56 protein-coding genes, 1 tRNA gene and 1 pseudogene (1 of these 58 cut by a window edge) are annotated in these 54,958 nt (G+C 63.0%); 43 read left to right on the top strand and 15 right to left on the bottom strand.

The annotated features are described in order from the left end of the window. On the bottom strand, nucleotides 1–599 hold the 5' portion of the coding sequence (locus CSZ94_RS15865; protein WP_258001017.1) for an aspartyl/asparaginyl beta-hydroxylase domain-containing protein. 139 nt of this gene lie to the left of the window's left edge; the window shows 599 of its 738 coding nt (coding positions 1–599); the start codon lies at nucleotides 597–599; the stop codon falls past the left edge of the window. Continuing rightward, the gene (locus tag CSZ94_RS15860) at nucleotides 584–1,102 is read right to left on the bottom strand and encodes a GNAT family N-acetyltransferase (protein WP_180977497.1); all 519 of its coding nucleotides are present in this window, start codon (nucleotides 1,100–1,102) and stop codon (nucleotides 584–586) included. Before CSZ94_RS15860 ends, CSZ94_RS15865 begins: the two co-directional genes overlap by 16 nt. A 157-nt stretch (nucleotides 1,103–1,259) precedes the next feature. Between CSZ94_RS15860 and CSZ94_RS15855 the strand changes: the two genes are divergently transcribed. From CSZ94_RS15855 to CSZ94_RS15830, 6 genes are all read left to right on the top strand, one after another. Beyond that, entirely contained in the window at nucleotides 1,260–2,273 is a 1,014-nt protein-coding gene (locus tag CSZ94_RS15855) for a hypothetical protein (RefSeq protein WP_102122385.1), read from the top strand. Between the two features lie 170 nt (nucleotides 2,274–2,443). Continuing rightward, nucleotides 2,444–3,067: a sorbitol dehydrogenase family protein gene (locus CSZ94_RS15850; protein ID WP_258001016.1), complete on the top strand. Its 624-nt coding sequence runs from the start codon at nucleotides 2,444–2,446 to the stop codon at nucleotides 3,065–3,067. Then, nucleotides 3,064–4,722: a GMC family oxidoreductase gene (locus CSZ94_RS15845; protein WP_102122383.1), complete on the top strand. Its 1,659-nt coding sequence runs from the start codon at nucleotides 3,064–3,066 to the stop codon at nucleotides 4,720–4,722. The genes CSZ94_RS15850 and CSZ94_RS15845 overlap by 4 nt, the downstream gene beginning before the upstream one ends. After that, a complete protein-coding gene (locus tag CSZ94_RS15840) occupies nucleotides 4,719–6,176 on the top strand; it encodes a c-type cytochrome (protein ID WP_258001015.1) in 1,458 nt (485 codons plus the stop codon). The genes CSZ94_RS15845 and CSZ94_RS15840 overlap by 4 nt, the downstream gene beginning before the upstream one ends. Nucleotides 6,177–6,286: 110 nt before the next feature. Beyond that, a complete protein-coding gene (locus tag CSZ94_RS15835) occupies nucleotides 6,287–6,688 on the top strand; it encodes a GtrA family protein (RefSeq protein WP_102122382.1) in 402 nt (133 codons plus the stop codon). 72 nt (nucleotides 6,689–6,760) lie between these two features. Further along, nucleotides 6,761–8,059, top strand: coding sequence for an NCS2 family permease (locus CSZ94_RS15830; protein WP_102122381.1), 1,299 nt, complete (start codon nucleotides 6,761–6,763; stop codon nucleotides 8,057–8,059). Nucleotides 8,060–8,141: 82 nt separating this feature from the next. Here the strand turns inward: CSZ94_RS15830 and CSZ94_RS15825 are convergent, their stop codons facing one another. After that, nucleotides 8,142–8,849 carry a GntR family transcriptional regulator gene (locus tag CSZ94_RS15825; protein WP_258001014.1) on the bottom strand — a complete coding sequence of 236 codons (708 nt, stop codon included), beginning with the start codon at nucleotides 8,847–8,849 and terminating at the stop codon, nucleotides 8,142–8,144. Nucleotides 8,850–9,108: 259 nt separating this feature from the next. Here CSZ94_RS15825 and CSZ94_RS15820 point away from each other — a divergent pair. Next, nucleotides 9,109–9,184 (top strand) — tRNA-Asn (locus tag CSZ94_RS15820). 154 nt (nucleotides 9,185–9,338) lie between these two features. Here CSZ94_RS15820 and CSZ94_RS15815 read toward each other — a convergent pair. Further along, on the bottom strand, nucleotides 9,339–9,722 hold the full coding sequence (locus CSZ94_RS15815; RefSeq protein ID WP_258001013.1) for a hypothetical protein: 384 nt from the start codon (nucleotides 9,720–9,722) through the stop codon (nucleotides 9,339–9,341). Nucleotides 9,723–10,059: 337 nt separating this feature from the next. On the opposite strand from CSZ94_RS15815, the gene CSZ94_RS15810 reads away from it, so the two are divergent. Further along, complete coding sequence (locus CSZ94_RS15810; protein WP_102122379.1) at nucleotides 10,060–10,854, top strand: alpha/beta fold hydrolase; 795 nt, start codon at nucleotides 10,060–10,062, stop codon at nucleotides 10,852–10,854. 69 nt (nucleotides 10,855–10,923) lie between these two features. Here CSZ94_RS15810 and CSZ94_RS28035 read toward each other — a convergent pair whose 3' ends face one another. After that, nucleotides 10,924–11,616 (bottom strand): hypothetical protein, encoded by a 693-nt coding sequence (locus CSZ94_RS28035; RefSeq protein WP_180977496.1) that lies wholly within the window; start codon nucleotides 11,614–11,616, stop codon nucleotides 10,924–10,926. Nucleotides 11,617–11,754: 138 nt separating this feature from the next. On the opposite strand from CSZ94_RS28035, the gene CSZ94_RS15800 reads away from it, so the two are divergent. The 4 genes from CSZ94_RS15800 (at nucleotide 11,755) to CSZ94_RS15785 (ending at nucleotide 18,377) form a co-directional block, all read left to right on the top strand. Beyond that, nucleotides 11,755–12,594 (top strand): M15 family metallopeptidase, encoded by an 840-nt coding sequence (locus CSZ94_RS15800; RefSeq protein WP_102122378.1) that lies wholly within the window; start codon nucleotides 11,755–11,757, stop codon nucleotides 12,592–12,594. Between the two features lie 195 nt (nucleotides 12,595–12,789). Next, a complete protein-coding gene (gene tssM, locus CSZ94_RS15795) occupies nucleotides 12,790–16,602 on the top strand; it encodes a type VI secretion system membrane subunit TssM (protein ID WP_102122377.1) in 3,813 nt (1,270 codons plus the stop codon). Then, on the top strand, nucleotides 16,599–17,579 hold the full coding sequence (gene tagF / locus CSZ94_RS15790) for a type VI secretion system-associated protein TagF (protein WP_102122376.1): 981 nt from the start codon (nucleotides 16,599–16,601) through the stop codon (nucleotides 17,577–17,579). The genes tssM and tagF overlap by 4 nt, the downstream gene beginning before the upstream one ends. Before the next feature lie 9 nt (nucleotides 17,580–17,588). Next, nucleotides 17,589–18,377, top strand: a complete 789-nt coding sequence (locus CSZ94_RS15785) for an OmpA family protein (RefSeq protein WP_102122375.1) — start codon at nucleotides 17,589–17,591, stop codon at nucleotides 18,375–18,377. On the opposite strand, the gene icmH is transcribed toward CSZ94_RS15785, so the two are convergent. The 3 genes from icmH to tssJ are packed head-to-tail and all read right to left on the bottom strand — an operon-like array spanning nucleotide 18,378 to nucleotide 21,177. Next, the gene (icmH, locus tag CSZ94_RS15780) at nucleotides 18,378–19,163 is read right to left on the bottom strand and encodes a type IVB secretion system protein IcmH/DotU (RefSeq protein WP_102122374.1); all 786 of its coding nucleotides are present in this window, start codon (nucleotides 19,161–19,163) and stop codon (nucleotides 18,378–18,380) included. Then, nucleotides 19,160–20,530, bottom strand: a complete 1,371-nt coding sequence (gene tssK / locus CSZ94_RS15775) for a type VI secretion system baseplate subunit TssK (protein ID WP_102122373.1) — start codon at nucleotides 20,528–20,530, stop codon at nucleotides 19,160–19,162. The genes icmH and tssK overlap by 4 nt, the downstream gene beginning before the upstream one ends. A gap of 50 nt (nucleotides 20,531–20,580) precedes the next feature. Next, nucleotides 20,581–21,177 carry a type VI secretion system lipoprotein TssJ gene (tssJ, locus tag CSZ94_RS15770; protein ID WP_102122372.1) on the bottom strand — a complete coding sequence of 199 codons (597 nt, stop codon included), beginning with the start codon at nucleotides 21,175–21,177 and terminating at the stop codon, nucleotides 20,581–20,583. A 275-nt stretch (nucleotides 21,178–21,452) separates the two neighbouring features. Here tssJ and CSZ94_RS15765 point away from each other — a divergent pair, with 275 nt between their 5' ends. The 12 genes and pseudogenes from CSZ94_RS15765 to CSZ94_RS15710 all read left to right on the top strand — a co-directional run bounded on the left by CSZ94_RS15765 (nucleotide 21,453) and on the right by CSZ94_RS15710 (nucleotide 34,298). Further along, nucleotides 21,453–22,049: a tetratricopeptide repeat protein gene (locus CSZ94_RS15765; RefSeq protein ID WP_258001011.1), complete on the top strand. Its 597-nt coding sequence runs from the start codon at nucleotides 21,453–21,455 to the stop codon at nucleotides 22,047–22,049. Nucleotides 22,050–22,086: 37 nt separating this feature from the next. Continuing rightward, the gene (tssB, locus tag CSZ94_RS15760) at nucleotides 22,087–22,596 is read left to right on the top strand and encodes a type VI secretion system contractile sheath small subunit (protein ID WP_102122370.1); all 510 of its coding nucleotides are present in this window, start codon (nucleotides 22,087–22,089) and stop codon (nucleotides 22,594–22,596) included. Between the two features lies 1 nt (nucleotide 22,597). Further along, nucleotides 22,598–24,088 (top strand): type VI secretion system contractile sheath large subunit, encoded by a 1,491-nt coding sequence (gene tssC, locus CSZ94_RS15755; protein WP_102122369.1) that lies wholly within the window; start codon nucleotides 22,598–22,600, stop codon nucleotides 24,086–24,088. A 31-nt stretch (nucleotides 24,089–24,119) separates the two neighbouring features. Continuing rightward, nucleotides 24,120–24,611: an Hcp family type VI secretion system effector gene (locus tag CSZ94_RS15750; protein WP_102122368.1), complete on the top strand. Its 492-nt coding sequence runs from the start codon at nucleotides 24,120–24,122 to the stop codon at nucleotides 24,609–24,611. Nucleotides 24,612–24,677: 66 nt separating this feature from the next. Further along, on the top strand, nucleotides 24,678–25,154 hold the full coding sequence (tssE, locus tag CSZ94_RS15745; RefSeq protein WP_102122367.1) for a type VI secretion system baseplate subunit TssE: 477 nt from the start codon (nucleotides 24,678–24,680) through the stop codon (nucleotides 25,152–25,154). Then, the gene (gene tssH, locus CSZ94_RS15740) at nucleotides 25,151–27,805 is read left to right on the top strand and encodes a type VI secretion system ATPase TssH (RefSeq protein ID WP_102122366.1); all 2,655 of its coding nucleotides are present in this window, start codon (nucleotides 25,151–25,153) and stop codon (nucleotides 27,803–27,805) included. The genes tssE and tssH overlap by 4 nt, the downstream gene beginning before the upstream one ends. 21 nt (nucleotides 27,806–27,826) lie before the next feature. Next, nucleotides 27,827–28,858 carry a type VI secretion system protein TssA gene (tssA, locus tag CSZ94_RS15735; protein WP_102122365.1) on the top strand — a complete coding sequence of 344 codons (1,032 nt, stop codon included), beginning with the start codon at nucleotides 27,827–27,829 and terminating at the stop codon, nucleotides 28,856–28,858. Between the two features lie 42 nt (nucleotides 28,859–28,900). Continuing rightward, complete coding sequence (locus CSZ94_RS15730; RefSeq protein WP_258001010.1) at nucleotides 28,901–29,692, top strand: substrate-binding periplasmic protein; 792 nt, start codon at nucleotides 28,901–28,903, stop codon at nucleotides 29,690–29,692. 20 nt (nucleotides 29,693–29,712) lie between these two features. Then, nucleotides 29,713–30,225 (top strand): lipocalin family protein, encoded by a 513-nt coding sequence (locus CSZ94_RS15725; protein WP_102122363.1) that lies wholly within the window; start codon nucleotides 29,713–29,715, stop codon nucleotides 30,223–30,225. A gap of 263 nt (nucleotides 30,226–30,488) precedes the next feature. After that, nucleotides 30,489–32,243: a methyl-accepting chemotaxis protein gene (locus tag CSZ94_RS15720; protein WP_102122362.1), complete on the top strand. Its 1,755-nt coding sequence runs from the start codon at nucleotides 30,489–30,491 to the stop codon at nucleotides 32,241–32,243. A 95-nt stretch (nucleotides 32,244–32,338) separates the two neighbouring features. Next, the gene (locus tag CSZ94_RS15715) at nucleotides 32,339–33,028 is read left to right on the top strand and encodes a tRNA-uridine aminocarboxypropyltransferase (RefSeq protein ID WP_102122361.1); all 690 of its coding nucleotides are present in this window, start codon (nucleotides 32,339–32,341) and stop codon (nucleotides 33,026–33,028) included. A gap of 128 nt (nucleotides 33,029–33,156) precedes the next feature. After that, nucleotides 33,157–34,298, top strand: a pseudogene (locus CSZ94_RS15710) (PA0069 family radical SAM protein). Nucleotides 34,299–34,300: 2 nt separating this feature from the next. Here the strand turns inward: CSZ94_RS15710 and CSZ94_RS15705 are convergent. Continuing rightward, nucleotides 34,301–34,954 carry a gamma-glutamylcyclotransferase gene (locus CSZ94_RS15705; protein WP_374703583.1) on the bottom strand — a complete coding sequence of 218 codons (654 nt, stop codon included), beginning with the start codon at nucleotides 34,952–34,954 and terminating at the stop codon, nucleotides 34,301–34,303. Between the two features lie 42 nt (nucleotides 34,955–34,996). Further along, entirely contained in the window at nucleotides 34,997–35,962 is a 966-nt protein-coding gene (locus CSZ94_RS15700; protein WP_102122360.1) for a LysR family transcriptional regulator, read from the bottom strand. Between the two features lie 124 nt (nucleotides 35,963–36,086). Between CSZ94_RS15700 and CSZ94_RS15695 the strand changes: the two genes are divergently transcribed. From CSZ94_RS15695 to CSZ94_RS15625, 15 genes are all read left to right on the top strand, one after another. Continuing rightward, nucleotides 36,087–36,620, top strand: coding sequence for a VOC family protein (locus CSZ94_RS15695; RefSeq protein ID WP_102122359.1), 534 nt, complete (start codon nucleotides 36,087–36,089; stop codon nucleotides 36,618–36,620). Nucleotides 36,621–36,668: 48 nt separating this feature from the next. After that, nucleotides 36,669–37,691, top strand: a complete 1,023-nt coding sequence (locus CSZ94_RS15690; RefSeq protein ID WP_102122358.1) for a fumarylacetoacetate hydrolase family protein — start codon at nucleotides 36,669–36,671, stop codon at nucleotides 37,689–37,691. Nucleotides 37,692–37,705: 14 nt separating this feature from the next. Beyond that, complete coding sequence (gene maiA, locus CSZ94_RS15685) at nucleotides 37,706–38,356, top strand: maleylacetoacetate isomerase (RefSeq protein WP_102122357.1); 651 nt, start codon at nucleotides 37,706–37,708, stop codon at nucleotides 38,354–38,356. Between the two features lie 137 nt (nucleotides 38,357–38,493). Continuing rightward, nucleotides 38,494–39,273 carry a uracil-DNA glycosylase gene (locus CSZ94_RS15680; protein ID WP_102122356.1) on the top strand — a complete coding sequence of 260 codons (780 nt, stop codon included), beginning with the start codon at nucleotides 38,494–38,496 and terminating at the stop codon, nucleotides 39,271–39,273. A 38-nt stretch (nucleotides 39,274–39,311) separates the two neighbouring features. Continuing rightward, nucleotides 39,312–39,863, top strand: a complete 552-nt coding sequence (locus CSZ94_RS15675) for an NADAR family protein (protein ID WP_102122355.1) — start codon at nucleotides 39,312–39,314, stop codon at nucleotides 39,861–39,863. 189 nt (nucleotides 39,864–40,052) lie between these two features. Continuing rightward, nucleotides 40,053–40,529 (top strand): Fe-S cluster assembly transcriptional regulator IscR, encoded by a 477-nt coding sequence (gene iscR / locus CSZ94_RS15670; RefSeq protein WP_034779566.1) that lies wholly within the window; start codon nucleotides 40,053–40,055, stop codon nucleotides 40,527–40,529. Between the two features lie 42 nt (nucleotides 40,530–40,571). Next, entirely contained in the window at nucleotides 40,572–41,828 is a 1,257-nt protein-coding gene (locus tag CSZ94_RS15665; protein ID WP_102122354.1) for an IscS subfamily cysteine desulfurase, read from the top strand. Nucleotides 41,829–41,882: 54 nt separating this feature from the next. After that, nucleotides 41,883–42,272 carry a Fe-S cluster assembly scaffold IscU gene (gene iscU / locus CSZ94_RS15660; RefSeq protein WP_102122353.1) on the top strand — a complete coding sequence of 130 codons (390 nt, stop codon included), beginning with the start codon at nucleotides 41,883–41,885 and terminating at the stop codon, nucleotides 42,270–42,272. A gap of 51 nt (nucleotides 42,273–42,323) precedes the next feature. Further along, the gene (iscA, locus tag CSZ94_RS15655; RefSeq protein ID WP_010399774.1) at nucleotides 42,324–42,644 is read left to right on the top strand and encodes an iron-sulfur cluster assembly protein IscA; all 321 of its coding nucleotides are present in this window, start codon (nucleotides 42,324–42,326) and stop codon (nucleotides 42,642–42,644) included. Nucleotides 42,645–42,710: 66 nt separating this feature from the next. Next, nucleotides 42,711–43,226, top strand: coding sequence for a Fe-S protein assembly co-chaperone HscB (gene hscB, locus CSZ94_RS15650; protein ID WP_102122352.1), 516 nt, complete (start codon nucleotides 42,711–42,713; stop codon nucleotides 43,224–43,226). Between the two features lie 88 nt (nucleotides 43,227–43,314). Continuing rightward, nucleotides 43,315–45,195 carry a Fe-S protein assembly chaperone HscA gene (gene hscA, locus CSZ94_RS15645; RefSeq protein WP_102122351.1) on the top strand — a complete coding sequence of 627 codons (1,881 nt, stop codon included), beginning with the start codon at nucleotides 43,315–43,317 and terminating at the stop codon, nucleotides 45,193–45,195. A 67-nt stretch (nucleotides 45,196–45,262) separates the two neighbouring features. Continuing rightward, a complete protein-coding gene (fdx, locus tag CSZ94_RS15640; RefSeq protein WP_034750070.1) occupies nucleotides 45,263–45,604 on the top strand; it encodes an ISC system 2Fe-2S type ferredoxin in 342 nt (113 codons plus the stop codon). A 1-nt stretch (nucleotide 45,605) separates the two neighbouring features. Beyond that, complete coding sequence (iscX, locus tag CSZ94_RS15635; RefSeq protein WP_102122350.1) at nucleotides 45,606–45,800, top strand: Fe-S cluster assembly protein IscX; 195 nt, start codon at nucleotides 45,606–45,608, stop codon at nucleotides 45,798–45,800. Beyond that, complete coding sequence (locus CSZ94_RS15630; RefSeq protein ID WP_102122349.1) at nucleotides 45,787–46,701, top strand: class I SAM-dependent methyltransferase; 915 nt, start codon at nucleotides 45,787–45,789, stop codon at nucleotides 46,699–46,701. The genes iscX and CSZ94_RS15630 overlap by 14 nt, the downstream gene beginning before the upstream one ends. An 82-nt stretch (nucleotides 46,702–46,783) precedes the next feature. Continuing rightward, nucleotides 46,784–47,542 (top strand): rRNA pseudouridine synthase, encoded by a 759-nt coding sequence (locus tag CSZ94_RS15625; RefSeq protein ID WP_102122348.1) that lies wholly within the window; start codon nucleotides 46,784–46,786, stop codon nucleotides 47,540–47,542. Here the strand turns inward: CSZ94_RS15625 and CSZ94_RS15620 are convergent. From CSZ94_RS15620 to CSZ94_RS15600, 5 genes are all read right to left on the bottom strand, one after another. Further along, the gene (locus tag CSZ94_RS15620; RefSeq protein ID WP_102122347.1) at nucleotides 47,539–47,967 is read right to left on the bottom strand and encodes a group III truncated hemoglobin; all 429 of its coding nucleotides are present in this window, start codon (nucleotides 47,965–47,967) and stop codon (nucleotides 47,539–47,541) included. The genes CSZ94_RS15625 and CSZ94_RS15620 overlap by 4 nt on opposite strands. Before the next feature lie 63 nt (nucleotides 47,968–48,030). Continuing rightward, entirely contained in the window at nucleotides 48,031–48,564 is a 534-nt protein-coding gene (locus CSZ94_RS15615; RefSeq protein ID WP_102122346.1) for an RDD family protein, read from the bottom strand. Further along, nucleotides 48,554–49,309, bottom strand: coding sequence for a DUF3106 domain-containing protein (locus tag CSZ94_RS15610; protein ID WP_102122345.1), 756 nt, complete (start codon nucleotides 49,307–49,309; stop codon nucleotides 48,554–48,556). Before CSZ94_RS15610 ends, CSZ94_RS15615 begins: the two co-directional genes overlap by 11 nt. A 2-nt stretch (nucleotides 49,310–49,311) precedes the next feature. Continuing rightward, nucleotides 49,312–49,716 carry a DUF3619 family protein gene (locus CSZ94_RS15605; RefSeq protein ID WP_102122344.1) on the bottom strand — a complete coding sequence of 135 codons (405 nt, stop codon included), beginning with the start codon at nucleotides 49,714–49,716 and terminating at the stop codon, nucleotides 49,312–49,314. After that, the gene (locus CSZ94_RS15600; RefSeq protein WP_102122343.1) at nucleotides 49,713–50,282 is read right to left on the bottom strand and encodes an RNA polymerase sigma factor; all 570 of its coding nucleotides are present in this window, start codon (nucleotides 50,280–50,282) and stop codon (nucleotides 49,713–49,715) included. The genes CSZ94_RS15605 and CSZ94_RS15600 overlap by 4 nt, the downstream gene beginning before the upstream one ends. A 494-nt stretch (nucleotides 50,283–50,776) precedes the next feature. Between CSZ94_RS15600 and CSZ94_RS15595 the strand changes: the two genes are divergently transcribed. From CSZ94_RS15595 to CSZ94_RS15580, 4 genes are all read left to right on the top strand, one after another. Next, the gene (locus CSZ94_RS15595) at nucleotides 50,777–52,507 is read left to right on the top strand and encodes an acetolactate synthase 3 catalytic subunit (RefSeq protein ID WP_102122342.1); all 1,731 of its coding nucleotides are present in this window, start codon (nucleotides 50,777–50,779) and stop codon (nucleotides 52,505–52,507) included. Between the two features lie 2 nt (nucleotides 52,508–52,509). Then, a complete protein-coding gene (gene ilvN / locus CSZ94_RS15590) occupies nucleotides 52,510–53,001 on the top strand; it encodes an acetolactate synthase small subunit (RefSeq protein WP_010399754.1) in 492 nt (163 codons plus the stop codon). A gap of 75 nt (nucleotides 53,002–53,076) precedes the next feature. After that, nucleotides 53,077–54,093, top strand: a complete 1,017-nt coding sequence (gene ilvC / locus CSZ94_RS15585) for a ketol-acid reductoisomerase (RefSeq protein ID WP_102122341.1) — start codon at nucleotides 53,077–53,079, stop codon at nucleotides 54,091–54,093. A gap of 110 nt (nucleotides 54,094–54,203) precedes the next feature. Beyond that, complete coding sequence (locus CSZ94_RS15580; RefSeq protein WP_102122340.1) at nucleotides 54,204–54,653, top strand: hypothetical protein; 450 nt, start codon at nucleotides 54,204–54,206, stop codon at nucleotides 54,651–54,653. Nucleotides 54,654–54,958 lie beyond the last annotated feature (305 nt).

Raw genomic sequence — 54,958 nt, 5'->3', positions numbered from 1 at the left:
GCTTTCGGCACAAAGCCGGCTACGGCGAACAGCGCTTCGAGCCAGGAGTTGGTGACGCAGTCGAGCACGAGGTGGATGCGCGGCGTCGTGCCCTGGTTGTGTACCGCGTGCAGGCAGCTGGCATCCATGTACCAGGCGTGGCCGGCCGTGAAATGCACGGTCTCGCCGTCGATACTGAACAGTACCTGCGGCGAGGTGTGGATGGGGATGTGGATGCGCGTCAAGCCATCCTGCAATGCCATTTTTGCATCGCGGTGTGCATGGATGTGGGCGCCGGGCGCCAGCGCCAGCAGGCGCGCGGCGCGGATTTTGCATTCGAAACTGGCGAGCGCCTCGCGCAGGCTGGGGCAGCGCGCCAGTTGCGGCGTGGCGGCGTAGGCACCGTCGTCGATGGGCATGATGTGGCCCGCCTGGCCACCGACCGAGCGCAGCGGCACGCAGCTCCACCCATGGTCATAGGCGCCCGTATTGAAATGGCTGAGCCACTCGTCAAAGGCGAACTGGTCGCTGTCGCGCTGCATGCGCGCCACGTCAAAGCGTAGCGGCAGCTGCAGCCAGGTGCTGGGGGCGTCGGGCGCCGGCACTATGGCGCACTCCACGCGAGTTGCTCCTGCACCTCGTTTTCCCCGCGCAGGCGAAAGCCCAGCCGCTGGTACAGTGCGCGCGCGGCAGTGTTGCTTTTGTTGACGGCAAGGTGGATGTGCAGCTGGTCTGCGCCCGCTTGCGCCTGCAGGCCCCGCAGCACGGCGCTGCCGGCGCCCTGACCCCGCGCAGACGGCAGGATGGCAATATCGACCAGGTGCAGCACCTTGTCCTGGCGGTCGAGGATCAGGCGGCCGATGGAGGTGTCGCCGTGCTGCAGCACCAGGTAGGCCGCGTGCGGATACGCCTGGCGATAGCCCTGGCTTTGCATGCGGCGCTGCATGGCGATCAACTGTTCGATGACGGCGGGGTCGGCCGGTACCTGGCGCAGGTCGTCGCGCGTGGCGCTGTACAGCGCGGCGGCAAAGTCATCGTCGTCGTCGCGCTGGACGCGCAACTGGTAGGGGGCGGGCAGGCTGGCGAGGGCGAGGGTAAGATCGGAAAGCGGCAAGGCGTGCATCGGTGCTCCGGTAGGTCGTTGCGGATGGTGGCGGATGGCGGCAAATGCGCAAGCGTCTATTTGTTTGCTATGCTGCCAATTTTTCCGCGTACTTGCAATCATTTCAAGGAAGCCGCATGTATTCTGTCTTTATCCCGCTGCGCCAGCGGGGCTGTGCATGACGGCCCCACAAGCGGAACTGGCCGCCATTGCGGCCGCCCTGTGCGATCCGCAGCGCTCGCTGGCAAGCCTGATCGGCGAAACAGTGCAGCTGCGCCAGCTTGTCGAACGCCATTCGCGCCTGTCCATGGATCGGCAGGATGGCTTGCGCGATGGTGAAAGCTTCCTGCCCAGCGGCTGGGCCATTTCGCCCGTGCAGGCGGGCCTGTGCGCGCGCGAACCGTACCGTAGCGCCGCCTTCATCCAGGGCCTGGCGCTGGCCGTGCGCGAGCAACTGGGCGCCGGGCGGCCCGTGCGCGTGCTGTATGCGGGCTGCGGCCCGTTTGCCTTGCTGGCCTTGCCAGTGATGGCGGTGCTGAGCGCGACCCAGGTGCAGTTTGCCATCCTCGACGTGCACGCCGAGACGCTGGCCTATGCGCACGACCTGATCGCACGGCTGGAACTGGACAGTCATGTGACGGCATACATTTGCGCCGACGCGGCCACTTACCGCATTCCTGCCGCTGTCATGCCGGACGTGATCGTCAGCGAAACCATGAATACGGCGCTGGGCAAGGAGCCGCAGGTAGCCATCCTGCGCAATCTGCACGCGCAAGCGCCGGCCGCGGCGCTGTTGCCGGCGGCCGTCACCGTGCACCTGGGCCTGGACCGGCGCACCCCCGGCGAGCCGTGTACCGACTGGGGCCGTGTGTTTGCCCTCGATGGTGACGCCTTGCGCGCCTGGCAGGGCGCTCTGGGCGACAGCCTGCCGGCCGCCACCATCCGCCTGCCCGATGTGCTGGAGCAGGCGCCGCGATTGCTGACGCGCATCCGCGTGTATGGCGACATCGTCCTGGGCGACCATGATTGCAGCCTGAACCTGCCCCTGCCTCTGCCGGGCAAGCCTGGCCTGGCTGGCGGCAGCATGCTCGATTTCCATTACCGCCTGGGCGGCCAGCCCGGACTGGCGTTTCGCCTGCGCAAAACGCCTGAATCAATACAGGAGGAAATGCACAAGGTAAATTCTCAGTAGTCATCCCGATAGTAATACTCCATTGGCAAACAATTTATTTCTGTAGGATAATGTGGAACCGGTTCCATCTATCTGCAAATGCAATCTAGCGCAACCATCGAAGTCAACAAAACAACAAGTCTTGCGGGAGTCTCATGAACCATCCAGGCAACGAACCATCTGCACCATCCATGTCATCCCTTCCCCGCATCAGCCGCCGTCACGCCCTGATCGGCCTGGCCGCCTTGCTGGCGCAGGCCGGTTTCTGGAGCAATCCCCTGTCCGCCGCCATGCAGTCTCCGGCCAGCGCTCCGGCTACCGGCCTGGCACCGGCCACCATGCTGTTTTACACCTTGTCGCAAACGATCACGGGCCACCGCGACCTGTCTGCCGGTACGGCGGCGCGTATCGAGCAAGCCATGCGCAGCAACGTGCCCGGCTTTGCCGACCGCTTGCCGCAGCTGGGCGCGCTGCTCGTCACGGGCCAGGAGGCGAAGGCCCTGCTGGCGGCCGCCACCGCTGCCGATGCCAGCTTGCGCGAACTGGCGCTGGCCATCGTCGCCGCTTGGTACACGGGCACCGTCGCCGGCAACGCGGCGCAGGGCACGAAGTCCATCGTCGTCGCGTATGCGCAAGCCTTGATGTACCGCACGGTGGCCGATGGCCAGGTTGTGCCGACCTATTGCAACTACGGCCCCCTGTGGTGGCTGAAGGCGCCGCCGGCCGTGGGTGTCTCCGCACCCGTGGCGCCCAAGCCCGTGCCCGCTCCGGCCACCACCGGCACCCCCGAACCGAAAGGCAAGCAAGCAAAATGAAATCACCCCAATTCAAGAGTAATGGCGACGTTGTCGCCGATGTCGTCATCGTCGGTACCGGCGTGGTGGGCGCCATGATGGCCGACCAGCTGGCCGCGCTAGGCCATTCCGTGATCATGCTGGAAGCGGGCTTGCGCATCGAACGTGGGCAAGCCGTGGAAAACTGGCGCAACATGCCGTTTGAAAACCGCGTCGGCTCTGACTTTCAGGGCCTGTATCCGCAGGCGGACAATGCGCCCGCACCCCTGTATTTTCCAAAAAACAACTATGTGGAATTGTCCGGCCCCAGCGGCAGCAGTTTCCAGCAAGGCTATCTGCGCACGGTCGGCGGCACCACCTGGCACTGGGCCGCGTCGTGCTGGCGCCATTTGCCGACCGACATGCGCATGAAAAGCGATTACGGGGTGGGGCGCGACTGGGCTATTTCCTACGCTGAACTGGAACCGTACTATTGCCGTGCCGAGCAGGAAATGGGCGTGGCCGGTCCCAACGATCCCACCTTGCAATCGCCCAGCGAGCGCAGCGCGCCGTATCCGATGGACATGGTGCCGTGGGGCTATGGCGACAAGCGCTTCGCCGAAGTGGTCAACCCGCACGGCTACCGCTCCGTGCCGATTCCGCAAGGGCGCTCGACGCGCCCATGGCAGGGGCGGCCTACGTGCTGCGGCAATAATAACTGCCAGCCCATCTGCCCCATCGGCGCCATGTACAACGGCATCCACCATGTGGAGCGGGCCGAACTCAAAGGCGCGGGCGTGCTGGCCGAGGCCGTCGTCTACCGTATCGACACGGACCAGAACAATCGCGTGACGGCCGTGCATTGGTATGACGCCAAGAAACAGTCGCACACGGCGATGGGCAAGGCCTTCGTGATCGCCTGCAATGGCATCGAGACGCCCCGTTTGCTGCTGCTGGCGGCGAACCGGAACAATCCGAACGGCATCGCCAACAGTTCCGACCAGGTGGGCCGCAACATGATGGACCATTCCGGTTTCCACTGTACCTTCCTCGCCAATGAACCGATCTGGACGGGTCGTGGTCCTGCGCAGAGCAGCTGCCTGGTGGGGCCGCGCGACGGCGCCTTCCGGTCGCAGTATTCGGCCAACAAGATAATCTTGAACAATATCACCCGCGTGGGACCTGCTACCCAGCAGTCGCTCAAGCTGGGTCTGGTGGGCAAGGACCTCGACGATGAAATCCGCCGCCGCGCCGCGTTTGGCGTGGATCTGTCGATCAGCCTGGAACCGCTGCCCGAAGCGCACAACCGCCTGACCTTGAGCAAGACGCGCAAGGACCCGCTGGGCCTGGCCTGTCCCGAAATTTATTATGACGTGGGCGACTACGTGCGCAATGGCGCGAAGGCTGCGCATGCGCAGCTTGAGCACATCGGCAAGCTGTTCGGCGCCGTGGAATTCCATATCACCGACAGCCTGAACGCCAATAACCACATCATGGGCGGCGTCATCATGGGGTTGAACCGTGCCGATTCGGTGGTCGATGGCAATTGCCGCGCGCACGACCATGCCAATTTGTGGCTGCCGGGCGGCGGCGCCATGCCGTCGGCCAGCGTGGTCAACACCACTCTCAGCATGGCCGCGCTCGGTTTGCGCGCTGCCGACGACATTGCCCGCACCTTGGCAAAGGAGGCAGCATGATGCGTCGTTTCTTGCTGTGCCTGACCCTGGTGGCCGGCTTGCCCCTGGCCGCGCACGCTGTCGCAGCGCTGCCGCCCGTCACCCTGACGCCGGACCGCCCGGCCGTGCCTGCAGCAGGTACCTCGGGCGCCGATGCGCGCCTGGAGCGGGGCCGCTACCTGGCCATCGCGGCCGACTGCATGGCGTGCCATACGGCGGCCGGCGGCAAGCCGTATGCGGGTGGCTATGCCATCGAATCGCCGCTGGGCACGATTTATGCCACGAATATCACGCCATCGAAAAAGGGCGGCATCGGCCACTACACGGAAGCCGACTTTGCGCGCGCCTTGCGTGCAGGCGTGCGCGCCGATGGCAGCCATCTGTATCCGGCCATGCCCTACACCAGCTATGCGCAGCTGACGGATGCGGACGTGGGCGACTTGTATTATTACTTCATGCAGGCCGTCCAACCCGTCGATGATCCGGCGCGCCAGACGGTCCTGCCATTCCCGTTCAATGTGCGCCTGTCCATGCTGGGCTGGAATACCTTGTTCCTCGACAATAAACGCTTTGTGCCCGATCCAGCGAAGAGCGCGCAAATCAACCGCGGTGCCTACCTGGCCGAAGGCCTGGCGCATTGCAGCGCCTGCCATACGCCGCGCAATATGCTGATGGCCGAAATCGGCAGCCAGACGCTGGCGGGCGCCGCGCTCGGTTCCTGGCATGCGCCCAACATCACCTCCGACAAGGTCAGCGGCATCGGCGCCTGGACGGATGCAGAACTCGCCGCCTATCTGAAGACGGGGCACGTGGAAGGCAAGGGGCAGGCGGCGGGCGGCATGGCCGAAGCCATCCAGAACAGCCTGCAATTCCTGCGCGATGACGATGTGGCCGCCATCGTCGCGTGGCTGCGCACGGTGCCGGCCGTGCGTGCGCCCGGGCAGACCAAGGCCGCCTTCAGCCATGGCAGCGCCGCCAGCGAAGAACCGGTGCTGCGCGGCATGGCCAGCTCCACCGAGCGCCATTCCCTGAGTAGCGGTGCGGTGCTGTTTTCCGGCTATTGCGCCAGTTGCCATTCGGCCAGTGGCGCCGGTAGCACGGGTCAGGCCTATCCCGCCCTGTTTAACAACACGGCGACCGGTGGCGCCACGCCGGCCAACCTGGTCTCGGCCATTTTGTTTGGCGTCGAGCGCAAGATCGAAGGGGAAGAGCACGAAGCGTTCATGCCCCGTTTCGACCAGCGTTCCTACGTGCAGCCATTGACGGACGAGCAGATCGCCTCGATCGCCAATTATGTATTGAAACAGTATGGCAACCCGGACGTGTCCGTCACGCCAGCGTATGTAGCGCAGGCGCGCAGCGGCGGTGAGAAGCCCGTGCTTGCGCGCATGCAGCCCTTCATGCTGCCCGGCGGCATCGTGGGCATCTTGCTGCTGATCGCGCTGCTGGTGTGGCTGCGCCGGCGCCGAATATGAACGATGGGCGCAACTTGCAGTAAAATGCAGGCTGAAAAATGGTTACGAGCAATCGTAGCCATTTTTTATTCTGGCACTATCCTGGCTTTCGTCTCATTTGAAAATTGACCATGTCCCATTCCCTGCATCACCAATTCTTGCGTTTCGCCGCCGTCGGCGCTTCCGGCACGGCCGTGCAATACAGCGTGCTGTGGGGCGGCGTGGAATGGGCCGGCATCAGTGCCGCCGCCGCTTCCGGCATCGGCTACATCATGGGTTCCGTCGTCAACTACCTCCTCAATTACTTTTTCACGTTTAAAAGCGACAAGGGGCATGGCGAGGCGGCTTCCAAGTATTTCACCTTGCTGGGCATAGGCTGGTGCATCAATACGGGTCTGATGTGGCTGCTGGTACACCAGCTGGGCTGGTATTACTGGCTGGCGCAGGTGCTGGCCACCGGCATCGGCCTGGTCTGGAATTTTGCGGGCAGCCGCTGGTGGGCCTTCAAGCCGGCCAGTGCGCCGAGCAAGTAAGTATTTGTTGCAAGAAAAAATGCGCATAGTCCAAGACCAGGCGCGCGGTTTTACCAAAACAAGGGGTTAATCATGCAGTTCCTGAAACGCTATTTCAAATTGAAGGACAACGGGACCAATGTGCGCACGGAGCTGCTGGCCGGCTTGACCACATTCCTGACGATGGCCTACATCATCTTCGTCAACCCCTCCATCCTCGGCGACGCGGGCATGCCGAAAGACGCCGTCTTTGTTGCCACCTGCCTGGCGGCCGCCATCGGCACCCTGGTCATGGGCCTGTACGCGAACTATCCGATCGCGCTGGCGCCGGGCATGGGCTTGAACGCGTATTTCTCGTACACGGTCGTCAAGGGCATGGGCATGAGCTGGGAAGTGGCGCTGGGCGCCGTCTTCATTTCCGGCTGCCTGTTCATCCTGGTCAGCCTGTTCAAGATACGCGAGATGATCATCAACAGCATCCCGCCTGCGCTGCGCACGGCGATTACTGTCGGTATCGGCCTGTTCCTGGCGATCATTTCCCTGAAGAGCGCCGGCGTGGTGGTGTCGAACCCTGCCACCATCATCGCCCTGGGCGACTTGCACCAGGCGGCGCCCATCCTGGCCATCCTCGGTTTCTTCATCATCGTCGCGCTGGACCGCCTGAAAGTGCCGGGCGCCATCCTGATCGGCATTCTGACCATCACGGTTGCCAGCTTCTTCTTTGGCGGCAACCAGTTCAATGGCATTGTCTCGGCGCCACCCGCCATCGAGCCGACTCTGTTCAAGCTCGACATCATGGGCGCATTGTCGATCGGCATCGTCAACGTGGTACTGGTATTTTTCCTGGTGGAATTGTTCGATGCGACGGGCACCCTGATGGGCGTGGCCAACCGTGCCGGCTTGTTGAAAGACGGCAAGATGGAGCGCATGAACAAGGCCTTGCTGGCCGACAGCACGGCGATTGCCGCTGGCGCCTGTCTGGGCACGTCCAGTACCACGGCCTTCGTGGAAAGTGCGGCCGGCGTGCAAGCGGGCGGGCGCACGGGTTTGACGGCCGTGGCCGTTGCGCTGCTGTTCCTGGGCAGCCTGTTCTTCGCTCCGCTGGCGCACACGGTGCCGCCGTACGCGACGGCGCCCGCGCTGCTGTACGTGGCGTGTTTGATGCTGCGCGAACTGACCTATATCGACTGGGATGACAGCACGGAAAGCATTCCGGCCGCCATCACGGCGCTGATGATGCCGTTTACCTATTCGGTGGCCAGCGGCGTGGCGTTCGGCTTCATCACCTATGCGGTATTGAAACTGTTGACGGGCAAGGGCAAGCAAGTGTCGGTGGTGGCCTACATTATCGCTGCCATCTTCCTGTTCAAGTTTATCTACCTGGGCGAATAGCCGGTTCGGCGGAGCTTAGTTGCCGTTGCAATGACAAGGCCGCCCATTCACCAGCAGGGGCGGCCTTTTTTGATGGTGCGGTTTACATCAGCAGTGCCGCCACCAGGTCTTTTTTGGCATCGCTGGCGCTGCCGTCGAAGCGCAAGGCCGCTTCCACATGCGCCAGGTGCTCGACCATCAGGCGCTCCGCCAGGTCGGCGTCGCCACTGCGCGCCGCGTCGAGAAAGCGGCCGTGTTCGTCGCACGAGCAGGCGGCAGCATGGCCGGACCGGTACAGCATGGTGATGAGCGAGCTGCGCCCCACCAGTTCACGCACGATGTCGCGCAGCACGGCGTTGCCGGCGATGTCGGCCAGCAAGACGTGGAAGTCGCCCAGCAGTTGCGCGCGCAGCGGCGTCGCTTGCGCCAGCGCCAGGCGCTCCGCTTTCAGGTGCCGCTCCAGCATCCTGTAGTCGGCGGGCTTGGCCCGCGCGACGAATTCGCGCGCCAGGGCCGCCTCGATGATGATACGCGCGGCAAAGATGTCGCGCGCTTCCGCTTCGGTCGGTTGGCTGACGAAGGCGCCTTTGTCGGGCACCATGCGGATCAGCTTGTCTTTTGAGAGTATGAGCAGGGCGGCGCGGATCTTGGTGCGACTGACGCCATACAGCCGGCACAGCGCTTCTTCGCGCAGCCGCGTACCGGGTGGCAATTGGCGCGCCACGATGGCTGTCGCCATATGCTCGGCAATTTCCACCGAGCTGTCGCCGCTGCCGTGCTTGTCCACCAGGGGTGCGCTTGATTCTGTCATGTCGGGCGAGAGCAGTAAACCAGGGGCAAGGTGAGCCTTGCAAGCGCATGTCCGCGCGGCGGCGTGGTTGACGCCCCGCTGCCGGCATGCCGTTAGCGCCTTGCGTGTCGGCAAGGCCTGGCTATTCTACTATCTTGCGTGGTGCCGCGCAGACGGACCCAGCCACATGGCAAGGCTGCTTCCCTGGCGGCGTATTTTTCTGGCCATGCAGATTGAAACTGGACATGAGAAATTTTGACGTATATAATTCGGCCTCCTTTCCCTGATAGCTCAGTTGGTAGAGCGACGGACTGTTAATCCGCAGGTCCCTGGTTCGAGTCCAGGTCGGGGAGCCAGAACATGTAGTAGCAAAGGGCCACGTGGCAACACGTGGCCCTTTTTTGCTATGCGCGCACGGTTCCCCATCCACGCTTGCCATCCCTTCAGTGTCTTAGCGATGTGCGCGCTGCTGGCCTGCTGGTGGCAGGGGCATGCGCAGTGTTTCCCGGATCAGGGATCGACAAACACGTCGAAACGGACCTTGAGCGGGCTGCCCCAGGAAATATCCACCCAGGCACGGAAGCCGCCGTTGTACGGTGCGATGTTGTACACGGCCATGCGGGCTGAACCGATAAAACGGTCCTGGGGAGTCGCGCCATACTCGCTGATATTGAGCAATACGCGCGAATTGGCTTTCACGTTGGGATTGGTGAAGTTGACCGAAGGATGCACGCCATTGGCTGCCCAGATGTAATAGGTGGTGAAGGCGGCGGCGCTCAGGTTCAAGTCTTGTGCTGCGGCGCCTTTTGCGCTTTTGCCTTCCTGCTCCATCGGCGCATCGGTTTCTTCCAGTGCCAGGTTGCTGCCGGTGCGATGTTCTACTTTCATTTCCATGATGTACTCCTGATCGATAGTTTGGACGCCGCGCCTGACGTCGTGCGGCAAGACGCCTTATCTGTTGTCGTGACGGCCAGTGTCACGTCCTGGCTGATAAGGTAGCCGCCTGCTCCATGCTGTTGGAGTAAGCCATTCTAGGCAAACGCACGGGAAAAAGGCGCGCAGGGCCACCGGAAAAACAGCGCTCATTTGTGCTGGCGCAAACACCTTGCAGACAAGTGGCGAGATCTTTTCCCGCAGGCTATTTTTATGGGGCGCCACGCATGCCGCGCAGGACAATGGCACAATAGGCCCAGCCAACCTGTCGATGCGCAACCTGTTGCGAGCCTAGCCCATGCCGATACTGAACCTGAGTGCAGAAACCGATATCTATTACGAACTGATCGAAGGCGACCCCGCCAAGCCCTGCCTGGTCTTCCTGCACGAGGGGCTCGGCTGTTGTGCAATGTGGAAAGATTTCCCCGTGCTGCTATGCCAGGCGACGGGGTGCCGCGGCTTGCTGTATGACCGCCACGGCTATGGGCAGTCGTCGCCGCTGGCGGCGCGCCGCCAACTCCATTATTTGCACGACTACGCGCTGTGCGAGTTGCCGCAAGTGCTGGCTGCACTGCTGCCGGGGCAGGACCATTTTCTCATCGGCCACTCGGATGGCGGCAGCATCGCCCTCATTTATGCGGCGCAGCAGCCGCCGCGCTTGCGCGGCATCATCACCGAAGCGGCGCACGTGTTTGTCGAAGGCATCACGCTCGATGGCATCCGCGTGGCGCATGCGGCGTTTGGCGCGGGCAAGCTGCGCGCGCTGGCGAAATACCATGGTGACAAGACGGAAGCCATCTTCAAGGCCTGGTCGGATACCTGGCTCAGCTATGGGTTCCAGTTCTGGAACATCGAATACCTGCTGCCTTCCATCGAATGCCCGGCGCTGGTGCTGCAGGGCAGCGAGGACCAGTACGGCAGCGCGGCCCAGGTCGACACGATCGTGGCGCAGGCGCTCAATGCGGTGCCCGCCATTGTTGAGCAATGCGGCCATACGCCGCACCAGGAGCAGCCGCAGGCTTTGCTGGCGCTGATGGAAGGTTTTTTGCAAGGCCGCATGGACGCGGCCACTCACCCGAGAAACATAGGATAGACCACCTGGATCACCTGGTATTGACCACCCGCGACAAGCGCGCCTGACGTCCCATCCGGCGCGTCGGCCTCAATGGCAGGCGGGATCGCTGTCCCAGCGGCCCGAACAGATGCGCGAGCGGCACAACATGCCTTCGATCATGCCCAACTGCTTGCAGCGCCGCAAGAGCTCCGCCGTTTCTCGCTCCTGCAGGCGCAGCACCACGTCGCGCACGGGCTTTGCCGTGCCTTCTTGCCGGTGCGCATGGGCCACCATCGCCGTCAGCAAGGCGACGTCGCTGTCGCCGGGCGCGGCAGCGGGCCTCGACTCCTGCGGGCGCGCCGCAGCCTGGCGCGCAGGCGGCGGCGCCTTGCGCGGCACGCCCGCGTTTGCCGTCGTGACTGCGGCCGCAGGCAAGGGCGGCCCTGCCGTATTGACGATGGTGGCCGCTTGCACCGCCTGCGGGGGCACCGTTGGTGCGGATGGCGCCGCCAGCGCGGACGGGGCCATGATCACGGTCGTGGCGGGCGCCGGCGGCAGGGGCCGAGGCACGATGCTCGTGTCATAGGCGAGCACGGCCAGCACCGCCAGGCACAGCGTGCCAGCGGCCCAATACCGCCAGCCGGGGCGCCAGCGCAGGGCGGTCCCTGCAGCGGGCGCGGCGACGCCGTGTTCGAGCTGCGACAGGATGCCCTTGCCTTCGATGGGCACGCCAGTCGCGCCGGCCTTGCTGAGCAGATTCGGACCGCGCGCCTGGCCATCTCCGTTTTTCAATAAAGACAAAATATCACCTCCGCAGTGGATCAAACTCGACTGACCTTGATGTAAACCGCGCTCATGCGGGCCGCGGACGCCTACGATCTAGCGATACCGCCGGGAAATTGCTGTCCGGCCCAGACTACCCCTGTCACGGAGCGCCCCATGTTCGTCGCCCTGGTCCTGATGTATTTCCTGCTCGCCTGTTTTGCGTGCTGGTTGCTGCTGTTTCCCGGCGGCCGCGCCGTCGTGCTGCACACCCTCGTCAACTTGGGCTGGCGCATGCAGCGGCGCGCGCAGCACTTGAAGGGCGGCAGCGGCGCGCAGTGGCAGCGCATGCAGCAGCACGCGGGCTCGGGCATGGCGCGCACCTGGCAGCTGCTGTCGCGGCATCGTTGGCTGAGCCTGGCAGGCAGCGTGCTGGTCATCGTACCGCCGCTGCTGGCCTGGATGTCCAGCGACCGCATCGCCCTGCGCGGCTATGCCGACCGGCAGCACGTCATCAATGACCAGGTCAGCGACTTGCTGAAAGGCGAGCAGCTGGTGCCGCCGCCAACCTTGCCGCCGCTGTTGTTTTCCACGGCGGAAGTGACGCAGCTGCGCCCGCTGCTGGGCGGCGCCAGCCGCAACTGGCAATTGCTCGAGCACGACTACGCGCAGCGCCTGCTGCTGGTCTTCAAGATCATGAAGGACGTGCATGGTTACGACATGGTCTTGCTGGAAGGCTACCGCAGTCCCGCGCGCCAGGACCAACTGGCGGCGGCCGGCCCGAACGTGACGAACGCCAGGGCGTTTCAAAGCTATCACCAGTATGGCCTGGCGGCCGATTGCGCATTCATGCATGAGGGAAAGCTCATCATTTCTGAAAAAAATGCCTGGGCCATGCGCGGCTACCGTTTATATGGCGTAACGGCCGAATCGGTGGGCCTGCGCTGGGGCGGGCGCTGGACCATGATGGATTTTGGCCACACGGAATTGCCGCAACCGCGCGTGCTGGGCAAGTAAGCCGCGCCAGCCATTCTAGCGCCGCGTCGCGGCCTGATTTTCACCGCTGCAAGCTTGCTTGCGCAGCATCAATGGCATGCCAGCGCCTGCCGCGCGCTGGCGCCTGGTACTTGTCATATGTCAACAAAGGCGTGCCGCATTGCTGTCAGGATGGACCGAATCCGCCTTGCTTTGCGACCTCACCCTGGGCTTATCATGCTGCGACGAATCTGGCATTTCCTCACCGACAGCCGCCATCTGACCATCCTCGGCTTCGTGGCGCTGGCCGTGTTCCTGTACCTGGGTGCCGAGGTGCTGGAAGTGGCGCTGATCTGGGCGCTGGGCTTGCTGCTGCTGGCCTTTCTGACCTGGCTGGGCCTGTGGCTGTGGCGCCGGCGCCGCGCGCGACGCGACGCACAGGCGTTGGGCCAGGCCATCCTCAACGAGGCTGAAATCGCCGCCGCGCAAGCGGCCTCGGCCTCGACGGCCAATAGTACCCAGCAGGGCGAATTCGACGCCGTGCGCACGGGCATGCTGGCCGCCATCGAGACCATCAAGACGTCCAAGCTGGGCCTCAAATCAGGCGCTGCCGCCCTGTACGAATTGCCGTGGTACATGATCATCGGCAATCCGGCCGCCGGCAAGAGCAGCGCCATCCTGCATTCGGGCCTGCAATTCCCTTTCGCCGATGGCAAGATCGTGCAAGGCGTGGGCGGCACGCGCAACTGCGACTGGTTTTTCACCACGGACGGTATCGTGCTCGACACGGCGGGACGCTACTGCGTCGTCGACGAGCATCGCGGCGAGTGGTTCGGCTTTCTCGACCTGCTGAAAAAATACCGGCGCAAGGCGCCCATCAACGGCATCCTCATCGCCGTCAGCATAGCCGAATTGAAAGGCGATCCCGATGTCGGCATGCAACTGGCGCGTAGCCTGCGCAAGCGCGTGCAGGACGTCATCGAACGCCTGGAAGTGTTCGCGCCCCTGTACATCGTGTTTACCAAGACCGACCTGATCGCCGGCTTCACGGAATTTTTTGCCGATGCCGAACGCAGCGAGCGCGAGCGCGTCTGGGGCGCCACCATGCCATACCAGCGCAAGTTGCCCACGGCGGACCTGCTGGCGTTTTTCGACCAGAGTTTTGATGAATTGCACGATGGCTTGACGGAGCTGAGCCTGGCCAACATGGCGCACCGGCAACGCAAGACGATGGCGCCGGGCGTGTTTACCTTCCCGCTGGAATTTGCCGCCGTCAAGCCGGCCCTGCGTGCTTTCATCGCCACCCTGTTCGAGGAAAACCCGTTCCAGTTCCAGCCCGTGTTCCGCGGCTTTTATTTCACCAGCGCGCTGCAGGAGGGCGAGCCCGTGAGTGCCTCCTCGCAGCAGGTGGCGCGCCGCTTCGACCTGGCCTACGCGCCGGCCCCGGCCGCAGCGCCGTCCGGTGCGCGCCAGCATGGCTATTTCCTGCTGGAACTGTTCCGCAAGGTGATTTTTGCCGACAAGCACCTGGTGGCCAACTATGCCAACCGCGCCAAGCTGCGCTTCAAGTACGCCGTGTTTTTTGCCGCCACGGTGTCGCTGGGGGCTTGCCTGGGCGGCTGGAGCTGGTCTTACCTGGGCAACCGGCAACTGGTGGCCAATGTGGAGGCCGATTTAAACAAGGTGGTGAAACTGCAGGAGCGCCGCCTGGACTTGCAGTCGCGCCTGGAAGCGCTGGAGATCTTGCAGGACCGCATCGAGCAGCTGGAAGCGTACCGCACGCAACGGCCCTGGTCTTTGCGCCTGGGCCTGTATCAAGGTGAACTGCTTGAACGCAAGCTGCGCGAAGAGTATTTTGCCGGCGCGCGCCAGGTCATGCTGGACCCCGTGGCGGGCGCGCTGGAAGCCTTGCTGTTCGAAATGAACGCCAGCGCCGAGCAGTTGCAGCCCACGGCGCGCACGCCGCAGACGCCAGGCGCGGCATCACCTGTCGCGCCGCGCAGCGTGCAGTACCAGGCGGCCAGCGCGACGAATGTGGAGGATGCCTACAATGCGCTGAAAACCTATCTGATGCTGGCCGATAAGGCGCATGCCGAGAGCAGTCATCTGAACGACCAGCTGACGCGCTTCTGGCGCGGCTGGCTGGAAGGCAACCGGGGCGCCATGCCGCGCGAGCAGATGATACGCAGCGCCGAACGGCTGCTGACGTTTTACCTGGCGCAGATCGGCGACCCGTCCTGGCCGCGCATAGAACAGAAGCTGGCGCTGGTCGACCAGGCCCGCGAAAACCTGCGCCGCGTGGTGCGCGGCATGCCGGCGCGCGAGCGCGTGTATGCCGACGTCAAGGCGCGCGCCTCGACGCGTTTTCCCGGCATGACGGTGGCGCGCATCGTCGGCGAACAGGATCAGGCGCTGCTGGCGGGCAGTTACGCCGTCTCCGGCGCCTTTACGCGCCAGGCCTGGGAAAAGTTCGTCGAAGGCGCGTTTCGCGATGCCGCCAACCGCGAGCTGCAAAGTGCCGACTGGGTGCTGAAAAGCGCCTCCACCGACGACCTGACCCTGGAAGGCAGTCCGGAACAGATCGAGAAAAACCTGGTGGCCATGTACAAGACCGACTATGCGCGCGAGTGGCAAAAATTCGTGCAGGGCGTCGCCGTCGCCGACTTGAAAGGCTTTGACGGCGCCGTGCAAGCGATGAATCGCCTGGGCGACCCGCAAGCGTCGCCGATCGCCAAACTGCTGACGACCATTTACGCAGAAACCTCGTGGGACAACCCGGCGCTGCAGAATGCGCAATTGCGCAAGGCCGAGCGGGGCATCGTCGCCTGGTTCAAGGAAACCGTGCTGCGCCGCGCGCCATCGCAGCTGACGGCCAATCCCGGCATCAATGCGCAGATCGACCCGGCCCGCCTGGACAAACCCATGGGTCCCGTGGGGCGCGAATTTGCCGGCGTGGGCAAGCTGGTGGCGGCCAGGGACAACAATGCGTCCTTGATGCGCGCGTATCTGGAGGCGCTGTCGAAGTTGCGCAGCCGTTTGAACTTGCTGAAGAATCAGGGCGACGCGGGGCCGGGTGCGCGCCAGTTCATGCAGCAGACGCTGGAAGGCAGCGGTTCCGAACTGGCCGACAGTCTGAAACTGGTCGACGAGCAGATGCTCACGGGGATGAGCGACGCGCAAAAGCAGGCCATCCGTCCCATCCTCGTGCGGCCATTGATGCAGACCTTTGCCGTCATCGTCGCGCCGGCGGAACTGGAGATCAACAAGACCTGGGCGGCGCAGGTGTACGAACCGTTCCAGAAATCGCTGGCCAATAAATATCCGTTTGCCCCAGCCGCGCGCATCGAGGCGAGCAACCTGGAGATCGGCCAGTTCTTCGGCCCGGAAGGGCTGGTGGCGAAATTCGTCACCACCTCCATGGGTCCCCTGGTGGTGCGGCGCGGCGACATGCTGGCGCCGCGCACCTGGGCCGACATGGGCATCAGCCTGTCGCCGCAGGTGGTGGCGCGCTTTCCCGGCTGGATCGCGCCGCTGGGCGCGGGCGGCGTGGCGGCCACGTCGACGGCAGCGCAAACCGTGTTCCAGATCCAGCCGTCGCCCGCGCCGGGCACCCTGGAATACACGGTGGAGATCGACGGTCAGCAGCTGCGCTACCGCAACACGCCGGCGCAGTGGACGAACATGGTTCATCCCGGCCCGCAGGGCGCGTCCGGCGTCCAGGGCGCGCGCATCACCGCCGTCACCTTCGACGGACGCACGCTGGAGCTGTTCAACGAGCCGGGGCAATTCGGCTTGAAACGCATGATCGATGCGGCCACCAAAAAGCGCAAGGATGGCGGCGTGTTCGAACTGCGCTGGGTGCGCGGCGAGGTGGCCGTGGCGGTCGACCTGAAAATCACCAGCAGCGCCGAAACGACAGGCGCCGGTGCCGCCACTGCGGTGCAGGAGCAGGGCTTTCGCGGCATGCAGCTGCCCGAGACCATCGTCGGCGTTCCCGCCGCGCCCGCGCCAGCCATCGCAGCCGCGGTGGTGCCCGGGATGGCGCCATGATGCGCGCGCCGCAGCAGGTGCGCCTGGGGTACTTCGGCAAGATCCCCGCGCGCGGCGATTTCATCAAGGCTTGCGATAATCACGCGCTGGTGCAGCTGCTCGACGACTGGCTGGCGCAGGTCATGAGTGCCCTGACGGTGGAGCCGCGCTGGAAGCTCAATTACGACGCCTTGCCGCCGCTGCGCTTTGCCTTTGTCGGCACGCGCAGCCGGCGCGCCATCGCCGGGCGCCTGGAAGCGAGCAATGACCAGTCGCAGCGGCGCTTTCCCTTCATGGCCATGGGCGCGCTGGAAGTCGACGATGCCGACATTTTTGTCGCCTGCAGCCCGCTGGCGCTGGCGCCGCTGTGGCAGCGCGTGGAGCAGCTGTCGCAGGGTATTTTGGCCAGCACCGAGCCGGGTCCGGCGCTGCTGGCGCTGGCCGGCAACGTGGTGGAGGTCGAACCGGCCGCACCGTGTCATGCGGCGCGGCTGGCCGCCTTTTTGCAGGCGCAGACGGTGCATGGCCTGCAGGCGATGCTGGCCTCGCCCGCGTTCCCCGTGACGGTGCGCGAACTGCTGCTGGGACTGGGCCTGCTGCTGCAGCCGGTGCGCCGCAGCGGCTTGCCGCGCCTGGAGAAAAGCCTGGTGCTGCCGCTGCCGCATGAAGCGCCGCTGCGCGAACTGGTGGCCAGTTTCTGGCTGCACCTGATCGCGCCTTTCCTGCGCCAGGCCGATTTTGAACTGGCGCTGTTTTTTTCCCACCTCGACGAGGCGCCCGTGCTGGTGATCGGTTTTTGCGGCGCCGACCCGCATGGCCTGCGCGCGCTGATCGATCCGCAGGCCGGCAGCGAACGGCTGATCGTGTTCGACCAGCTCGACTGGGTGGACGAGCAACTGGGAGACGATGCGGCGCTGCGCCAGTTGTCCGCCTGCCTGCAGCAGGAGCAGCTGTCGCTGCGCTCGGCCTGCGCCATGTTTGCCGATACCTTTGCCTGAAGGATTGCGATGAAGCCACCCGTTTTCTTCCTGCTGCTGCTTGCCGCTGCCACCCCCTGCCGCGCCCTGGCGCAGGCGCAAGCGCCCCAGACGCCCATGCCGGGGCAAATCCTCGTCACGGGCACGCTGGCCGACGAGGCGGGCAAGGCGGCCGTGCTGGCCCGCCTGCGCGAACTGTATGGCGCCGAGCGTGTGGTCGACCAGATCGCCATCGGCAACGTGGCCGTGCCGGCCAATTGGAACGCTTACGTGCAAAAGCTGATTGCACCGAACCTGAAGCTCATTTCACGGGGGCAGATCAGCATCGCCGGCAACAACGTCAGCGTGCGCGGCGAAGTGGCGAACGAGGCGCAGCGCCAGCAGATCGCCAGCGACATCGCCACCAGCCTCAATCCCACTTACACCGTCAACAATGGCTTGCGCGTCAAGGCGGCCGAGGCCGAGCAGGGCTTGCTCGATGCGGCGCTGGATAAACGCATCATCGAATTCGACAGCGGCAAGGCTTCCATCACGCCGGCCGGCCTGGCCATCCTCGACGAGATGGCGGCCGTCATGCTCAAGCTGCGGGGACGCAAGGTGGAGGTGATTGGTCACACGGACGACACGGGCTTGCGCGCCAGCAATGTGGCCCTGAGCCAGGCGCGCGCTGAAGCCGTGCGCGCCTACCTGGGCAGCAAGGGCATCGCGGCCGAGTCGGTGCTGGTGTCGGGTCAGGGCCCGGACCGTCCCGTGGCCAGCAACGCCACGGCAGATGGCCGGGCAAGAAACCGGCGCATCGAGTTCAGAATCGCGCAATGATCATGGCAAGGTGATGCTCAGGTGCGCCGGGCGTGGCGCCAGCTTGACCAGGTCCGCATACGCGGCCAGCGTCGTTTGCGTGCCGCGCGTCAGATGCGTTTTCAAGCCCAGGTAGGCGCAGATGGCCAGCAGGGCGAAAAAGCTCGACAGCGCCCATAGCGGCACGTCGCTGCCGCGTTTGTTGACCACCTGGTCGGGGCGTTCCGCGCGCGGCGCGAAGCCACGGCTCTTGCCCTTGATGTGGGCGATCTCGTCGCCCAGGCGCGCCGTCAGGTAACTGAGTTTTTCGCCGCCGTCGATCGCATACTTGCCCTGGAATCCCAGCAACAAACACATGTGGAAGACTTGCAGCGCCTGCACACGCATGGCGCCCTTGCCGCGCAGGGCGTCGAGGCGGTCGAAAAAGTGTTCGCCGGCCAGCTGGTCGCCAAAGATCAGCAACTGCAGCGGGCGCCGCTCCCACTGCTTGCGCAGGGAGAAAGGCGACGCCAGGATGATTTCATCGACTGCCGCGCAAAACGCATACTTGGCCGCCTCGATACCGTCGCCATCGGCGCGGATCTTTTTCGCTTCCCGTTCGAAGTCGTCGAGAAAGGCCGTGATGCGGTCCATGAAGCTTTGCTCGTCGCCGGGCGCCGAACCGTGCTTCAGCATGAACAGCATGTAAAAGCCTTCGTGCATCAGGTCCAGCAGGGCGCTGCCGGCATGCCGGCTATTGCCTGCCGGGGCGGTACCGCGTGATCCCAGCAGGGAGGGCACCGCGCGCCGTTCGATGAGCTGGCTCATGCCGTCACCGCGATCAGTTCCAGCTGCAGGTCGCGTATGCCGGCTGGCACGTACACGGAAATCGACTGCGCCTTGAGCATCTGCTCATACAGCAGGCCGCGGTTTTCAATCGCAAAATAATAGGTGTCGGGCCGCACGGGAATGGCCGCCGGCACTTGCGGCGCGTGCGACAGCTTCAGGCCGGGCATGGCCGTCAGCACGCATTTTTCCACGTCGTCGGGCGCGCCCACTTTTACCCGCAACGGCACCACGTCCACCAGTTCGATGGCGGGCATGGCGGCGCGAATCGCCAGGTACAAGGTGGTGTGCTGGTCGATCTTGCCCGAATCGAGCTTGCCCAGATAGTACGACGGCTTGTCCTCGAGCAGGGCGATGGAAAAATACTTCGACGAGATGACGGTGTCGAGCAGTTCGCGGATGATGGCATCGATGGCATCGAAGCAGATGCCCGGCTGCGCGTGGTCGTAGGCGGGCAGGCTGGCCAGGGTGTAATGTTTGGAGTAGCTGAGCAGGCCGCCCGCCAGGCCCAGCAGCGCCTCGTACAGGCGCTCCGGATGCAGGGCCGGATGGCGCACATAGTGCATTAGCGCGGCGGCGGCCGTGCTGACCGTGTGCAGCAGCCAGAACGAGGACACGTCGCCCGAGCGGAATTCGATCACGTTGCGGCTCGGCTTCCGGTGGTGGCCGTGCAGCGCGCTCACTTTCGCCTGCAGCGCGTCGAGCAGGTGTTCCAGCACGCCTTGCAGGCGCGGCGCGCCGGCGATCGCCAGGCTGGGCGCCATGAACGAGGGCACGGGCTCGAAGCCGCCCGACACCGTGCGCCGCAGGGCGATCAGCGGCAGGCAGTCATAGGAGCCGCGCGCCTCGCTGTCGGGAATCAGGCGCACGGTTTTTTTCAGGTAGGCCACGTCGGCCACGGCGGATTCCGTAAACAGGTCGGGCGTGGCGCGCATGGCGTGCGCAAAGCGCGTGGCTGCAGGCGTACCTGCCGTTGACGCTTGCGCCGTGTAATTCATGCCTTCGCGGTTGAGGATGGGCAGGGCCGCGTAATAGCTCACTTCCTGCACCGCCGGCGGCAGCGCTTCCAGGTCCACCGGTGGGGGCAGGGTGTCGCTGCCCGGTGCTCCGTCGCCCAGCGCCTCGAACACTTCGCCGTCGCGGAAGATCGCCGACAGGGCCTGCAGGCGCAGGGTGCCCGTCTTTAGCGCCGCCAGGTCCCATTGCATCTGTGCCACGCCCCACAGATAGGGATGCAGCGCGCTGGCCGTGTGATGCAGGCGCGCTTCGTGATATTGATCCTGGCGCTGGAAATGCTGCGGCCGCAGGAACAGGCCTTCTCCCCACAAGACTTTCGCTGCCATGCCCATCTCGTTTCTCCTTGAATGTGTGGCGTGCGGGTGTACATCATTCACTTGCGCTACTGGCAGCGCGGAGCCGACAGCGTGGACGTGCCGCTGACGCTCAGCGCACACGCATGCAGGCCGACGGTGATGCCGCCGCGTTCCGCCTCGGCGGCGCCAAAGGTGGCGCGCCAGCGCTGTGCCGCAGGCGCGCGGAACAGGGCCACCACGCCGATGAAATACGCTTCCTTGCTGACTTTCTCCTGCACTTCGTAGCGCTGGCCAGGTACCAGCAGCACTTCCTTCACTTCCATCAGGTCGGCGCCCAGCGCGGCCTTTTCACGTTGCGTGTCGAGGAAGCTATCGTATGGAGCCTGCTCGAAGGCGGCGCTCTGTCGCAGCTTGTAGATGCGCGCCACCAGCGCCAGCGGCCGGCCTTCTGCATCGGTGTTGAGGCGTTGCGCCGCGTGCAGGCGGATGCTGACATTGCGCGGCGGTTTTTGCGCGTCGGGCAGTTCGGGCGGCGGCTTGGCCACGCCGGCCATCTGCAGCGCCGCGTTGGCCAGGGTGCCGATGGCGCCGCCCGCACAGCCGGCCTGCAGCAACGCTTGCGGCAACATCAGCAGCACTAGCGCGGCGGCGCGGGCCAGGCGGAAAGAGGCGTCAGATGGCATGGGTTTGCTTTGCAAAGGGAGGGGGAAATAAAAGTGTTGCTGCCATTTAATCCCATGCACGGGCGACCTGCTTGCGTTGCCGCAAAGTCCGTCTGCGATCAATACAATTACTGCGCCAGATCAGGATTCATGTCGCCGCACGCCGCTGTAGCGTGGAACTTCTTCTTTGCTGATTAATCTCAATCTGGCAAAAAAATTGGCGATCAATAATGGCCTCCACCAAGGCGCCGCCCATCTTTCCCAGCGGTAGCGTCCTCCACGTGAAGGAATGCCCGATGAAGCCAGCCACCATGTTGCCCCGTATTGCCTGCCTCGCCAGCGCCTTGCTGCTGGCCGCCTGCGCCACGCCAGAGCAGCTGGCGCCCAGGAAACCTGCCGCGCCGACCCTGGCGCAAGTGATGAGCGACGCCGATGCGGCCGCGCGCGCCGGCCAGTACGAACGTGCCATGACCCTGCTCAAGGGTGGTGGCAGCAGCTACCCGGCCGACAAGGCGCCGTGGCTGCAAATGGCGCAGATGAAGTTCGACCGTGGCCAGTACGGCGACGCCATCGGCCATGCGCTCGAAGCGCTGGAGCGTGACCCGGACGACAAGGTCGCCCACAGCATCGTCGCCGTCAGCGGCTTGCGCCTGTCCGGCAAGGCGCTGGCCGACCTGTCGCGGCAAAACAATCTGAATGGCTCGCTGCGCTCGGAAGCGCAGGACCTGGCCAAGCTGCTGCGCGCGAGCATCGGCGAAGACGTGCTGGTGCCGCCGGCCAAGCGTCCGCCGGCGGCCGGCAAGCGCGCTGCCACATCCGGCTCTGGCACGCCGGCGGCGAAGGGCGCGGCGCAGCAAGGCAGCGCGGCCGATCCGTTCAGCGGCTTGAAATAAGCCAGCATCCCCACCATCCCTTTGCAAAGGAAGCGACATGCCCAAGTCCGACAGCGTGCAAAAACGCCTGCAAAAGATACGCGCGCCGCGCGTGCAAATGACTTACGACGTCGAGATTGGCAACGCGATTGAAAACAAGGAGCTGCCCTTCGTGGTCGGCGTGCTGGGCGATTTTGGCGGCAATCCGGACAGCGAGAAAAAACGCCTGAAGGACCGCAAGTTCGTCGCCATCGACCGTGACAACTTCGACGAAGTGCTGGCCGGCGTGGAGCCGGTGGCGCGTTTCGCCGTGCCGAACCGCATCAGCGAGGCGGGCGGCACGTTTGCCGTCGACCTGCACTTCCGCTCGATGGATGACTTCCGCCCGGAATCGGTGGTGCGCCAGGTCGACCCCTTGCGCAAGCTGCTCGAGGCGCGCACCAAGCTGGCCGATTTGCGCAACAAGCTGGCCGGCAACGACAAGCTGGAAGACTTGCTGACGGAAGTGCTGAACAACACCGACAGTCTGGCCACCCTGAAACCGCAGTTCCCAGCGCAGGAGGATTGAGATGAGCGCCCAGGCAGTAGCCCTTGAAGTAGCCGCCCCCGGTGCGCCGGCGGCGACCGACTTGCTGGACCAGATCGTCGAGCAAAGCCGCGTCGCCAAGTCCGGCGCCGAACATGCGCGTGCGCGCGATCTCATTTCGGAATTGGTGGCGCAGGTACTCGACGGCACGGTGCTGATGTCGACCAGCCTGTCGGCCACGCTGGACGCGCGCGTGGCGGAAATCGACCGCCTGATTTCCGCCCAGCTCAGCGAAATCATGCACGCGGCGCCGTTCCAGCAGCTTGAGCAAAGCTGGACGGGGCTGCGCTACCTGGTCGGCAATTCCGATACGGGCACGCGCCTGCAGATACGCATGTTCAACGCCACCAAACGCGAACTGGTGAAGGATTTCCAGGCGGCGCTGGAGTTCGACCAGAGCAGCATGTTCAAGAAAGTCTACGAAGAGGAATTCGGCACCTTCGGCGGCGCGCCGTTCGCCGCGCTGCTGGGCGACTTCGCCATTTCCCGTCAGCCGGAAGACATGTATTTCGTCGAGCAGATGTCGCACATTGCCGCCGCCGCGCATGCGCCCTTCATCGCTTCGGCCGCGCCCGAGCTGTTTGGCCTGGAAAGCTACGGCGACCTGGGCAAGCCGCGCGACCTGGCCAAGGTGTTCGACACCATCGAGTACGCGAAATGGAAAGCCTTTCGCGAATCCGAGGATGCGCGTTATGTCGGCCTGACCTTGCCCCGCTTCCTGGGCCGGCTGCCCTTCAATCCCGTCGATGGCACCACCGTCGAAGGCTTCAACTTTGTCGAGGAAGTCGACGGCAGCGACCATCACAAATACCTGTGGTGCAACGCCGCGTATGCGTTCGGCTGCAAACTGACGCGCGCCTTTGCCGATTACGGCTGGTGCGCCGCTATCCGCGGCGTGGAGGGCGGCGGCCTGGTGGACGACTTGCCCACCCACACCTTCAAGACCGACGAGGGCGACGTGGCCCTGAAATGCCCGGCCGAAGTGGCGATCACCGATCGCCGCGAAAAGGAATTGTCGGACCTCGGTTTCATCTCGCTGGTGCACTGCAAGAACACGGCGTATGCCGCCTTCTTCGGCGCCCAGTCGGCGCAGAAAAGCCGCAAGTACAACAGCGACGCGGCCAACGCGAACGCGGTGCTGTCGTCGCAACTGCAGTACATCTTCGCCGTCTCGCGCATCGCCCATTACATGAAGGCCATGATGCGCGACAAGATCGGCAGCTTTGCCGCCGCCTCCAACGTGGAAGACTTCTTGAACCGCTGGCTGATGCAGTACGTGCTGCTCGACGATAACGCCAGCCAGGAACAGAAGGCGCAGTTCCCCCTGCGCGAGGCTTCCGTGCAGGTGCATGAAGTGCCGGGCCGGCCCGGCGTGTACCGCGCCGTGTCGTTCCTGCGGCCGCACTTCCAGCTCGATGAATTATCCGTTTCGCTCCGACTGGTCGCGGAGTTGCCGAAGTCGACCAATGCATGATCCACCCATCTTTCAACCACAGGAGCACACCATGGCAATCGATGTATATCTGCAGATAGACGGCATCAAAGGCGAGTCCACCGATGACAAGCACAAGGACTGGATCGAGTGCAAATCGGTCAGCTGGAGCGTCGAGCAGCCGAAGTCCGCCACCGCCTCGACGGGGGGCGGCCACACGACCGAACGCTGCGAGCACAAGGACATCGTCATCTCCAAGCTGGCCGACCTGGCCTCGCCGGTGCTGCTGCAGACCTGCTCGGCCGGCAAGACCATTCCGAAGGCGCGCTTCGAATTCATGCGCGCCGACGGCCAGGGCGAACGCGTCAAGTACTTTGAAATCGAAATCGAGAATGTGCTGATCGGCGCCGTCACGCCGAACGTGGAAGAAGGCGACATCCTGGGCGAACACGTCGGCTTCAAGTTCTCGAAAGTGAAGTGGAAATACACGCAGCAAAAAGTGACGGGCGGCGCCGGCGGCAATACCTCGGGCGGCTGGGACCTGGCCGCGAACCGCGTGGCTTGATCCATGGTGCGCGGCGCGCGGCGGCCACCTTCGCCCGCGCGCCGCGCCGACTTTTCAGGAGAGCGCATGGACAGTTATATACCTGGCCTGTTCGACCGCCTGATGGGCGACGGCGGTGCGGCAGCGGGCGGCGTGGCGGTGCGCCTGTCGCTGGAGCAATTGAAGGATGCGGTGGCGCGCGACCTGGAAGAGCTGCTCAACACGCGCGTGGCCCTGCCGCCCGGCGCGCTGGACGCGTATCCGGAATGCGCGGCGTCCATCGTCAACTATGGCCTGATCGATTTCGCCGGCATGTGCCTCTCCAGCAGCGATGACCGCGCCCGCATCTGCGCCGCGCTGAAGGCCGCCATCGAACGCCATGAACCGCGCCTGCGCAATGTGCGCGCCCGCCTGGAGCGCGAAGCGGGCAGCATCAACCGCGTGGGCTTCGTCATCAGCGGCACCCTGGCCGTGATATCCGGCGGCGAGACGGTCAATTTCGACGCCGTGCTGCAGCCGTCGTCGCTGCGCTATTCGATCAACCGCAAGGGAGCCGCCGCATGAGCAATAATTTGAAAACCCTGATCGCCAAACTGAACGACACTGCGCGCACGGCGGCCACCCGCGCCGCCGGCATCTGCGTGGGACTGGGCCAGTATGAAGTCGATATCGAACACCTGTTCCTGGCCCTGCTGGAGCAGGAGCGCAGCGATTTCGTCACCATCGCGCGGCGCAGCGAAATCAGCCTGACGGCGCTGGAGGCCGACCTGCGCCGCGAGATCGGCAGCTTCCGGACAGGCAGTGCGCGCACGCCCGTGTTTTCGCCCCACTTGCCGCTGCTGTTCGAACATGCCTGGTTGATTGCCTCACTGGGCACGGTGGTGGATGCCACCCGGCCGGCCACCATCCGCAGCCGCCATCTGTTGCTGGCGCTGTTGACGGAGCCGGAACTGTCGCAGCTTGCCTACCGCGGCTCGAAGCTGTTCGCCCGTTTCAGCGTCGAGCAATTGAAGCATCATCCGGACAAACTGACGGCGGGCTCCGGCGAGGAGGAAACTGCGGCTGCGCCGCAGCTTTCCGAAACACCTTGCGATCCGCTGACTGCCCTGGCCAGCAAGACCCCGGCGCTGGACCAGTTCACCACCGACCTGACGCAACTGGCGCGCGACGGCAAGCTTGATCCCGTGATCGGCCGCGAGGCGGAGATACGCCAGGCCGTCGACATTCTGCTGCGCCGGCGCCAGAACAATCCGATTCTCACCGGCGAGGCGGGCGTGGGCAAGACGGCCGTGGTGGAAGGCCTGGCCTTGCGCATCGCCGCCGGCGACGTGCCCGAGGTGCTGCAGGGCGCGCACATCCACGCGCTCGACATGGGCTTGCTGCAGGCCGGCGCCAGCGTGAAGGGAGAATTCGAAAGCCGGCTGAAGAATGTCATCGACGAGGTGGCGAAAAGCCCGCACCCCATCATTCTCTTCATCGACGAGGCGCACACCATGATCGGCGCCGGTGGCCAGGCGGGGCAGAACGACGCGGCCAATTTGCTGAAACCGGCGCTGGCGCGCGGCGCCCTGCGCACGATTGCCGCCACCACCTGGAGCGAGTACAAAAAATATTTCGAGAAGGATGCGGCGCTGGCACGGCGCTTCCAGGTGGTGAAGGTGGAAGAACCGGGCGAAGACATTGCCTGCGCCATGCTGCGCGCCATGGCGCCGCTGATGGAGCGCCATTTCGGCATCCGCGTGCGCGACGCCGCCATCGTCGAGGCGGTGCGCCTGTCGCACCGCTACATCAGCGGGCGCCAGTTGCCCGACAAGGCCATCAGCGTGCTCGATACGGCGTGCGCCAAGGTGGCGCTGGGCCAGTGTGCCACGCCGGCGCAGCTGGAAAACGCGAACCGGCGGCAGGAACGCATCGGCGCGGAAATCGCCGCCCTGATCCGCGAGGCCAGCGATGGCGAAGCCCCCGATAAAGCCGGTGCCATGCGCCTGGCGCAGCTGCGGCGCGAGCATGAGGAAGGACAGGCGGTGATTGCGGCACTGGCGCAGCGCTGGGAGCGTGAAAAGGCGCTGGTGGCGCAGATTGGCGACTTGCGTGGGCTGCTGCGCGGCGAGCGGCCGGGCGAAGTCGGCGCGGCACGCCTGCTGGCACTGAAGGAAGAACTGACAGCTCTGCAGGCAGAAACGCCGCTGGCGCCGCTGGAAGTCGATGCGCAGGTGGTGGCCGGCATCGTCGCCGGCTGGACCGGCATCCCGCTGGGGAAAATGCTCAAGGACGAGATTCGCACGGTGCTGACACTGGATGGGGCGCTGCGCGAACGGGTGCTGGGCCAGGACCACGTCATCGCGGCGGTGGCGCAGCGCGTGCGCACGGCGCGCGCCAGCCTGGATGACCCGAACAAGCCGCAAGCCGTGTTTTTGTTCACTGGGCCATCCGGCACGGGCAAGACGGAAACGGCGCTGGCGCTGGCCGACCTGCTGTATGGCGGCGAGCGCAAGCTCATTACCATCAACATGAGCGAATACCAGGAAGCCCACAGCGTGGCCGGCCTGAAAGGCTCGCCGCCCGGCTATGTCGGTTATGGCGAGGGCGGCGTGCTGACGGAAGCCGTGCGGCGCCAGCCCTACAGCGTGGTGCTGCTCGACGAGGCTGAAAAGGCCCATCCCGACGTGCTGGAGCTGTTCTTCCAGGTCTTCGACAAGGGCGTGCTCGATGACGCGGAAGGGCGCGAAGTCGATTTTCGCAACACCATCATCATCGCCACCTCGAACCTGGGTTCCGGCGCCATGATGGCCGCCTGCCTGAACCGGGCAGCGCAGGATTTGCCCACGCCGGCCGCGCTGGAAGAGCTGGTGCGCCCGCAACTGGTGGCGCATTTCAAGCCCGCCTTGCTGGGGCGCCTGAAGGTGCTGCCGTTCTATCCGCTGAACGATGCGGTGCTGGCCGAGATCATCGTCCTGAAACTGGCGCGCATCGGCGCGCGCATCGCGCGCAACCACCAGGCGCAGTTCAGCCATGATGCGGGCCTGGTCGAGGCGGTGCTGGCGCGCTGCACCGAGGTCGACTCGGGTGCGCGCAATGTCGAGCAGATCCTCAACGGCAGCCTGCTGCCGGCGATCGCCGAAGCGGTGCTGGCGCGCATGGCAGAAGGCGAGCCGATCACCTCGATACGCGTCAGCGCCAGCAAGCAGGGACAGTTCAAGTACATCATCAAATAAGGTCACCCCGCGGAGAGCGCCATGTTCAATCTCGATCAATTGCTGCACCCCGTCAGCGCCGTCAGCCCTTGCGGCGAAGACATCACTTTCAGCCAGGAGCTCGACGCCATCGCGCGCGCGCGCCAGCATGATGATCCCAGCCTTGACCAGGGCGAGTGGGTAACGGCGTTGAAGGAGGCCGACTGGCCTTTCGTGGCGACGCGCTGCGAACAGCTGATCGCAGCGCGCAGCAAGGATTTGCGCGTGGCCGTATGGCTGGCCGAAGCGCACGCGAAAACGCGCCACTTTCGTGGCCTGGGCGATGGCTACGCGCTGCTGGCCGGCCTGTGCGAGCGTTACTGGGAAGGCTTGTACCCGCCTGCGGAAGAGGGCGACCAGGAACAGCGCATCGGCAATGTCTTCTGGCTGCTATCGCGCACGCCGCAGCTGCTGCGCGAGATCCCGCTGACCGATGGCACCGACGGCCTATTTTCACTGCAGGATTTCGATGCGGCGCGCCAGCGCGCGGCGGCCAGCCTGGCGCAGGGCGCAGCGGAGCAGGGATGGGGCGATGCGCGCCACGACGAAGGGGCGACCCTGGCGCAGATGGAGGCGTCGCGGCAAAGGAATACACGCGCCTTTTCCGACGCATTGCTGGCCGAAGCACAATACTGCATGCAGTCGCTGCTGGCGTTCGAACGCAGCGTCGATGCGCGTTTCGGCACCGATGGCCCGAGTTTTCGCGCCGCGCGCGAAGCGCTGGAAAACGTCATTCATTGCATCGCGCCGCTGCCATCTGGCGTGGACTTTGCCGGCGCGCCGCCCGCCGCTGGCCAGGGCGTCAGCGGGGGCGGGGGCGCCATCGTGCAGCGCCAGCAGGCACTGGCCCAGTTGCGCCAAGTGGCCGATTTTTTCCGCCGCACCGAGCCGCACAGCCCCGTTGCGTATCTGGCCGACAAGGCCGCCAGCTGGGGCGAACTGCCGCTGCACCTGTGGCTGCGCGCCGTCGTCAAGGACTCCGGCACCCTGGCGCAGCTTGACGAGATGCTGGGGACGAACAGCGCGAACGGGTGATCGTTGGTGGCGCTTCCATGCTAATCTTCGGGCATGTTCAGAATGTCCATCTTGCCTGCTGCGCTATGCCTGTTCATCGCCGCCGGCGCGCAGGCCGGGGCTGCGACGCCGCTGGTGATCTATGGCGACGACGATTATCCGCCGTATTCCTACGTCGAGAATGGCCAGCTGAAAGGCATCTACACGCAGATCGTGCGCGAAGCGGCGCAATCGATGCCGAAGTATGCGTTGCAGCTGCGCCCTGTGCCCTGCAAACGGGGACTGTTGATGTTGCAGACGGGCGAGGCGTTTGCCCTGTATCCGCCGTATTCGTGGCGCAGCGAACGGCCGTATGTGCGCTATTCCGTGCCGCTGCTGATGGAGCAGTTAGTGGTGCTGTGCAATCAGGACGTGCTGGCCAGGCGCGCGCTGCGGCAGTGGCCCGCCGATTACGGCGGCCTGCACATCGGCGTGAACGCGGGTTTTTTGCTGGGCGATGCGACGCTGACGGCCTCCTTGCGCGCCGAAAAAATCGTACTCGACCCGGCCAAGGGCACGCGCACAAATCTGCTCAAGCTGATGCGCGGGCGCATCGATTGCTATGTCAGCGACCGCCTGTCGGCGCAATGGGAATTGCAGCGCATCCGGCGCGAGGGGCCGGTGGGTACGCCGATGCAGGCGATACAGCAAACCGCACAGCTGGCCAGCCAGCAGGGCCACTTGGGCTTTACGGCGCGCCAGCCGGCCGCCTACCCTTATCGCGATGACTTTATCGAGCAATTCAATGCCGCCATCGTGCGCATGCAGAATAGTGGCGCGATCCGGCGCATCGTCGAGCAGGCATTGCTACCCTGATTTCAACTATGGAGAAGAGCATGAAAAAACTGTTGTTCCTGTGTGTGCTGGTGCTGGCCGGCTGTGTGGGCCGGCCCGAGAATATTGTGCCTGTTAGCAACTTCGACACGACCCGCTATCTTGGCAAGTGGTATGAGATCGCGCGCCTAGACCATTCCTTCGAACGGGGCCTGAGCCATGTGACGGCCGATTACAGCCTGCGCCAGGATGGCGGCCTGAAAGTGCTCAATCGCGGCTACAAGGACGCGGACGCGAAGTGGAAGGAAGCCGAAGGCAAGGCGTATTTTGTGAACAAGAAAGACGTGGGCTACCTGAAAGTGTCGTTTTTCGGCCCCTTCTATGGTTCCTACATCGTGTTTGATTTGGACCAGCAAGATTACAGCTACTCCATGATCAGCGGCCCCGACAAGTCATACTTGTGGTTGCTGTCGCGCACGCCCACCATGGACCCTGCCTTGCAGCAGCGCCTGGTCGAGAAAGCGCGGGGGCTGGGTTTTGATACGTCAAAATTGATCTATGTGAAGCAACACTGAGCTTGCTTGCCTGCCGCCCGTTCGTGGCGGCATAGCGCCTTCTGGTTGTTGCTTTTCTGCATGTTTTTTCTTGCAATACCACTCTGATTCACTCACAATCTGCTCCAAAGTGGTGCGCTATGGCGTGCTGCCATTCTGGTGACGGGGCTAGCATTGCGTCGCCGCTCGTGATTGCCGCACGGCAGATGCTTGCTATATTGCGACGTAGCAGCAAGTCGGTTTCGTGGCGTCTGTGCATTGTTTTTTCAGATAGGAATCACGCAATGAAAAACCTCAAAATCGGCGTACGTTTCGGTGGCGCTTTTGCCGCCGTCTTGCTGCTGTTGACGAGCCTGACCGTGGTGGGCATCGTGCAGATGCAAAGCGCCAGCAAGGAAACCGATACGCTGGTCAACGTCAAGGTGCGCAATGAGCGCCTGATCGCCGAGTGGACCAAGGTCATCGAGGTGAACGCGGCGCGCACGGCGGCCGCCTGGAAAGTCAGCGATCCCGAACACCAGAAGCAGTTTGAAAAGGAAATGGCGGTCTCGTCTGCCCGCGCCACGGAAATCCAGAACGATATCGGCAAGAGCGAGCTGAACGCTGAAGAGCAGGCGCTGTACCAGGAGGTGCTGAGCACGCGCAAGGCCTACACGGAAGTGCGCAAGAATGTGTTCAAGGCCAAGAATGCGGGCGACCTGGAATTGGGCAAGCGCCTGTACGAAGGCGACATGGCCGCCAAGCGCGACATTTACCTGGCGGCGCTGAAGAAGCTGGAAGTGCTGGAAGCTAGATTGCTCGATGAAGCGGCTGCGCACATCCGCTCGCGCTACGAAAACGGCCGTTTGCTGCTGATCTCGCTGGGCGCGGTCGCCATTTTGCTGGGGATCGCCTGTGCATACTGGATCACGCGTTCGATCACGCGTCCCATCACGCGCGCCGTCGAAGTGGCGGTAGCCGTTTCCGCTGGCGATCTGACCAGCCATATCGTGGTGGAAAGCCGCGATGAAACGGGGCAGCTGATGCATGCGCTGAAAAACATGAACGATAAACTGGTCAGTATCGTCGGCCAGGTGCGCGCCGGCACTGAATCGATCAGCACGGCGTCGAGCGAAATTGCCGCTGGCAACCTGGACTTGTCATCGCGCACGGAAGAACAGGCCAGCTCGCTGGAAGAGACGGCTTCTTCCATGGAAGAGCTGACCTCGACCGTGAAACGCAATGCCGACAATGCGCTCAGCGCCAATCAGCTGGCCATCGACGCCTCGCAGATCGCCAGCAAGGGCGGCGTGGTGGTGTCGGAGGTGGTCAGCACCATGGGTTCGATCAACGATTCTTCGCGCAAGATTGTCGACATCATCAGCGTCATCGACGCCATCGCCTTCCAGACGAATATCCTGGCCCTGAACGCGGCCGTGGAAGCGGCCAGGGCCGGCGAGCAGGGCCGCGGTTTTGCCGTGGTAGCCTCCGAGGTGCGCAACCTGGCGCAGCGCTCCAGCGCGGCGGCCAAGGAAATCAAGGGCTTGATCGACGATTCCGTGCAAAAGGTCGAGGCCGGTTCGCAACTGGTGGACAAGGCGGGCCGCACCATGGACGAGATTGTGCAAAGCATCAGCCACGTAACGCAGATCATGAACCAGATCACCGATGCCAGCGATGAGCAGCGCGCCGGCATCGAGCAAGTCAACCAGGCCATCGGCCAGATGGACCAGGTAACGCAGCAAAACGCGGCCCTGGTGGAAGAGGCTGCCGCAGCAGCCGAATCCATGCAGGAACAGGCAGCCAAGCTGGCCGACGTGGTGGGGGTATTCAAGCTTGATGTCACGCAGCAATATGTCTCGGCCAGCGTGTCTGCCCGACCCGCCGCAGGCCAGCCTGCGGCACGGCGTGCCGTGAACGCTGCTGCGCGCACCTCCGCGTCCACTGTTGTGGCCCGCTCCGCCAGCGGCCCCGTCAAGGCAGTGAAACCGGACACGGCACACACCAGCAAGCCGCGCACACCGGTCGCTTCCGGCGCCGACGAGTGGGAAGAGTTTTAAGCTTTGTTTTAAGCGGCCGCTCGCTCGGCCATTCCCGCTGGCATGGCGCGGGCGCTACAATCGCGGCTTGAAGAATCCCGCGCACGCGCTCCGCCATGACCACCAGCCGCACCTCCAATACCTCCATCACCTCCAACCAGAACGCTGCATCGCCCTCGCACGCCGAAGCGCCCAAACGCGGGCGCTGCCTGGTCTGCCTGCGCGCTGCCGCCAGCTGCATCTGCCGCTGGATCGCCCCCGTGACCCACGTGGTGGAGGTGTTGATACTGCAACATCCGCTGGAAGTCCACAACGCCAAGGGCAGCGCCCGCTTGCTGCACTTGAGCCTGCCCAACAGCCGCATGCTGAAGGGCGAGCAGTTTGCCCCCGATACGCTCGCCGAATTGCTGGCCGACAAGCACACTGTGCTGCTGTACCCGGATACGCCAGGCGACCGTTCGCTGGGCATCGCGCCGCCGCCAGCGCTCGACCCCGCCATCTTGCTTGATCCTGCACGCTTGCGGCTGGTGGTGCTGGACGCCACCTGGCGCAAGAGCCGCAAGATGCTGTACCGGAATCCCCGCTTGCAACAGTTGCCGCGCCTGCCGCTGCGCGATACGCCCGCTTCCCATTACCTGATCCGCAAGGCGCACGCGCCGGATCAGTTGTCGACCCTGGAAGCGACCTGCTATGCCCTGATGCAGTTGGAGCAGGATGCGCCCCGTTTCGTTCCCTTGATTACGGCATTTGACGGCTTTGTCGCGCAGCAGTTGAGTTATGTCATGCCGCATGCTGAAAAAGCGTGAAACGGCATCACGGGAGGCCTTGATCTTGCCCGCACAGCGGCATAGTATACTGTACGTATATACAGTTAATGGGGCCGTTCATGAAAGCAATCATTCCAGAGCACGATGACAGCTTCGCCGGGCAAGCCATGTTGCCGCCGCAATCGCTGAAAGCCCGCAAGGGTCGCGGGGCCGTGTCGAACTTGCAAGGGCGCTATGAGGCGCATGCGCGTGCCGGTTTCGATGACGGCTGGAGCGTGGGAGGCCTGGACGAGGCCGCCGGGGAGGAGGCTCCGGACTGGAAGACGCAGGTCAGCGACGAGCAGGCACGCACCATCCTTACGCGCAATGCCTCGCCCGATTTGCCCTTCAATGTGTCCCTGAACCCGTACCGGGGCTGCGAACATGAGGCTGCATCTATTGCTTTGCCCGTCCTACGCACAGCTATCTGGGCCTGTCGCCGGGCCTGGACTTCGAAAGCCGCATCTACGCCAAGGTGAACGCCCCCGAACTCTTGCGGCGGGAATTGGCCAAGCCGTCGTATATGCCCGAACCAATCGCCCTGGGCGTCAATACCGATGCGTATCAGCCGTGCGAACGCGAACTGCAGTTGACGCGGCGCGTGCTGGAAGTGTTGCAGGAGTGCGAGCATCCCGTGGCGCTGATCACGAAATCGTCGCTGATCGAGCGCGATATCGACATTCTTGCGCCCATGGCGGCCAAGCACCTGGCGGCCGTGGCCGTCACTGTCACCACGCTCGACCCGGCCATCGCGCGCACCTTGGAGCCGCGCGCGGCCGCGCCGGCGCGGCGCTTGCGTACCATCCGCACCCTGACGGACGCGGGCATTCCCGTGGGCGTGAGCATCGCGCCCATCATTCCCTTTGTCACGGAACCGGAAATCGAGCAGCTGCTCGAAGCCGTGCGCGACGCGGGCGCCATCCACGCCCATTACGTCGTGCTGCGCCTGCCGTGGGAAGTGAGCCCATTGTTCCAGCAATGGCTGGAAGCGCACTTCCCGGAACGGGCCCAGCGCGTGATGAACCGGGTGCGCGAAATGCGCGGCGGCAAGGATTACGACAGCGCGTTCGGCACGCGCATGCGGGGCGAAGGCGTGTGGGCCGACCTCATCCGCCAGCGTTTCGAGAAAGCCGTACACCGCCTGGGGCTGCATGGCAGGGGCGGCCGCTTCAGGCAGCTCGATTGCACGCAGTTCCGCCGGCCGCTGGTGGTGCCGCCGTTGGGAGTCAGGGAGAAAGGGGGCAATGCGGGGCAGCTCGATTTGTTTTAAGTTTATGCATCGTCAGCGCTGATGCTGCAGGGGTATGCTGCGGCGCTGTCCTGGGTCAGTGCCTGGAGCTGCGCCAGATGTTGCTCGATGGCAAAGACGTGTGGGTCGCTCTTGCCCAGCTCACGCAGGGCGCTGGCCAGGTGCAGCAGGTATTCGCTGTTCGGGCCGCTGGGGCCGTTTGAACGGGCAATTTGGCGCGCGATGTCGAGTTCCGGGGCGGCGCCCAGGAAGGCGGCGTTTTCCTCGTTGGCGATGTACACCAGGCCTTCAACCTTGCTGCTATCGTCGAAGGTGATGTCGGTGGCCAGGCGCAAATAACCGTTTTTTTCGCGGTGGTCGAGGTGGGCGAAGACTTCGGGGGTAATCAAATAAGCCATGCCGTCGCACACGGCGCCCGCCTGCGGCACGATGGTGGCGACCCTGCCCGGCGCCATCGGCGTGCCCCGATGATCGTGCGAACCCTGCCAGAAGCGCCGCGCCCAGCCTGCGATGCTGGCGGGTCGCCGTTCAAGATAGGGAAAGTCCGCCTTGTAGATCAGCGAGCCATAGCCGAACAGCCAGACCTGGTCGTGGCCGTCAAATTTGTTCATGCGCCGGTTGACGGCGATGGTGGCGGCGTCGATGCAAGACAGGTCGTTTTGGTCAGGCTGGGTCATGGCGTAAGGGGCAAGGGGCAAGGGGCAAGGGGCACTATGCCATTATAAGGCGCTGCCAGCCGGGACGCCGGCCGGCAGGGCGTCGCGTGCGCCGTTGTTTCCGCCGACGTTCCACTCGTGCGTCTGGACGAACTGGAACAGGAAGGCCATGAAGCTTTCGGCCGCCGGTGACAGCGAACGCCCCGTCTTCGTGTAGACGAAAAAGCGTCGCGTCAGTTCCGGCTCGTGCAGGGCGCGCATCTGCAACTGGTACAGCTTGACCATCGGTTCCGCATACGGCAGGCAGACCGTGATGCCCAGGTTGGCGCTGACCATGGCCAGCGCCGTCGTCATGAAGGTCACTTCATTGTAGGGATTGAGCGACAGCTCGCGAAACGCGCCGTGCATGTCGCGCAGCAGGCGTTCCGTAAATTGCCCCTGCAGCGAAATGAACGGGTAGTCGCCCACGTCGGCCCAGGTGACGCGTTCTTTCTGCTGCAGCGGATGCTGCTCGGGAAAGACCAGCACGAAGGGCATTTCAAATAGCACTTGCGCGGCGATTTCCGCCGTCGGGTCGCGCTCGGGGCCGATGCCGAAATCGACTTCGCCGCTGAAGACGCGCGCCGATACGTTTTCCACAGGGCAATCGACCAAGCGCAGCTGCACGTCCGGGTGCGCCTGGCGGTAGGCGGCGATCACTTCCGGCAGCAGGGTGCAGGCCATCATCTGCGGCGCGGCGATGCGCACCAGGCCTGTTTTCAGGGCCTTGCGCTGGGCGATGCCGGCCATGGCGCCATCGAGGTCTTCGATCATCTTTTCAAACAGCGGATACAGTTCGCGGCCTATTTCCGACAGCTGCGTCTTGCGCGTGCTGCGCTCGACCACGCGCACGCCCAGCACGCTTTCCAACTCCTTGATCAAGCCGCTCAGCGCCGATTGCGTCACGTGCAGGTATTCGGCGGCCAGGGTAAAACTGCCGGTCTTGGCCAACGCCACGAAGGCGCGCATCTGTCGCAGGCTGGGACTCATAAGATAATCCGATAAATCAATGGTTAAAAATTGTTTGTATGATAGCTGTAACTCGATTCTAATGGTGAAAAGCTGAAAAACACGCCAGCCATCGCGCCCAAGGCGCATCCATTGGAGACAGACCATGAAGATCAAGCAAATCCACCACGTCGCCTACCGCTGCATCGACGCGAAGAAAACCGTCGAGTGGTACGTCAAGCATTTGAACATGAATTTCGTCCTCGCCATCGCCGAAGACCTGGTGCCGTCGACCAAGGCGCCGGACCCGTACATGCACGTCTTCCTCGACGCGGGCCAGGGCAATGTGCTGGCATTTTTTGAGCTGCCGACGCAGCCGCCCATGGATCGCGACCGCAATACCCCGGCCTGGGTACAGCATTTGGCGCTGGAAGTGGGCAGCATGGAAGAATTGCTGGCCGCCAAGGAGCGCCTGGTGGCCGCCGGCATTGAGGTGCTGGGCCCTGTCAATCACGCCATCTTCCAGTCGATTTACTTCTTCGACCCGAACGGCCATCGCCTGGAACTGGCGGCCAACGTGGGCACGCCCGAGATGATGGCCAAACTGGACGCCGTCAAATGGGAAATGCTGGAAGAATGGTCGCAGACGCGCCGTGCACCCAAGCACGCCGCCTGGATGCATGCGCCCGTCGAAGCCTGAGCGCCCCGCAGCGACACTCTCTGAAACATATACCGAACAAGGAACACCATGAAACTCGCAACCCTGAAAAACGGCAGCCGCGACGGCACCCTGATCCTCGTCAGCCGCGACCTGCGCCAGTACCAGCGCGTGGCCGCCATCGCGCCCACCCTGCAGGCGGCACTCGACAACTGGGACGCCGTCGCGCCCAAGCTGGAGCAGGCGTACGCCAACTTGAACGCGGGCCAGGCGCCGGACGCGCAGCCGTTTGACGCGGCATTGTGCCACTCGCCGCTGCCGCGTGCCTACCAGTGGGCCGACGGTTCCGCCTACATCAACCACGTGGAACTGGTGCGCAAGGCGCGCAACGCGGAAGTGCCGGCCTCGTTCTACACGGACCCGCTGATGTACCAGGGCGGCTCGGACAGCTTTATCGGCCCGCGCGACCCCATCTTCGCCCTGTCCGAAGAGTGGGGCATCGACCTGGAGGCCGAGGTGGCCGTCATCACGGGCGACGTGGCCATGGGTGCCAGCGTGGCCGAAGCGGCAGCATCGATTCGCCTGGTGATGCTGGTCAACGATGTCTCGCTGCGCAACCTGATCCCGGGCGAACTGGCCAAGGGTTTCGGCTTCTTCCAGTCGAAGGCGGCCAGCGCATTCTCGCCCGTCGCCGTCACGCCCGATGAACTTGAAAGCCACTGGGCGGACAGCAAGCTGCATTTGCCGCTGCTAGTCGACTTGAACGACAAGCCTTTCGGCAAGCCGAATGCGGGCGAAGACATGACCTTCAATTTTGCGCAGCTGGTGGCGCATGCGGCGAAGACACGCGAACTGGGCGCCGGCAGCATCGTCGGCTCCGGCACCGTATCGAACAAGCAGGGCAACCTGTTTGGTTCCAGCATCGAGAACGGCGGCGTGGGCTACTGCTGCCTGGCCGAAGTGCGCATGTATGAAACCATCGAACACGGCGCGCCAAAAACGGCGTATCTGAAATTCGGCGACACGGTGCGCATCGAGATGCGCGACGCGGCGGGCGCCAGCATCTTTGGCAGCATCGAGCAGACGGTCGCGCTGTACGCCGGCCGCGCCTGAGGGGAGGGCGCCCCATGAAGCTGTACACCTACTTTCGCAGTTCGGCCGCTTACCGCGTGCGCATTGCCCTCAATGTAAAGGGCATCGCTTACGACAGCATACCCGTGCACCTGCTGCAGGATGGCGGCCAGCAACTGCTGCCCGCCTACCGGACCGTCAATCCGTCGGCCCTGGTGCCGGCGCTCGATGACGATGGCGCCATCCTGACGCAGTCGCTGGCGATGCTCGAATACCTGGACGAGACGCGCCCAGCCGTGCCGCTGCTGCCGTCGGACGCGCTGGGACGCGCCCGCGTGCGCGCGCTGGCGCTGGCGATCGCCTGCGATGCCCATCCGCTGACGAATCTGCGCGTCCTGACGTACCTGAAAAACACCCTGGGGTTGTCGGACGAGGCCAAGCAGGCGTGGTACCGTCACTGGATGGCCGAGGGACTGGCTGCCGTGGAAGCGCTGCTGACGCAGGGCGACCCTTCCGGCACGGGCCTGTTCTGCCATGGCGACAGCCCGACGATGGCCGATTGCTGCCTGGTGCCGCAAGTGTTCAATGCGCAGCGCTTCGCCATCAACCTGGCGCCCTATCCGCGCGTGGCGCGCATCCACGCGCGTTGCGCCGGCTTGCCGGCGTTTGTGGCCGCCCATCCGTCGCAGCAACCCGACGCCGAATAGGTTTGATCCGCGTCAAGCGCTGAACAGCCCCGGCCAGCAGGCCGGCCGGGGCTTTTTTGCGCGTGCTGGATTGTGGGCAGGCAAGGCGAGCTTGCCGGTGCGCTACAATTTGCGTTTGCCCAAATACTTTACGCGCCATGACCGTAACAATCGTTCCTGCCAGCATCACCGATGCCCTGTTCCTGGCGCATGCTTCCTGGCGTCCCATCCTGCTGCGCGGCTTGCACGCCGTGATGGCGGCCGATCCCGCCTACCTGCCGGCGCTGGCCGTCGACGATTACCTGCCCACGCAGGGCCGGCTGTTCGCCGCCTTCGCCCTGCCGCTGGCGCAGGTGCGCCATGTGCTGGTGGGCGAGGGGCCGTATCCGCGCGCCGAGAGCGCCACGGGCGTGTGTTTCATGGATGGCGCCGTCGGCAGCCTGTGGTCGGCGACGGGCCTGTCGAAGCCTGTCAACCGCGCCACTTCCTTGCGCAACTTCATGAAGATGCTGCTGGTGGCCGATGGCCAGTTGCAGGGCGGCGACACGTCCGGCGCGGCCATGGCGCCCGTGGCCGCCGCCGCGCAGCTGCCAGAGAGCGGCGTGATCCAGACCCTGCCCGACTTGCAGCGCAAGATGACGGAGCAGGGTTTTTTGCTGCTCAACGCGGCGCTGGTGTTCCGTGCCCACGTGCCGCCCGTGCAGGATGCGCGCGGCTGGCTGCCTTTCCTGCAAGTGGTGCTGGAAGCGCTGGCGCAGCAGGGAGGTGCGGCCTTGCCGCAATTGGTGTTGTGGGGCAAGATTGCCGAGCTCATCAAACGCTTGCCGGTGGCGGCAATGCTGCCTCAGGTGACGGCGGAACATCCGTATAATCTGTCCTTTATCGGCAATCGTGACATGCAGGCCTTGTTTGGCCCGATGCAACTATTGCGTGCTTGAGCTTGAATCATCGCCTGTCTGGCGGAAGTGCGGGGAATATGCAAATCAGTAATGTGGAAGAATTGACGGCGTGGATAGCGGCGGGCGGCGTGCCCGATTATCTGTATTTCTGGGGACACACGCCGGCGCAGCCGCAAGTGCCCGACAAAAGTTGCTTCAGTCAGTGGTTTCCGTCGCCGTTCAGCCTTGCTGGCGTGACGTATGCCACGGCCGAGCATTACATGATGGCGCAAAAGGCGGCCCTGTTTGGCGACACGGTCGTGCAGGCGCGCATCGTGGCGGCCGGGCGGCCGTCGGAAGTGAAAAAGCTGGGGCGTGAAGTGGCGAACTTTGACGCCAGGGTGTGGGAAGCGGCGCGCGCCGGCATCGTCTTCGATGGCAACTTTGCCAAGTTCTCGCAAAAAGCCGCGCTGCGCAAGTTCTTGCTGGGCACGGGCGAGCGCATCATTGTCGAAGCCAGTCCCGTCGACCGCATCTGGGGCGTGGGCCTGGCGTCGGACAATTCGCGCATCCTGGACCCCGCCACCTGGGACGGCTTGAATCTGTTGGGTTTTGAACTGATGAAAGTGCGCAGCGCTCTGCGCGCGTGACGAGTACTGTTGTTTTCCCGAAGCCGCCGCGCCTGGCGCGGCCGGATATGCCCCTGCCAGCCCTGTGGTCATCGAGGGGCGCTCTGACAAACCCTGCCGAATTTGTTATACTTGACTAAATCATTCAACTACTCAGGGTTTGAGAAGTTGAAAAGCCGCAATATTTTAAACTAGTTGAACCGAGGATGTATGCGTCTGACTACAAAAGGCCGTTTTGCCGTGACAGCTATGATTGATCTTGCCCTTCGCCAGGGCAAGGGACCGGTCACCTTGTCCGGCATCAGCCAGCGCCAGTCGATTTCCCTGTCCTACCTGGAACAGCTGTTCGGCAAGCTGCGCCGGCATGAAATCGTCGAATCGATCCGCGGCCCCGGCGGCGGCTACAGCCTGGCGCGCCGTGCAGACAAAGTAACGGTGGCCGACATCATCATCGCCGTCGATGAGCCGCTGGACGCTACGCAGTGCGGCGGCAAGGAACATTGCCACGGCGCCGACGCGGCCACGGGTGCGCGCTGCATGACGCATGAGTTGTGGTCCACACTCAACGAAAAAATGGTCGATTATCTGGATTCTGTGTCGCTGCAGGACCTGGTCGACCAGCAGAGACAAAAGATTGCCGAGCAAAGCGTGATGGTGATGCACCGTAACCACGCCGCCCTCGGTTGATAAATACAAAATACTAAGTTGCTGATTGCATTGGAGTTATTGATGAACGCCCCTGAAAAAAACGTAGGCCAAGTGCACTTTGAAACCGCACCGCATTTTCCGATCTATATGGATTACTCGGCCACCACGCCGATCGATCCACGCGTCGCCGACAAGATGATTCCTTATCTGCGCGAGCAGTTCGGCAATCCGGCATCGCGCAGCCACATGTATGGCTGGACGGCGGAAAAAGCCGTGGAAGAAGCGCGTGGCTACGTGGCGGCCCTGGTGAACGCCGATCCGCGCGAAATCATCTGGACTTCCGGCGCGACGGAAAGCAACAACCTGGCCATCAAGGGTGCGGCGCAGTTCTACAAGACCAAGGGCAAGCACATCATCACCGTCAAGACCGAGCATAAATCGGTGCTCGACACGGTGCGCGAACTGGAACGCGTCGGCTTTGAAGCAACGTATCTGGAACCGCAGGACAACGGGCTGATCACCGTCGAGCAACTGGCCGCAGCCGTGCGCCCGGACACCATCCTCGTGTCGGTGATGTTGGTGAACAACGAAATCGGCGTGATCCAGCCGATCGACGAGATCGGCGTGTTCTGCCGCTCGAAAGGCATCATCTTCCATTGCGACGCCGCGCAAGCGACGGGCAAGGTCGTCATCGACCTGCAAAAGACCAAGGTTGACCTGATGACCTTCACAGCGCATAAAACCTACGGACCGAAAGGCGTGGGCGCCCTGTACGTCTGCCGCAAGCCGCGCGTGCGCCTGGAAGCGCAAATGCACGGTGGCGGCCATGAGCGCGGCCTGCGTTCGGGCACCCTGCCGACGCACCAGATCGTCGGCATGGGCGAGAGCTTCCGCATCGCCAAGGAAGAAATGGACAGCGAGATCGGCCGCATCAAGGCCTTGCGCGACCGCCTGGCCAAGGGCTTGCAAGAGATCGAAGAAGTTTACATCAACGGCGACATGGAGCACCGCGTGCCGCACAACCTGAACGTCAGCTTCAACTACGTTGAAGGCGAGTCGCTGATCATGGCGATCAAGGATATCGCCGTGTCGTCCGGTTCGGCCTGCACCTCGGCCAGCCTGGAGCCATCGTACGTGCTGCGCGCCCTGGGCCGCAGCGACGAACTGGCGCACAGCTCGATCCGCTTCACCATCGGCCGCTTCTCGACCGAGGAAGACATCGACTTCGCCGTGAACCTGCTGAAATCGAAAGTGCACAAATTGCGTGAGCTGTCGCCCCTGTGGGACATGTTCAAAGAGGGAATCGATATCAATTCGATTCAATGGGCGGCACACTAACCATCACGAAGGCTCCGCTCACGGGGCCGGCAAGAATATTAAAGGAGCATCAAAATGGCTTACTCGGACAAAGTACTCGATCACTACGAAAACCCGCGCAACGTGGGCGCTTTCGACAAGGGTGATGAAACCATCGGCACCGGCATGGTGGGCGCGCCCGCCTGCGGCGACGTGATGAAACTGCAGATCAAGGTCGGCGCCGATGGCCTGATCGAAGATGCGAAATTCAAGACCTATGGCTGCGGTTCGGCCATCGCCTCGAGCTCGCTGGTGACCGAATGGGTCAAGGGCAAGACCCTGGACCAGGCGCTGGCCATCAAGAACACGCAGATCGCCGAAGAACTGGCCCTGCCGCCGGTGAAAATCCACTGCTCCATTTTGGCGGAAGACGCGATCAAGGCCGCCGTGCTTGATTATAAAACCCGTCATCCGGCTGCGGCCTAAGTTTGCATTCTGCCCCGTGCCGCAAGGCCTGGGGCAGGCGCGGAGAAATACATGATCACACTGACCGAAAAAGCGGCGAAACACATCAACCGTTATATCGAACGGCGCGGCAAGGGCATGGGCCTGCGCTTTGGCGTGCGCACCACGGGCTGCTCGGGCCTGGCCTACAAGCTTGAATATGTCGATGAAGTGGCGGCCGAAGACAGCGTTTTCGAATCGCACGGCGTGAAAGTCTTCGTCGACCCGAAAAGCTTGCCTTACATCGACGGCACGGAACTCGATTTCGCGCGCGAAGGCTTGAACGAAGGCTTCAAGTTCCACAATCCGAACGAAAAAGACGCCTGCGGCTGCGGCGAGTCCTTCAGGATTTAAACAGCTGGCAAGACCCCGGTCGGTGCGCTGTACCCATCGATTGCGGTACAGCGACCACCGACCATTATGCAAAACCACTTCGAATTATTCCAGTTGCCGGCGCAGTTCGGGCTCGACATGAGCGCGCTCGACGCGGCCTACCGCGACGTGCAGGGCAAGGTTCATCCGGACCGTTTCATCAACGCCAGCAGCGCTGAAAAGCGCGTGGCAATGCAATGGGCCACGCGCGCCAATGAAGCCTATCAAACCCTGAAAAGCCCGCAAAAGCGCGCGCAATACCTGTGCGAACTGAATGGCGTCGATTTACAGACGGAATCGAACACGGCCATGCCCGTCAGCTTTCTGATGCAGCAGATGGAATGGCGCGAGGAACTGGGCGAGGCGCGCGCAGGCAAGGATGCCGACGCGCTCGACGCCCTGGACCGCCAGTTGCGCGGCGAACGCAAGGCACTGCTGGCCCAGGTGGCGGCCCAGTTCGACACCGCCGACTATGTGAATGCCGCGCAAAGCGTGCGCGCCCTGATGTTCCTCGACAAATTCGGCGAAGAAGTCCGCTTTGCCTACGAGGCCATGGAAGCCTGACTGACCAAGCGCCAGTCCGGCGCGCGTCTTATAATGCGCGACAGGCATCAGCAGCACCACGCACAAAATTAATCGAGGCACGAATACAATGGCACTTCTGCAAATTTCCGAACCAGGCATGTCGACCGCGCCGCACCAGCACCGGCTGGCCGTCGGCATCGATCTGGGCACCACCAATTCCCTGGTCGCCACTGTCCGCAACAGCATTCCCGAGGTGCTCAACGACGAAGACGGGCGCTCCCTGCTGCCTTCCGTCGTGCGCTACCTGCCGAACGGCCATGCGAACATTGGCTACAAGGCCCTGTCCGCGCAAACTACCGACCCGAAGAACACCATCGTGTCCGTGAAGCGCTTCATGGGCCGTGGCCTGGCCGACATCGCCTACGCGGAAAACCTGCCCTACGATTTCCAGGATACGCCTGGCATGGTGCAGCTGAAAACCGTGGCCGGCGTGAAAAGCCCCGTCGAAGTGTCGGCGCAAATCCTCGCCACGCTGCGCCAGCGCGCGGAAGACTCGCTGGGCGACGACCTGGTGGGCGCCGTGATTACCGTGCCCGCCTACTTTGACGATGCGCAGCGCCAGGCCACGAAAGATGCGGCGCAATTGGCCGGCATCAATGTCTTGCGCCTCTTGAGCGAGCCGACCGCCGCCGCCATCGCGTATGGCCTCGACAACGCCTCCGAAGGCGTGTACGCCGTATACGACCTCGGTGGTGGCACTTTCGACATCTCGATCCTGAAACTGAGCAAGGGCGTGTTTGAAGTGCTGTCCACGGGCGGCGACTCGGCCCTGGGCGGCGACGATTTCGACCGCCGCCTGTTCTGCTGGATCAGCGAGCACGCCAAGCTGGCGCCCTTGTCGGACGAAGACACGGCCATCCTGATGGTGAAGGCGCGCGAGATCAAGGAAACGCTGTCGACCAAGTCGGAAACGATGATCGATGCGGCCCTGAACTCGGGCGAAGAGATCCACCTGCGCATCACGGCAACGGAATTTGCCGCCATGACGCAGCACCTGGTGGGCAAGACCATGAGCGCCATCAAGAAGGCCTTGCGCGACGCGAACGTGGATGCAGACGACGTCGACGGCGTGGTGATGGTGGGCGGCGCCACGCGCATGCCGCACGTGCAGCGTGCCGTCAGCGAATTTTTCCACACGACGCCGCACGCGAATATCGACCCGGACAAAGTGGTGGCGCTGGGCGCGGCCATCCAGGCGAACTTGCTGGCCGGCAACCGCGCCGCCGGCGACGACTGGCTGCTGCTGGACGTGATCCCGCTCTCCTTGGGCATCGAGACCATGGGCGGCCTGGTGGAAAAGATCATCCCGCGCAATTCAACGATTCCCTGCGCGCGCGCGCAGGAATTCACGACATTTAAAGATGGCCAGACGGCGCTGGCCGTGCACGTGCTGCAGGGCGAGCGCGAACTGGTGAGCGACTGCCGTTCGCTGGCGCGCTTCGAGCTGCGTGGCATTCCGCCGATGGTGGCGGGCGCCGCGCGCATCCGCATTACCTATCAGGTCGATGCGGATGGCTTGCTGTCCGTCTCGGCGCGCGAACTGCGCTCGGGCGTGGAAGCGTCGATCAGCGTCAAGCCGGCCTACGGCCTGGGCGACGATGATATCGCCCGCATGCTGCAAGAGTCGTACACCTCGGCCGACGTCGACATGGTGGCGCGCGCGCTGCGCGAAGAGCAGGTGGAAGCAGAACGCATCCTGCTGGCCACGCAGTCGGCGCTCGATGAAGACGGCGGCTTGCTGGCAGATGCGGAACGCCTCACCGTGGATGGCTTGATGAACAAGGTGCGCGACGCCATTGCGCAATCGCAGAGCGGCGCCATCGACCACCAGGCCTTGAAGCTGGCGATCGAGGCGCTCGCCGACGGCACCGAGGATTTCGCCTCGCGCCGCATGGACCGCAGCGTGCGCACTGCCCTGAAGGGCAAGTCCCTGGATCAAGTCGTATAAAACTAATTGAACAGCGCGCCGCCGATGCTGCGGCCGCGCTCCGAATGACAGACTGAAAGAAGAAACCATGCCACAAATCGTTATCCTGCCGCACGCCAAGCTTTGCCCGGACGGCGCCGTCATCGAAGCCCCGGCCGGCAAGTCCATCTGCGACATCCTGCTGGAAAACGACATCGACATCGAGCATGCCTGCGAAAAATCGTGCGCCTGCACCACCTGCCACGTGCTGGTGCGTGAAGGCATCGAATCCTTGAACGAAGCGACGGAACTGGAAGAAGACATGCTGGACAAGGCCTGGGGCCTGGAAGCCGTGTCGCGCCTGTCGTGCCAGTCCATCGTGGCCGAGGCCGATCTCGTCGTCGAAATCCCGAAATACACGATCAACCAGGTCAGCGAAGGCAGCCACTAACATGAAATGGTCCGATATCCACGGTATCGCCGAGGCGCTGTACGACGCGCATCCGGACATCGATCCCCTGACCGTGCGTTTCACCGACCTGCATAATTGGGTGGTGGCATTGGACGGCTTCGACGATGACCATACGCGCGGCGGCGAAAAAGTGCTCGAAGCGATACAGATGGCGTGGATCGATGAAGCGCGCTAAGGGCGCGGCGCCCGCCGCCGTGGTTTCCGTGCCGAAAGACATCATCACGGCCGCCAGCAACATGCCCGAAATCAAGGATGGCCAGTCGGTCGCCTTGCTGCAGGAATTGCACATCCTGACGCGCGACGGCAAGATGAACCAGGACAGCCGCCGCAAGCTCAAGCAGGTGTACCACCTGACGCAGTTCATCGAGCCGCTGCTGCGCGAAGTGCAGCTCGACCATCCCGGCGTTTCGCTGGTCGATCATGGCGCCGGCAAGTCGTATCTGGGCTTCATCCTGTACGACCTGTTCTTCAAGAATGGCAATGACGGTTCGCACATCTACGGCATCGAGACGCGCGAGGAGCTGGTGCAGCGCTCGCAAGAACTGGCCAAAAAATTCAGGTTCCCCGGCATGTCGTTTTTGCCGCTGTCCGTGGCCGAATCGACGGAGTCAAACTTGCTGCCGCAGCAGATCGACATCGTCACCGCCTTGCACGCCTGCAATACGGCCACCGATGACGCCATCCACTTCGCCCTGAAGAAAAAAGCGAAGTTCATGGTGCTGGTGCCATGTTGCCAGGCCGAAGTCGCTTCCGTATTGAAGAGGAACAAGGGCCAGAGTCTGGGCAAGAATGTCTTGACGGAATTGTGGCGCCACCCCTTGCACACGCGCGAGTTCGGCAGCCAGATCACCAACGTGCTGCGCTGCTTGCAGCTGGAAGCGCATGGCTACCAGGTCAGCGTGACGGAACTGGTGGGCTGGGAGCATTCGATGAAGAATGAACTGATCATCGCCAGTTATAAAAACTTGCCGCGCCAGCGTCCGACGGAACGCCTGCAGGAAGTGCTGCAGACCCTGGGTCTGGAAGAGATGGGCCAGCGTTTCTTTGCCGAGGAATTGGCCAAGGCCAGCGCGTAAGGATACGCTGTCGCACACGAGGGGAGGAGCGGGTCGGTTACAATACCGGCTTTCTCCTCCTCTTGCTTTTTGCGCATCCCCCATGACCACACCACAAGAAATGCCCACCGTTCGCCTGGCCAAGCGCCTGTCTGAAGACGTGCCCTGTTCGCGCCGCGAGGCCGAGCTGTATATCGAGGGCGGCTGGGTCACGGTCGACGGCGTGCTGGTGGAAGAGTCGGGCGCGCGCGTGGCCGACAATCAAGCGGTGGTGCTGTTGCCGAACGCCACCCTGGAAGAAATGCCGCCCGTGACGATCTTGCTGCACAAGCCGGCCGGGATCAACGGCGGCGTGGGCAGCGAAGGCAAGCCGGCCCTGAGCTGTTTGCGTCCTGAAGAGCTGTTCACCCCGGAAAATGTGCTGCCCAGCGCCGTCACGCGCTTCCTCAAGCGCCATTTGATCGGCCTGACCATCACCAATCCGCTCGACACCAAGGCTTCCGGCCTGCTGGTGTTTACGCAGGATTTCCGCGTCGCCCGCAAGCTGGTCGATGAAGCGAAAACGGTAGAGCAGGAATTCATCGTGGAAGTGTCGGGCGCCATCGCCGACAATGGCCTGGCGCTGTTGAATCACGGCTTGCCTTTCAATGGCAAGCCTTTGCCGCCGATCAAGGTCAGCTGGCAAAACGAAACGCGCTTGCGCTTCGCCCTGAAAAACGTGCAGCCGGGCCAGATCGCCCATATGTGCAAGATGGTGGGACTGGACGTCGTCGCCATGAAGCGCTTGCGCATCGGCCGCATCCCGATGGGCGCCATGCCCGCGGGGCAATGGCGCTACCTGCAAGGCTACGAGCGCTTCTAAAGCTGCGGCGCGACGATGGCGTGGCTTTCCGCAAAGCTTTTCCATAGCCGTTCGGCAATATTCAAGGCGATGGTGTCGGCCTTCTCTTGCAGGGCCGGGTTGCCCATGCTCTCGGTCGTGGCGAAGAACAGGGTCAGCCAGCGGCGGAACATGCAGGGCGTGAGGTGTTTCATTTGCGCGTGCTGGGCCAGAGGCTTGCCGTGATAGCGCATGCTGCCGCGCAACAAGCCTGACCAGAAATCGACCAATGTTGCCCGATGGGCATCCCAATCCTTGACCTCGGCGGCAAAGATGGGGCCCAGCATGGCGTCATCGCGCGCGGCCGCATAAAAGGTGTGGACGAGATGCTTGACGTCGTCTTCGCTGCAGACTTCCTCGCGGTAGGGAGCGAAACGTGTGTGGGGGAGGGGGGTGGTATTATTCATGGCATGCCATGATCGCAGAGCCCCCGTGGCGCTTCAATGATCCAAGTCAAGCCGCGTAAAAACTCAGGCGGCGACTTTCTTCGACTTCTTGGCCGGCGCGGGCAATTGCACGATCTGCGTGCCCACCAGCTTGTCGTGCAGGAATTGTCCATTGCCCGTGAACAGCGCCGTGGCCGACCAGGCCAGCATGCCGATGCCGATGGCGCCCAGGGCCGTCCAGTGTTGCAAATCGAATACATACGACACCAGCAGTGCCGGCAGCAGCCACATCCATGACAGCATGTAGCGGCAGGCGGCCACGCGCAGCGGCACGTGGGCGTGGCCCGGCAATACCAGTTGCAAGCGCCAGGTCTTCATGGCCAGGGTTTGTCCTTCGCGGCTCCATTGGTGGATGAAATACGCCCCCATGATGAGGAAGGCCAGGCATTGGCGCATGTGCTCCGTCAACGGCGTATGCGCGCCCTGCACGGCCAGTTCAAACAGCAGGAAGGGCAAAAACAGCACGGCCAGGGCCAGCAGTGACTCGTACACCATGGAAATCAGGCGGCGCTTGATCGTGGGATGGGTGGTGCTGGCGGCAGGCGTGCTATTTGGCATAGTTCGGCAGTGGGGCAGGCGTGACAGGTGGCGTGACGGGCACGGTGGCGGGGGCTGCGGCAGGATCGGCTGGCGGCACGGCCACCGCTGCGGGAGCGGGCGGCAGGACGGGCGCGACGGCGGCCGGTGCGGCCGGTGGTGCCAGCACGGGCGGCTTGCTGGTGTTGGAATTAATCGCCGGCACTTTCTCCAGCGGCTTTTTACGCACCAGTTCCGTTGCCAGCTTTTTCTTTTGATCTTCCGGCAATTGCTGGTATTGCTCCCATTGCGCGGACTTTTGACCAGGATCAATCTTCTTCGTGCGCGTATAGTTTTCGCGCACCAGGCGGCGCTGTTCCGGCGTCAGCTTGATCCATACACGCATGCGTTCATGCACGCGGGTTTGCTCGTCGGGTGCCATGGAGGCAAAGCGCTTGGCGATATCGAGCCATTTCTGCTTGCGCAAGGCTTCCAGCTTGTTCCATTCGCCCGCCAGCGGCTGCAGGGCTTCCTGTTGCGCGCGCGACAGCTTGTTCCACGGCGGGTTGTCGCTGGCCTTGGACGGCGTGCCACCTTTGCCGGCCGTACGGGGCAAGCCGGGCTTGACGGCCGAGGCAGGTGCTACGGCAGTCGCGGGCGTTGCCGCCACGGCGGCGACGGCGGGAGGCGTCTGGTGCTGGCCCATCCATGCGGCGCCAGCCAGGGCGCAGGCACCCAAGCCGATAGCGCCAGCCAGCCAGCCTTTGCGTACGCTCAAGCGTGCCATGCTTATTGCTCGCGTTTCGTCAGGTAGGCGTTGAAGCCATGGTCCATATAGGCGGAGAGCGGCAATTCGTCGGACAGCACGGCGGCGTCGATTTCTGCCAGTTCGGCAATATGTTGTTCCTGCTCAAACTGATAGATGCCCACCATGCCGCCGATCAGCAACAACAACGGGATGATGACGCTCATGCGGCCGAGCCACGACAGCGGCTCGACCAGCAAATGGCTGGCGACGCCGGCGAACACGTTCTGGCGCACGCTCACGGTGGCGGGCGCGTCCGCCTTCTTGCGCGACAGCGCCAGCTTGCGTGCCGCTGCCAGGCGATCGGTGGCCGATGCGGGCAGGTCGTCGAGTTTTTCGTTCAGTGCATGGCGCACTTTGTAAGCGAAATTGAGATCGTCGGTGTTCATAATATTATTCCCTTGGCTTTCAGCGATTCGGCGAGCGTGTGGGTAGCTCTAGAGCAATGTGTTTTCACGCTACCTTCGGAGCAACCCATCGCTTCCGCTGTTTCAGCCACATCCATGTCCTGCCAGTAACGCATGAGGAAGGCTTCGCGTTGACGTGACGGCAGTTTTTGTACCTCTGCATCAATCAAAGCAAGCATTTGCGCGCGTTCGACCTGGTCGGCCGACGATTCGGCGGCGCTGGAGCCCTGTTCCGATTCATAGGTGTAAAGTAGTTCAAAATCTTCATGCTCGTCGCCCGAGGGCTTCATGTTGGAAAACAGGCTGACCCAGGTGTTGCGAACTTTTTCTCGGCGGAAATAATCAAGTATGGTGTTTTGCAAGATGCGCTGGAACAGCATCGGCAGCTCGGCGGCCGGCTTGTCGCCGTATTTCTCGGCCAGCTTGATCATGGCATCTTGCACGATGTCGAGTGCCGATTCTTCCTTGCGGACCGCGTAGGCGGCTTGCTTGAAAGCGCGCCGCTCGACATTTTCGAGAAAGTCGGATAATTCTTTGTCTGTTGCCATGCGGTATGGGGATCTTGGCGGCTGCGGCTGCGGTGGGCGAATTGGGACGGGTATGCTTTTTGCAACCCCGTGCATGCTAGCAAAAAATGTGCGTTTCCGCAGGGTTTTTGCACGTCGTGCGAGCAAAAATGCAGCGAGGCTGACATTTTCCTTGACCATAATGGTGCAACGCGATAACGTATGGGACGCTTTGAACACCCCAAAGCCCTATGGTCAGGTCGCGACCGGCACACAAGGCCATCCGCGGCAAGACGCGCTTTCATTTGTAGGCAGTTTGTTCTAACCCGTGCCACAAGCGCGAGCGGTTCGTACAGGCGCCACAGAAACTCCGGCCAAACGAGTTGCGTTAAGCGTTGTTTTGTAAGGTATCTATGGGTGCCCAAAGAAATTGCGTGACCGCATGAAAAGGGAAGCAGGAGCACTGTCGCGCACAGCGAACTTCGTCAGGAAAGAACATCCGATCAATCTCCAATGGACCTTGAAAGGAATGTTTCATGAATACCGAAGCAGCAGCAGGACCTATCACCGGCGCAGAAATTGTTGTGCGCTGTCTGGCTGAAGAGGGCGTCGAGCACGTCTTTGGGTACCCGGGCGGAGCCGTACTCTACATCTACGACGCCATCTTCCAGCAAAACAAATTCCAGCATATTCTGGTACGCCACGAGCAGGCCGCGATCCACGCCGCCGATGCCTATTCGCGCAGCTCGAACAAAGTCGGTGTCGCCATCGTCACGTCCGGTCCGGGCGTCACGAATGCCGTCACGGGCCTGTCGACCGCCTATATGGACTCGATTCCCATGGTCGTGATCTCCGGCCAGGTGCCGAGCCACGCCATCGGCCAGGATGCGTTCCAGGAATGCGACACGGTCGGCATCACCCGCCCCGTGGTCAAGCACAACTTCCTCGTCAAGGATGTCAAGGACCTGGCGGCAACGATCAAGAAAGCCTTCTTCATCGCCCGTACCGGCCGTCCGGGACCCGTGCTGGTCGATATCCCCAAGGATATCAGCATGCACAAATGCCATTTCGCCTATCCGAAGGAAGTCGAAATGCGTTCCTATCGTCCCGTCGACAAGGGCCACTCGGGCCAGATCCGCAAGGCCGTGCAGCTGCTGCTGCAAGCCGAACGCCCGATGATCTACACGGGCGGCGGCGTGATCCTGGCGAATGCGGCCCCCGAGCTGAACAAGCTGGTCGACCGCCTGGGTTTCCCTTGCACCAACACCTTGATGGGCCTGGGCGGCTACCGCGCCTCGAGCGAGCAGTATGTCGGCATGCCCGGCATGCACGGCACCTACGAAGCGAACATGGCGATGCAGAATTGCGACGTCCTGATTGCCATCGGCGCCCGTTTCGATGACCGCGTGATCGGCAACCCGAAACATTTCGCCTCGCATCCGCGCAAGATCATCCACGTGGACATCGATCCATCGTCGATTTCCAAGCGCGTCAAGGTCGATATCCCCATCGTCGGCAACGTCAAGGATGTGCTGGTCGAGTTCCTCGCGCAGCTCGATGCGGCCGAAGCCAAGCCCAACGTCAATGCATTGAGTCACTGGTGGAAGCAGATCGCCGAATGGCGTGGCCGCGAATGCCTGAAATACCCGACCTCCGACCTGGTCATCAAGCCGCAATCGGTGGTGGAAAAAGTCTTCCAGCTCACCAAGGGCGATGCTTTCATCACCTCCGATGTGGGCCAGCACCAGATGTGGGCGGCGCAATATTATGGCTTCGACAAGCCGCGCCGCTGGATCAATTCCGGCGGCCTGGGCACCATGGGCGTCGGCTTGCCGTACGCCATGGGCGTGCAGATGGCCAACCCGGACGCCACCGTCGCTTGTATTACCGGCGAAGGCTCGATTCAGATGTGCATCCAGGAACTCGCCACGTGCAAGCAGTATCATTTGACGCCGAAGATCATCATGCTCAACAACCGTTTCCTCGGCATGGTGCGCCAGTGGCAGGAAATCGATTACGGTTCGCGCTATTCCGAGTCGTACATGGATTCGCTGCCCGACTTCGAAAAGCTGGCCGAAGCGTATGGCCACGTGGGCATGAAAATTGAAAAACCGGGCGACGTTGACGGCGCCCTGAAAGAGGCGTTTGCCATGAAAGACCGGCTGGTATTCATGAACTTCATTACCGACCAGTCCGAAAACGTGTGGCCAATGGTGAAAGCTGGCAAGGGCCTGTCCGAAATGATGCTCGGTTCGGAGGATCTCTAATCATGCGCCATATTATTTCTGTCTTGCTGGAAAACGAAGCGGGCGCCCTGTCGCGCGTGGTGGGCCTGTTCTCGGCACGCGGCTACAACATCGAAACCTTGACGGTGGCGCCGACGGAAGACTCGACCCTGTCGCGCATGACCATCGTCACCAGCGGCTCGGACGATATCATCGAGCAAATCACCAAGCACCTCAACCGTCTGATCGAGGTAGTCAAGGTGGTCGACTTGACCGAAGGCCAGCATATCGAACGCGAGTTGATGCTGATCAAGGTCCGTGCCGTGGGCAAGGAGCGCGAGGAAATGAAGCGCACCGCCGATATCTTCCGCGGCCGCATCATCGATGTCACCGAAAAGACGTACACGATCGAGCTGACCGGCAACAAGGTCAAGCTCGACGCGTTCATCGATTCGATCGACCGCGCCGCCATCCTGGAAACCGTCCGCACCGGTGGTTCCGGCATCGGCCGCGGCGAACGCATCCTCAAAGTATAAAAGCACATAGCAGCACTACGCGGCCCTGGCGCCGCATTTAAAACAACAACGCATCATCAAATTATAGGAAATACCATGAAAGTTTTTTACGACAAAGACGCTGACCTCTCCTTGATCAAAGGTAAAAACGTTGCCATCATCGGCTACGGTTCGCAAGGCCACGCACACGCACAAAACCTCAACGATTCGGGCGTCAACGTCACCGTCGGCCTGCGCAAGGGCGGCGCTTCGTGGACCAAGGTCGAGCAAGCTGGCTTGAAAGTGGCGGAAGTCAACGACGCCGTGAAAGCGGCCGACGTCATCATGATCTTGCTGCCAGATGAAAACATCGCCCAGGTCTACCACGAAAACATCGCCCCGTTCGCCAAGCAGGGCGCCGTACTGGCCTTCGCCCACGGCTTCAACGTGCATTACGGCCAAGTCGTGCCACGCGCCGACCTGGACGTGATCATGGTCGCGCCGAAAGCCCCGGGCCACACCGTGCGCGCCACTTACACCCAGGGTGGCGGCGTGCCCCACCTGATCGCCGTGTACCAGGACAAATCGGGCATCGCCCGCGATATCGCCCTGTCGTACGCTTCGGCCAACGGCGGCGGCCGTGCCGGCATCATCGAAACGAATTTCCGCGAAGAAACCGAAACGGACTTGTTCGGCGAGCAAGCCGTGTTGTGCGGCGGTGCCGTGGAACTGATCAAGGCCGGTTTCGAAACCCTGACGGAAGCGGGTTACGCACCTGAAATGGCTTACTTCGAGTGCTTGCACGAACTGAAACTGATCGTCGACCTGATCTATGAAGGCGGCATCGCCAACATGAACTACTCGATCTCGAACAACGCCGAATACGGCGAATACGTGACCGGCCCGAAAATCGTGACCTCGGCCACCAAGGATGCGATGCGTCAATGCCTGAAAGACATCCAGACGGGCGAATACGCGAAGAGCTTCATCCTGGAAAACAAGGCAGGCGCACCGACCCTGATCTCGCGCCGCCGCCTGACGTCCGAACACCAGATCGAAGAAGTGGGCGCCAAACTGCGCGCCATGATGCCTTGGATCGCCAAGAACAAGATGGTTGACCAGTCGAAAAACTAAGCAGTTATCGTTCTTCGCACGAAGCCGGCGCAAGCCGGCTTTTTTGTGCGCAGGCGTTTGGCAAGCAACATCCGTTACAATCAGGCCCATTCAAAAATACCGTCAGCGCCATGCTCGTTTTTTCTAAAGTTTTTATCGGCAACCTTCATGTGGTCAAGCGCCCCGTCTCGCTTGCCATCAGCTGCTGGTTTCTGATCATCGGCTCGCTGTCAGCGCTGGTGTCGGCTTACCTCGGCCGCAACGATCCCGCCATGCTGGCCGGCATGGCGCATAGCGTGATTCCCGCCGAGGTGCAATACGCGATTTTGCTCTTCAGCCAGGGCATTACCCTGGTGGTAGCGCTGGCCATGCTGCAAAGGCAGCGTGGCGCGCGTACTGTGTATCTGCTGTGGGGCGTGATCGACATTGCATTCTGCCTGGTGACCGTGCCGCTGAAGATGCACGTCTTGCCTGGCACGCTGACGTTCGCCGTCATTTGCGCCTTCCTGTACAGTCCGAAATCGAATGCCTGGTTTTCACCACGTAAGGCGGCCAATGATGCCTGCATGACGCCAGCTTGAGCACGGCTGTTTTCGTGCGCACGCTTTTCGCCCGCCTCCTATATAATCCCGCCCTTCCTTTGCAGTTTCCTCTGGACTGCATCTGTTTCGGTATCTGCCGACCGCAACGCGCATCACCGCTTTTGTAGCACGCCAGGCGCTATTGTACTGCTTGCGAAATGGTTGCACTATTTAAAGACTGCGCTATCATCTACATATTGAGTTTGAGATGAGGTGAGCAATGCTGACTGCGGCGCCGATTATATTGAGCGAGGAAGACCGTGCCGAACTGGAACGAAGGGTCCGGTCGCAAACCATCGATACAC

Origin of the sequence: Janthinobacterium sp. ROICE36, assembly GCF_002869965.1 — a bacterium.
In the GTDB taxonomy this organism is placed as follows: domain Bacteria; phylum Pseudomonadota; class Gammaproteobacteria; order Burkholderiales; family Burkholderiaceae_D; genus Janthinobacterium.
This window is presented reverse-complemented; position numbering and strand designations above follow the sequence as displayed.

Bases quoted from the DNA above. Each gene is read 5' to 3' on its own strand.
- CSZ94_RS15860 (WP_180977497.1), bottom strand. From the start codon at position 1,102: ATGCACGCCTTGCCGCTTTCCGATCTTACCCTCGCCCTCGCCAGCCTG.
- CSZ94_RS15855 (WP_102122385.1), top strand. From the start codon at position 1,260: ATGACGGCCCCACAAGCGGAACTGGCCGCCATTGCGGCCGCCCTGTGC.
- CSZ94_RS15850 (WP_258001016.1), top strand. From the start codon at position 2,444: ATGTCATCCCTTCCCCGCATCAGCCGCCGTCACGCCCTGATCGGCCTG.
- CSZ94_RS15845 (WP_102122383.1), top strand. From the start codon at position 3,064: ATGAAATCACCCCAATTCAAGAGTAATGGCGACGTTGTCGCCGATGTC.
- CSZ94_RS15840 (WP_258001015.1), top strand. From the start codon at position 4,719: ATGATGCGTCGTTTCTTGCTGTGCCTGACCCTGGTGGCCGGCTTGCCC.
- CSZ94_RS15835 (WP_102122382.1), top strand. From the start codon at position 6,287: ATGTCCCATTCCCTGCATCACCAATTCTTGCGTTTCGCCGCCGTCGGC.
- CSZ94_RS15830 (WP_102122381.1), top strand. From the start codon at position 6,761: ATGCAGTTCCTGAAACGCTATTTCAAATTGAAGGACAACGGGACCAAT.
- CSZ94_RS15825 (WP_258001014.1), bottom strand. From the start codon at position 8,849: ATGACAGAATCAAGCGCACCCCTGGTGGACAAGCACGGCAGCGGCGAC.
- CSZ94_RS15815 (WP_258001013.1), bottom strand. From the start codon at position 9,722: ATGGAAATGAAAGTAGAACATCGCACCGGCAGCAACCTGGCACTGGAA.
- CSZ94_RS15810 (WP_102122379.1), top strand. From the start codon at position 10,060: ATGCCGATACTGAACCTGAGTGCAGAAACCGATATCTATTACGAACTG.
- CSZ94_RS15800 (WP_102122378.1), top strand. From the start codon at position 11,755: ATGTTCGTCGCCCTGGTCCTGATGTATTTCCTGCTCGCCTGTTTTGCG.
- tssM (WP_102122377.1), top strand. From the start codon at position 12,790: ATGCTGCGACGAATCTGGCATTTCCTCACCGACAGCCGCCATCTGACC.
- tagF (WP_102122376.1), top strand. From the start codon at position 16,599: ATGATGCGCGCGCCGCAGCAGGTGCGCCTGGGGTACTTCGGCAAGATC.
- CSZ94_RS15785 (WP_102122375.1), top strand. From the start codon at position 17,589: ATGAAGCCACCCGTTTTCTTCCTGCTGCTGCTTGCCGCTGCCACCCCC.
- icmH (WP_102122374.1), bottom strand. From the start codon at position 19,163: ATGAGCCAGCTCATCGAACGGCGCGCGGTGCCCTCCCTGCTGGGATCA.
- tssK (WP_102122373.1), bottom strand. From the start codon at position 20,530: ATGGGCATGGCAGCGAAAGTCTTGTGGGGAGAAGGCCTGTTCCTGCGG.
- tssJ (WP_102122372.1), bottom strand. From the start codon at position 21,177: ATGCCATCTGACGCCTCTTTCCGCCTGGCCCGCGCCGCCGCGCTAGTG.
- CSZ94_RS15765 (WP_258001011.1), top strand. From the start codon at position 21,453: ATGAAGCCAGCCACCATGTTGCCCCGTATTGCCTGCCTCGCCAGCGCC.
- tssB (WP_102122370.1), top strand. From the start codon at position 22,087: ATGCCCAAGTCCGACAGCGTGCAAAAACGCCTGCAAAAGATACGCGCG.
- tssC (WP_102122369.1), top strand. From the start codon at position 22,598: ATGAGCGCCCAGGCAGTAGCCCTTGAAGTAGCCGCCCCCGGTGCGCCG.
- CSZ94_RS15750 (WP_102122368.1), top strand. From the start codon at position 24,120: ATGGCAATCGATGTATATCTGCAGATAGACGGCATCAAAGGCGAGTCC.
- tssE (WP_102122367.1), top strand. From the start codon at position 24,678: ATGGACAGTTATATACCTGGCCTGTTCGACCGCCTGATGGGCGACGGC.
- tssH (WP_102122366.1), top strand. From the start codon at position 25,151: ATGAGCAATAATTTGAAAACCCTGATCGCCAAACTGAACGACACTGCG.
- tssA (WP_102122365.1), top strand. From the start codon at position 27,827: ATGTTCAATCTCGATCAATTGCTGCACCCCGTCAGCGCCGTCAGCCCT.
- CSZ94_RS15730 (WP_258001010.1), top strand. From the start codon at position 28,901: ATGTCCATCTTGCCTGCTGCGCTATGCCTGTTCATCGCCGCCGGCGCG.
- CSZ94_RS15725 (WP_102122363.1), top strand. From the start codon at position 29,713: ATGAAAAAACTGTTGTTCCTGTGTGTGCTGGTGCTGGCCGGCTGTGTG.
- CSZ94_RS15720 (WP_102122362.1), top strand. From the start codon at position 30,489: ATGAAAAACCTCAAAATCGGCGTACGTTTCGGTGGCGCTTTTGCCGCC.
- CSZ94_RS15715 (WP_102122361.1), top strand. From the start codon at position 32,339: ATGACCACCAGCCGCACCTCCAATACCTCCATCACCTCCAACCAGAAC.
- CSZ94_RS15705 (WP_374703583.1), bottom strand. From the start codon at position 34,954: ATGACCCAGCCTGACCAAAACGACCTGTCTTGCATCGACGCCGCCACC.
- CSZ94_RS15700 (WP_102122360.1), bottom strand. From the start codon at position 35,962: ATGAGTCCCAGCCTGCGACAGATGCGCGCCTTCGTGGCGTTGGCCAAG.
- CSZ94_RS15695 (WP_102122359.1), top strand. From the start codon at position 36,087: ATGAAGATCAAGCAAATCCACCACGTCGCCTACCGCTGCATCGACGCG.
- CSZ94_RS15690 (WP_102122358.1), top strand. From the start codon at position 36,669: ATGAAACTCGCAACCCTGAAAAACGGCAGCCGCGACGGCACCCTGATC.
- maiA (WP_102122357.1), top strand. From the start codon at position 37,706: ATGAAGCTGTACACCTACTTTCGCAGTTCGGCCGCTTACCGCGTGCGC.
- CSZ94_RS15680 (WP_102122356.1), top strand. From the start codon at position 38,494: ATGACCGTAACAATCGTTCCTGCCAGCATCACCGATGCCCTGTTCCTG.
- CSZ94_RS15675 (WP_102122355.1), top strand. From the start codon at position 39,312: ATGCAAATCAGTAATGTGGAAGAATTGACGGCGTGGATAGCGGCGGGC.
- iscR (WP_034779566.1), top strand. From the start codon at position 40,053: ATGCGTCTGACTACAAAAGGCCGTTTTGCCGTGACAGCTATGATTGAT.
- CSZ94_RS15665 (WP_102122354.1), top strand. From the start codon at position 40,572: ATGAACGCCCCTGAAAAAAACGTAGGCCAAGTGCACTTTGAAACCGCA.
- iscU (WP_102122353.1), top strand. From the start codon at position 41,883: ATGGCTTACTCGGACAAAGTACTCGATCACTACGAAAACCCGCGCAAC.
- iscA (WP_010399774.1), top strand. From the start codon at position 42,324: ATGATCACACTGACCGAAAAAGCGGCGAAACACATCAACCGTTATATC.
- hscB (WP_102122352.1), top strand. From the start codon at position 42,711: ATGCAAAACCACTTCGAATTATTCCAGTTGCCGGCGCAGTTCGGGCTC.
- hscA (WP_102122351.1), top strand. From the start codon at position 43,315: ATGGCACTTCTGCAAATTTCCGAACCAGGCATGTCGACCGCGCCGCAC.
- fdx (WP_034750070.1), top strand. From the start codon at position 45,263: ATGCCACAAATCGTTATCCTGCCGCACGCCAAGCTTTGCCCGGACGGC.
- iscX (WP_102122350.1), top strand. From the start codon at position 45,606: ATGAAATGGTCCGATATCCACGGTATCGCCGAGGCGCTGTACGACGCG.
- CSZ94_RS15630 (WP_102122349.1), top strand. From the start codon at position 45,787: ATGAAGCGCGCTAAGGGCGCGGCGCCCGCCGCCGTGGTTTCCGTGCCG.
- CSZ94_RS15625 (WP_102122348.1), top strand. From the start codon at position 46,784: ATGACCACACCACAAGAAATGCCCACCGTTCGCCTGGCCAAGCGCCTG.
- CSZ94_RS15620 (WP_102122347.1), bottom strand. From the start codon at position 47,967: ATGAATAATACCACCCCCCTCCCCCACACACGTTTCGCTCCCTACCGC.
- CSZ94_RS15615 (WP_102122346.1), bottom strand. From the start codon at position 48,564: ATGCCAAATAGCACGCCTGCCGCCAGCACCACCCATCCCACGATCAAG.
- CSZ94_RS15610 (WP_102122345.1), bottom strand. From the start codon at position 49,309: ATGGCACGCTTGAGCGTACGCAAAGGCTGGCTGGCTGGCGCTATCGGC.
- CSZ94_RS15605 (WP_102122344.1), bottom strand. From the start codon at position 49,716: ATGAACACCGACGATCTCAATTTCGCTTACAAAGTGCGCCATGCACTG.
- CSZ94_RS15600 (WP_102122343.1), bottom strand. From the start codon at position 50,282: ATGGCAACAGACAAAGAATTATCCGACTTTCTCGAAAATGTCGAGCGG.
- CSZ94_RS15595 (WP_102122342.1), top strand. From the start codon at position 50,777: ATGAATACCGAAGCAGCAGCAGGACCTATCACCGGCGCAGAAATTGTT.
- ilvN (WP_010399754.1), top strand. From the start codon at position 52,510: ATGCGCCATATTATTTCTGTCTTGCTGGAAAACGAAGCGGGCGCCCTG.
- ilvC (WP_102122341.1), top strand. From the start codon at position 53,077: ATGAAAGTTTTTTACGACAAAGACGCTGACCTCTCCTTGATCAAAGGT.
- CSZ94_RS15580 (WP_102122340.1), top strand. From the start codon at position 54,204: ATGCTCGTTTTTTCTAAAGTTTTTATCGGCAACCTTCATGTGGTCAAG.